At 28.0% G+C, this 46,439-nt stretch carries 43 protein-coding genes; 31 read left to right on the top strand and 12 right to left on the bottom strand.

Annotated elements, in window-relative coordinates:
- Window positions 1-153 precede the first annotated feature (153 nt).
- The 3 genes from GXK56_RS22080 to scpB all read left to right on the top strand — a co-directional run bounded on the left by GXK56_RS22080 (window position 154) and on the right by scpB (window position 2,904).
- A complete protein-coding gene (locus GXK56_RS22080; RefSeq protein WP_160691523.1) occupies window positions 154-1,344 on the top strand; it encodes a D-alanyl-D-alanine carboxypeptidase family protein in 1,191 nt (396 codons plus the stop codon).
- A 203-nt stretch (window positions 1,345-1,547) separates the two neighbouring features.
- Window positions 1,548-2,294, top strand: a complete 747-nt coding sequence (locus GXK56_RS22075; protein WP_160691521.1) for a segregation/condensation protein A — start codon at window positions 1,548-1,550, stop codon at window positions 2,292-2,294.
- A complete protein-coding gene (scpB, locus tag GXK56_RS22070) occupies window positions 2,287-2,904 on the top strand; it encodes an SMC-Scp complex subunit ScpB (RefSeq protein ID WP_160691519.1) in 618 nt (205 codons plus the stop codon). The genes GXK56_RS22075 and scpB overlap by 8 nt, the downstream gene beginning before the upstream one ends.
- An 82-nt stretch (window positions 2,905-2,986) precedes the next feature.
- Here scpB and ytfJ read toward each other — a convergent pair whose 3' ends face one another.
- Entirely contained in the window at window positions 2,987-3,481 is a 495-nt protein-coding gene (gene ytfJ, locus GXK56_RS22065; protein WP_160691517.1) for a GerW family sporulation protein, read from the bottom strand.
- A 21-nt stretch (window positions 3,482-3,502) separates the two neighbouring features.
- Window positions 3,503-4,060 carry a DUF2953 domain-containing protein gene (locus tag GXK56_RS22060; protein WP_160691515.1) on the bottom strand — a complete coding sequence of 186 codons (558 nt, stop codon included), beginning with the start codon at window positions 4,058-4,060 and terminating at the stop codon, window positions 3,503-3,505.
- 140 nt (window positions 4,061-4,200) lie between these two features.
- On the opposite strand from GXK56_RS22060, the gene GXK56_RS22055 reads away from it, so the two are divergent.
- Complete coding sequence (locus GXK56_RS22055; RefSeq protein WP_160691513.1) at window positions 4,201-5,055, top strand: D-alanyl-D-alanine carboxypeptidase family protein; 855 nt, start codon at window positions 4,201-4,203, stop codon at window positions 5,053-5,055.
- Between the two features lie 156 nt (window positions 5,056-5,211).
- Here the strand turns inward: GXK56_RS22055 and GXK56_RS22050 are convergent, their stop codons facing one another.
- Window positions 5,212-6,489 (bottom strand): FAD-dependent oxidoreductase, encoded by a 1,278-nt coding sequence (locus GXK56_RS22050; protein WP_160691511.1) that lies wholly within the window; start codon window positions 6,487-6,489, stop codon window positions 5,212-5,214.
- Window positions 6,486-7,475 carry a sulfide/dihydroorotate dehydrogenase-like FAD/NAD-binding protein gene (locus GXK56_RS22045; RefSeq protein WP_160691509.1) on the bottom strand — a complete coding sequence of 330 codons (990 nt, stop codon included), beginning with the start codon at window positions 7,473-7,475 and terminating at the stop codon, window positions 6,486-6,488. The genes GXK56_RS22050 and GXK56_RS22045 overlap by 4 nt, the downstream gene beginning before the upstream one ends.
- A 300-nt stretch (window positions 7,476-7,775) precedes the next feature.
- Between GXK56_RS22045 and eutH the strand changes: the two genes are divergently transcribed.
- From eutH to GXK56_RS21980, 13 genes are all read left to right on the top strand, one after another.
- Window positions 7,776-8,873: an ethanolamine utilization protein EutH gene (gene eutH, locus GXK56_RS22040; RefSeq protein WP_160691491.1), complete on the top strand. Its 1,098-nt coding sequence runs from the start codon at window positions 7,776-7,778 to the stop codon at window positions 8,871-8,873.
- Between the two features lie 3 nt (window positions 8,874-8,876).
- A complete protein-coding gene (locus GXK56_RS22035) occupies window positions 8,877-10,658 on the top strand; it encodes an aminopeptidase P family protein (protein WP_160691489.1) in 1,782 nt (593 codons plus the stop codon).
- A 148-nt stretch (window positions 10,659-10,806) separates the two neighbouring features.
- Entirely contained in the window at window positions 10,807-11,172 is a 366-nt protein-coding gene (locus GXK56_RS22030) for a YmaF family protein (protein ID WP_160691487.1), read from the top strand.
- A 431-nt stretch (window positions 11,173-11,603) separates the two neighbouring features.
- Complete coding sequence (gene yjeM / locus GXK56_RS22025; protein WP_160691485.1) at window positions 11,604-13,094, top strand: glutamate/gamma-aminobutyrate family transporter YjeM; 1,491 nt, start codon at window positions 11,604-11,606, stop codon at window positions 13,092-13,094.
- A 226-nt stretch (window positions 13,095-13,320) separates the two neighbouring features.
- Entirely contained in the window at window positions 13,321-13,854 is a 534-nt protein-coding gene (locus tag GXK56_RS22020; RefSeq protein WP_160691483.1) for a hypothetical protein, read from the top strand.
- Window positions 13,847-14,245, top strand: coding sequence for a GntR family transcriptional regulator (locus tag GXK56_RS22015; protein WP_160691481.1), 399 nt, complete (start codon window positions 13,847-13,849; stop codon window positions 14,243-14,245). Before GXK56_RS22020 ends, GXK56_RS22015 begins: the two co-directional genes overlap by 8 nt.
- On the top strand, window positions 14,229-15,125 hold the full coding sequence (locus GXK56_RS22010) for an ABC transporter ATP-binding protein (protein ID WP_160691479.1): 897 nt from the start codon (window positions 14,229-14,231) through the stop codon (window positions 15,123-15,125). The genes GXK56_RS22015 and GXK56_RS22010 overlap by 17 nt, the downstream gene beginning before the upstream one ends.
- Window positions 15,106-16,158 (top strand): hypothetical protein, encoded by a 1,053-nt coding sequence (locus tag GXK56_RS22005; protein ID WP_160691477.1) that lies wholly within the window; start codon window positions 15,106-15,108, stop codon window positions 16,156-16,158. Before GXK56_RS22010 ends, GXK56_RS22005 begins: the two co-directional genes overlap by 20 nt.
- A 228-nt stretch (window positions 16,159-16,386) precedes the next feature.
- Window positions 16,387-16,635: a ground-like protein gene (locus tag GXK56_RS22000; protein WP_160691475.1), complete on the top strand. Its 249-nt coding sequence runs from the start codon at window positions 16,387-16,389 to the stop codon at window positions 16,633-16,635.
- Between the two features lie 172 nt (window positions 16,636-16,807).
- Window positions 16,808-17,518 carry a pseudouridine synthase gene (locus tag GXK56_RS21995; RefSeq protein WP_160691473.1) on the top strand — a complete coding sequence of 237 codons (711 nt, stop codon included), beginning with the start codon at window positions 16,808-16,810 and terminating at the stop codon, window positions 17,516-17,518.
- Between the two features lie 159 nt (window positions 17,519-17,677).
- Entirely contained in the window at window positions 17,678-18,574 is an 897-nt protein-coding gene (locus GXK56_RS21990) for a MurR/RpiR family transcriptional regulator (protein WP_160691471.1), read from the top strand.
- A 130-nt stretch (window positions 18,575-18,704) separates the two neighbouring features.
- On the top strand, window positions 18,705-20,030 hold the full coding sequence (locus tag GXK56_RS21985; RefSeq protein WP_160691469.1) for a CCA tRNA nucleotidyltransferase: 1,326 nt from the start codon (window positions 18,705-18,707) through the stop codon (window positions 20,028-20,030).
- Between the two features lie 249 nt (window positions 20,031-20,279).
- On the top strand, window positions 20,280-20,549 hold the full coding sequence (locus tag GXK56_RS21980; RefSeq protein ID WP_160691467.1) for a late competence development ComFB family protein: 270 nt from the start codon (window positions 20,280-20,282) through the stop codon (window positions 20,547-20,549).
- A gap of 133 nt (window positions 20,550-20,682) precedes the next feature.
- Here GXK56_RS21980 and GXK56_RS21975 read toward each other — a convergent pair whose 3' ends face one another.
- Window positions 20,683-21,468: a TPM domain-containing protein gene (locus GXK56_RS21975; RefSeq protein ID WP_160691465.1), complete on the bottom strand. Its 786-nt coding sequence runs from the start codon at window positions 21,466-21,468 to the stop codon at window positions 20,683-20,685.
- Complete coding sequence (locus tag GXK56_RS21970) at window positions 21,465-22,031, bottom strand: LemA family protein (RefSeq protein ID WP_160691463.1); 567 nt, start codon at window positions 22,029-22,031, stop codon at window positions 21,465-21,467. Before GXK56_RS21970 ends, GXK56_RS21975 begins: the two co-directional genes overlap by 4 nt.
- 348 nt (window positions 22,032-22,379) lie before the next feature.
- Here GXK56_RS21970 and GXK56_RS21965 point away from each other — a divergent pair, with 348 nt between their 5' ends.
- From GXK56_RS21965 to GXK56_RS21955, 3 genes are all read left to right on the top strand, one after another.
- Window positions 22,380-22,769 (top strand): DUF1801 domain-containing protein, encoded by a 390-nt coding sequence (locus tag GXK56_RS21965; protein WP_160691461.1) that lies wholly within the window; start codon window positions 22,380-22,382, stop codon window positions 22,767-22,769.
- 208 nt (window positions 22,770-22,977) lie between these two features.
- The gene (locus GXK56_RS21960) at window positions 22,978-23,721 is read left to right on the top strand and encodes a hypothetical protein (protein ID WP_160691459.1); all 744 of its coding nucleotides are present in this window, start codon (window positions 22,978-22,980) and stop codon (window positions 23,719-23,721) included.
- 30 nt (window positions 23,722-23,751) lie between these two features.
- Window positions 23,752-24,531, top strand: coding sequence for a pseudouridine synthase (locus tag GXK56_RS21955; protein ID WP_160691457.1), 780 nt, complete (start codon window positions 23,752-23,754; stop codon window positions 24,529-24,531).
- A 159-nt stretch (window positions 24,532-24,690) separates the two neighbouring features.
- Here the strand turns inward: GXK56_RS21955 and GXK56_RS21950 are convergent, their stop codons facing one another.
- Both GXK56_RS21950 and GXK56_RS21945 read right to left on the bottom strand, forming a co-directional pair.
- Window positions 24,691-25,134 carry a threonine/serine exporter family protein gene (locus GXK56_RS21950; protein ID WP_160691455.1) on the bottom strand — a complete coding sequence of 148 codons (444 nt, stop codon included), beginning with the start codon at window positions 25,132-25,134 and terminating at the stop codon, window positions 24,691-24,693.
- Between the two features lie 5 nt (window positions 25,135-25,139).
- On the bottom strand, window positions 25,140-25,895 hold the full coding sequence (locus GXK56_RS21945) for a threonine/serine exporter family protein (RefSeq protein WP_160691453.1): 756 nt from the start codon (window positions 25,893-25,895) through the stop codon (window positions 25,140-25,142).
- Between the two features lie 499 nt (window positions 25,896-26,394).
- Between GXK56_RS21945 and GXK56_RS21940 the strand changes: the two genes are divergently transcribed.
- The 4 genes from GXK56_RS21940 (at window position 26,395) to GXK56_RS21925 (ending at window position 33,209) form a co-directional block, all read left to right on the top strand.
- Window positions 26,395-27,876 carry a methyl-accepting chemotaxis protein gene (locus GXK56_RS21940; RefSeq protein WP_160691451.1) on the top strand — a complete coding sequence of 494 codons (1,482 nt, stop codon included), beginning with the start codon at window positions 26,395-26,397 and terminating at the stop codon, window positions 27,874-27,876.
- A 208-nt stretch (window positions 27,877-28,084) separates the two neighbouring features.
- Complete coding sequence (locus GXK56_RS21935; RefSeq protein ID WP_243156220.1) at window positions 28,085-30,205, top strand: HD domain-containing phosphohydrolase; 2,121 nt, start codon at window positions 28,085-28,087, stop codon at window positions 30,203-30,205.
- A 197-nt stretch (window positions 30,206-30,402) separates the two neighbouring features.
- Window positions 30,403-32,094, top strand: a complete 1,692-nt coding sequence (locus GXK56_RS21930; protein ID WP_160691449.1) for a methyl-accepting chemotaxis protein — start codon at window positions 30,403-30,405, stop codon at window positions 32,092-32,094.
- A gap of 194 nt (window positions 32,095-32,288) precedes the next feature.
- Window positions 32,289-33,209 carry a CorA family divalent cation transporter gene (locus tag GXK56_RS21925; RefSeq protein ID WP_160691447.1) on the top strand — a complete coding sequence of 307 codons (921 nt, stop codon included), beginning with the start codon at window positions 32,289-32,291 and terminating at the stop codon, window positions 33,207-33,209.
- Between the two features lie 158 nt (window positions 33,210-33,367).
- Here GXK56_RS21925 and cax read toward each other — a convergent pair whose 3' ends face one another.
- Entirely contained in the window at window positions 33,368-34,417 is a 1,050-nt protein-coding gene (gene cax, locus GXK56_RS21920; protein ID WP_160691445.1) for a calcium/proton exchanger, read from the bottom strand.
- Between the two features lie 251 nt (window positions 34,418-34,668).
- Here cax and GXK56_RS21915 point away from each other — a divergent pair, with 251 nt between their 5' ends.
- A complete protein-coding gene (locus GXK56_RS21915) occupies window positions 34,669-35,052 on the top strand; it encodes a VOC family protein (RefSeq protein WP_160691443.1) in 384 nt (127 codons plus the stop codon).
- Between the two features lie 96 nt (window positions 35,053-35,148).
- A complete protein-coding gene (locus GXK56_RS21910) occupies window positions 35,149-37,182 on the top strand; it encodes a penicillin-binding transpeptidase domain-containing protein (RefSeq protein ID WP_160691441.1) in 2,034 nt (677 codons plus the stop codon).
- 189 nt (window positions 37,183-37,371) lie between these two features.
- On the opposite strand, the gene GXK56_RS21905 is transcribed toward GXK56_RS21910, so the two are convergent.
- The gene (locus GXK56_RS21905) at window positions 37,372-38,727 is read right to left on the bottom strand and encodes a [Fe-Fe] hydrogenase large subunit C-terminal domain-containing protein (RefSeq protein WP_160691439.1); all 1,356 of its coding nucleotides are present in this window, start codon (window positions 38,725-38,727) and stop codon (window positions 37,372-37,374) included.
- A gap of 301 nt (window positions 38,728-39,028) precedes the next feature.
- Here GXK56_RS21905 and GXK56_RS21900 point away from each other — a divergent pair, with 301 nt between their 5' ends.
- Window positions 39,029-39,418, top strand: coding sequence for a hypothetical protein (locus GXK56_RS21900; RefSeq protein ID WP_160691437.1), 390 nt, complete (start codon window positions 39,029-39,031; stop codon window positions 39,416-39,418).
- Window positions 39,419-39,492: 74 nt separating this feature from the next.
- Here GXK56_RS21900 and fba read toward each other — a convergent pair whose 3' ends face one another.
- Entirely contained in the window at window positions 39,493-40,359 is an 867-nt protein-coding gene (gene fba, locus GXK56_RS21895) for a class II fructose-1,6-bisphosphate aldolase (RefSeq protein WP_160691435.1), read from the bottom strand.
- A 387-nt stretch (window positions 40,360-40,746) separates the two neighbouring features.
- Here fba and GXK56_RS21890 point away from each other — a divergent pair, with 387 nt between their 5' ends.
- The 3 genes from GXK56_RS21890 (at window position 40,747) to GXK56_RS21880 (ending at window position 42,229) form a co-directional block, all read left to right on the top strand.
- Window positions 40,747-41,244: a CarD family transcriptional regulator gene (locus tag GXK56_RS21890; RefSeq protein ID WP_160691433.1), complete on the top strand. Its 498-nt coding sequence runs from the start codon at window positions 40,747-40,749 to the stop codon at window positions 41,242-41,244.
- Between the two features lie 159 nt (window positions 41,245-41,403).
- Entirely contained in the window at window positions 41,404-41,559 is a 156-nt protein-coding gene (locus tag GXK56_RS21885; RefSeq protein ID WP_160691431.1) for a zinc-ribbon domain-containing protein, read from the top strand.
- 211 nt (window positions 41,560-41,770) lie between these two features.
- Window positions 41,771-42,229 (top strand): YhcH/YjgK/YiaL family protein, encoded by a 459-nt coding sequence (locus GXK56_RS21880; protein WP_160691429.1) that lies wholly within the window; start codon window positions 41,771-41,773, stop codon window positions 42,227-42,229.
- An 86-nt stretch (window positions 42,230-42,315) separates the two neighbouring features.
- Here GXK56_RS21880 and GXK56_RS21875 read toward each other — a convergent pair whose 3' ends face one another.
- Window positions 42,316-43,287: a pectinesterase family protein gene (locus tag GXK56_RS21875; RefSeq protein WP_160691427.1), complete on the bottom strand. Its 972-nt coding sequence runs from the start codon at window positions 43,285-43,287 to the stop codon at window positions 42,316-42,318.
- 608 nt (window positions 43,288-43,895) lie between these two features.
- Here GXK56_RS21875 and GXK56_RS21870 point away from each other — a divergent pair.
- The gene (locus GXK56_RS21870; RefSeq protein ID WP_160691425.1) at window positions 43,896-46,073 is read left to right on the top strand and encodes an HD domain-containing phosphohydrolase; all 2,178 of its coding nucleotides are present in this window, start codon (window positions 43,896-43,898) and stop codon (window positions 46,071-46,073) included.
- The last annotated feature ends 366 nt before the right edge of the window (window positions 46,074-46,439 follow it).

Raw genomic sequence — 46,439 nt, 5'->3', positions numbered from 1 at the left:
ACGGTGGTGTGAGAGGACGCTAAATAAAATAATTATTTAGCTCCTACTCGATTTGCTTAAAGTAAAATTTTTGTCAAATTTCTGAGAAATTTAGAATCACTTGTTATATTATTTCTTCTTATGGTAACACTAATTTTGAAAGGAGGTAGTAAGATGAAAAGAAATTTAAAGCAAATTTTATCTTTTACTTTGATATTTATTTTTACTATATTAATTTTGCCAGTTAACATAGCTAATGCTTTAGAGTCAGAGGATAAAGTGAAATCTGATGGCACAAATATAGAAGCAAAGGCTGCATTACTTATGGAACCAATGAGCGGAAAGATAATTTACGAGAAAAATGCAGAGGAAAAATTTGCTCCTGCATCTGTAACAAAAGTTATGACTATGCTGCTAACAATGGAGGCAGTAGATAGTGGGAAAATTAAATTGGAGGATAAAGTAACCTGTAGCGAAAATGCAAAGAAAATGGGCGGAAGCACAATGCTTTTAGATACTGGAGAAATAAGAACAGTTGAAGAACTACTAAAAGGTGTTGCAATAGCATCAGGAAATGATGCAGCAGTTGCATTAGCTGAATATTTGGGAGGAACTGAAGCTGATTTTGTTGCTATGATGAATAAGAGAGCTCAGGAACTTGGAATGAATAATACAACATTTAAAAACTGTAATGGATTACCAGCTGAAGGACATTTATCTACTGCAAAAGATATAGCAATAATGTCTAAGGAATTATTAAAGCATCCCAAAGTTCTAAAATATACAGGAACTTATATGGATTCTATTTCAGAAGGTAGAAAATCTCCAATAGAGCTTGTAAACCATAATAAATTAGTTAGATTTTTTGAGGGTTGTGATGGACTTAAGACAGGATTTACAGATGAAGCAAAATATTGTATCAGTGCTACAGCAACAAGAAACGGAGTAAGAATGTTATCTGTAATTATGGGAGCTCCAACTTATAAAATAAGGAATCGTGATGCAGGAGTTTTACTTAACTATGGATTTTCAAAATACGAAGGTAAAAAGCTTGTAGCTAAAGATCAAGAAATTGATAAGGTGTTTATGGATGAACAAACTGACAGATTCTTTATGGCAAAGGCAAAGGAAGATTTAAATGTAATACTTCCAAAGGGCGTCAATCAAGAATTACAAAAGAAAATTGTAATTGATGAATTAAAGAAAGAATATAAAGCAGGAGACATGGTTGGAAAATATGAAGTTTATTTAGGTAATGAAAAGGTTGGAGAGGTAGAAATATATTGTGACAGAGACATTAAGAAAGGCAATATATTTGATAATATTAAATATAACATTAAAAATTTATTCGAAAAAGGTGTATAAAAACCATTAAGTAAGATATAGCTTATAATATAGATTTTTCTAGATTATAAGCTATATCTTTTATTTTGCGTATTTTGTTTATTAAAGTAAATTACATATGTGTAGTAATTAATTAAACTTTCTTGTTTTGAGTCAAATAAATTGTTATTATATATAGTGAGGCTAATTTTGAAAAAATGTATATATGGAGGTAGAAACAATATATGGAACTTCCAAAAATTAAAATTAATGATTTTGAAGGACCCTTTGATTTATTATTGCATTTAATAAAGAAAAATCAAATGAGTATATATAATGTAAAAATATATGAAATAACAAATCAATATTTAAATTATTTAAATGAAATGAAGGAAATGGACTTAGAAATAACTTCTGAATTTATAGTAGTGGCAGCTACTTTAATAGAAATAAAATCTAAACAGCTATTACCTAAACCTAAAAAAGAAGATGAAAATGAAGAAGATGATGAAAAGCTTCTTATTGAAAAGCTTATATTATATAAGAAAATCAAAGGTGTTTCAGGTTTCTTTAGAGATAAATACACTAGTACAGGCGAAGTATATGGAAAAAAACCAGAGTTAATAGAAGATAAGAGAGAAACAATCAGCACGAGTGAATTATTTAAAGATATAAATCTTATTGATTTATTTAATGTATATAATAATTTATTGGAGATTTACAATAATAAGCAAAATAAAAATAATGTAATCCAAAAGAAAATTTATGTAGATCAATATAAAATAGAAGATAAACTTGAATATATAATGGAAAAACTTAAAAATAAGAAATCAAGCAATTTCTTTGAATTCATGGAAGGCTGTGAATGTAAGTTAGAGTGTGTTGTAACCTTCTTGGCGCTACTTGAAATGATTAAACAGAGAATGGTTAAGGTTTATCAAAGTGATAATTTCACAAACATATTAATTGAAAGGAGAGCGGAAGATGCATAAAAAGGAAGGAATTCAAATTCCATTTATGGATGACATGAAGAAGAATTCTTTAAAATCAGCAATAGAAGCTTTATTATTTGCTAGTGGAGATCCACTAAGTCTTCAAGACTTAATTAATCATCTTGAAGAAAAATCGAAACTTCTTGAAATAATTATTCATGAAATGATGGAAGAATATGAAAATTCAAATAGAGGAATAAAACTTATATGTATAAAAGGAAGCTATCAATTAGTTACCAAAGCAGAAAATGCAGATTATATACAAAAACTCTTAAAGAAAAATAAAAGACAATCTTTATCACAAGCATCAATTGAAAGTTTGGCAATTGTAGCATACAAACAGCCTATAACTAGAATAGATATTGATGAGATTCGTGGAGTTAAATCTGAAAGTGCAATTCAAAGACTTATAGAAAGAGATTTAATAAAAGAAATTGGAAGGTTAGAAGTACCAGGAAGGCCAATTTTATATGGTACAACAGAAGAATTCTTAAGACAATTTGAATTAAAAGACCTTCAAGAATTACCGTCTTTAGATTTATTTGGTCAAGATGATTCTGAGGATAATGGAATAGAAGAAAACGAAATAGATCAAGCAGAAAATCAATAAATTATTTATATTAGAGAAATAGGGTGCTGAAATTATAATCAGCATACTATTTCTCTTTTTAAATTTAAAAATTAGGAGCAAATTAAATATTGTTAATATCGCTAGAATAATTACTTTGGTTCATATTTACTGTAGAATTATTCTCGGCATTATTACTTTTATTATTATTACCAGTAGTTGAGTTTTTATTCTTGTTGCAAAGGTCTTTTACTAAACTTTTTATAATATCCAATACTTGAGGAACTGTATCAACAATTCTGTCATATGTGGTATCTTGAGCCACAGGTAACATTCTGACACCATCTTCTTTGACTACTAAAAAAGCTACAGGACGGACAGATACACCGGCACCAGAACCACCACCAAAAGGAAATACTGTATTATTAGGAGTGTTATTTGGATTTGAATATTCACTGCCTCCAGATGCAAAACCAAAAGATAATTTTGAAACCGGGATTATATAAGATCCATCTTTAGTTTCGACACCTTTTCCGATTACTGTATTTACATCAACCATGCTTTTAAGATTTTCCATAGTACTCTTAATTAAATTTTCAACTTGTTGTTCATTTGACATAATAAGCCCCTATCAAGGGGTTCACCTCCCTTGTTTTTTTGTGAATTTAAATAAAATAATTATTATATATATAATGTTTGCAAGTGATAAGAAAAATATACTTGAGGTTTCAATTTTTAGGAAAAATTTATCTTCAAATATTGGATTTACTTTGAAATTGTATTTGTTGATCTTAAATAAAATACTTAATATAATATAAATTATTGGTGGGGTCTGGCATAAAACACCGTAAAAAATTGCAGTTTTAGCAGCATCATTAAGAGAGTAGTCAACAAATAAATTTACTTTTAGTATTGGTTTAAATTTTGAGTGATATAATTTTGAAATTAAAGGTTTATATTCTAGTGATTTAAAATTGACTTTATTAAAAAGTTTAGAAAAATTAATTATTTTCTTTTTTATTTTTGGTTTAGTTTTAGATAAAAGATTTTTTTTCTTTTTAACTTTTTTTTGAGATATAATTGTGACTCCATATAATTTTATATAATAATTTACACCAGAATAGTAAATATTAAATTTAATAGGAATTGGTATAAATATGATTAATAAAATCACTAAGAAAATAAAAAATAATTTCATAAAAACCCTCCAAACTCTTACATTTCATAATTATTGACTAAATAAAAAAAAATAAACCTAAAAAATTAATAAAACTAGGTTTAAAATTTAAATTTAAAGGGAAACTAGTACCAAATAGTAAGATTAGAAGGTGATTAATAATGAGGAAGGGGACTAAAATTATTTCACTAATATTATTTAGCTTTATATTTACTCAAATTATGGGGATTAGTGTAGTTGCTAAAAGTAAAGACAGTAATAATTTTAGGGTAAATGCTAGATGTGCAATTGCGTTAGATAAAGAAAGTGGTATGGTTTTATATGAGCAAAATGCATATGAAATTGTCCCAATGGCAAGTACAACTAAAATACTCACTGCACTTATAGCTATTGAGCAAGGAGATTTAGATAAAAAAGTTACTATTAGTAAAAAGGCTGCAAGTATAAGAGGCTCAACTGTTGGATACAAAGAAAATGAACAAATTACTTTGAAAGAATTGGTTTATGGGCTTATGTTTAAATCAGGAAATGATGCAGCTATTGCCATAGCAGAAGAATTAGGAAAATCAACTGAAGGTTTTGCAGAAATAATGAATCATTATGCCAGAGGAATTGGATTATTAGATTCTCACTTTGAATCACCTCATGGATTAGACAGTAGTAAGCATTATTCTTCTGCATATGACTTGGCTCATTTAACAGCTAAGGGTATGGACTATGATTTATTTAGAGAAATAGTTGGCAGCAAAGAAATATCAAAGGAAAAATATAATTTTACTAGAGACTACAATAATATTAACAAAATACTTTGGAGAATTCCAGGAGCTAATGGGGTTAAAACAGGATATACAGGTCAGGCAGGGAAATGTTTAGTTTCTTCTATTAATAATAATGGTAAGGATATTATAATAGTAGTCTTAAACTGCCCTGACAGATGGAATGTAACAGATGAAATCTATAAGCATGTAATAGAAAAAGTTGCATTTGGGAATTGGACTGTTAAAGAATTAATATAAAAGATCCACAAGTATATATATCATAAAAGAATAAATTAGCATAGAATTTTCATAATTAATATAATAAACTCAAATAAAACCATGATAAGGCAGAATTAAATTGCTTAGATCATGGTTTTATTTATATTTATAATAATTTGTTAAATAATATTTACATTAATATAGTTTTTGGCTAAATACATTATTTAAATTAATTTTTTGTATTTTTGAACAGATTTCATCTATATTAGTTGTATAAAGGCCGAGTTCTTGCATTCTTTTAAAATAAACAGAACCTGCAAAAGTATACCTATCTTTTCGCCCTTCTCTAGTTTTAGCTTTTTCATTTGCATATGTTATCAAATCTCCAATTGCAATAGATGAAGGAAGAATTAAAAGGGGCATTCCTAAAGCCAATCTTACAGAATTATGACCTGCTAGTGAACCAGTACAAATAGCTTCTGTATGTCCAACAAAGAGTCCGCTTTTTTCTCCAGCACAAAATAAATTATCTACTCCTGTAACTTTTAAATCATTAGTTCTTGGTGCAACAGATAAATATCTAATTGAATTTCCCTTACTTCCTGCATAAGGATCAACATATTTTGCATTTTCTAAACCCTTTATCTTTCTTAGTTTATGCAATGGGTAATAAGTGGTCATAAGTTTAGCATGTCCTGTATCCAATAAAATTATATTTTCTGCAAACTCTTTTAAGGCATATTGCTGACATACTTTTGTATTTAATTTATCATAATTAATATCTTCACTTGGAACTTTTAAAATTACTACGCCTTTAGAATTTAATTCATTTCTAATTTCATCAGATAAGCTTTCCTTAGCTAATTTGCATGATCCAGAAAATGCTCCTAAAATATCATCTCCTCTTTCTCCTTGAATATCTGAAACACCACACCTTTCGCTAATGCTAATTCTAGGTCCAAAAGAAGGACATCTTAACACACACATTGAGCATCCATTTCCATAACGAAGGCAATTGCCCATAGGGCCTGTAGTTCCAGTAGTTTCAATAAAAACATCACCTTCTATATAGGTTCCATCACTTAAATAAACACCTTTAATTTTTTGACCATCAAAATTAATATCATTTACTCTGCTTTCAGTCATGATATTAATATTTAAAGAGTTCAAATATTTGAGAACTTCGCCTTCTATTAAGTTTACATTATAAAGAGTAGCGTGTTTATGACCTGGAAAATCAATATTTTTATGAACAGAAACCTTATCAGCAATCTCAATTAAATCTCCTGCACCTAACGCTATTAATTCTTCTGAAGCTGTATAACGTCCATTATTACGCATTATTCCACCAACATTTCCAAGACCAAGCAATAAATCTGTCTTTTCAATAATTGTGACATCAGCACCTGCTTTCTTACTTGTTACTGCTGCTGCGCAGCCAGCCCAGCCGCCTCCAATAATAATAACCTTCATATAAATCTTCTCCCTTCAAAAATACTTCTTGGATCAGCCTGCTCCTTGCAGAATCTTTTAACTCTATGCCCTGAAAATCTAGATGTACAAGCTCCGCAAATACCTTCACCACAGCACATTTTAAAGTTATTGCAGCATGAAAGTGAAACATCATTTCTATTAATGTCATTTAGATAATTAATAATACTATACGTTAAAATATCAGCACCTGCTATATGAATATAATTGATTCCCTCTTTAAGAGAATCTTTAATTATAACTTTTGCATGGTCTGAAAGTTTACCTGATTCAAATAAAGAATTTTCTAATATGGTCACATCATATTTGTTTAAAAATTCGTTTGCAAAGTTAATTTCAAAGGGATTTTTATCTATTATAACTTTTAATTTATTATTTTGTGCAATTAATTTTCTTATTACAGGCATCATGGGCGCTAATCCAATTCCTCTTGCTAAAACTAATGCATTTCCATCCTTTTGATCTAATATATTTTTAATTCCAAAAACTCCATTCCAATAAGGCCCCCTTATTACTATGTTTTCATTTGCTTTTATCTCTAGTAGTTTATTAGTTTTTATTCCTCTAATTTCAATGGCTATAGTAATAATATCTTTATCTATATCAGAATTCATAATAGAAATAGGAATGTCAAAGTAGTTAATTTCATCTGTTCTTATGAATATAAAGCTTCCTGGCTTTACCAAATCTAAAACTAATTTATGAGGTGCCTTAAATTTTATAACTAACAATTTATTATCATAATTTATCACGTTTGTTACAAAACAGCTATAAGTTTTACGACCCTCTTTTGCTTTATTTGAATTATTATAAAGTTCTTGATATATACAAACCCCCTTCCAATTTAAGCAATCACAAAATACTTTACCCTGACATTGTGAGCAAATTAAACATTGTCCGTTTTCAGCTAATTTGCAAGGGCAATATTCGGTTCCAGCATCTATACAATCAACTGATTCCTTTATCATTTTCTCTCCTTTAGAAAAATTACTTCTAATATATAGATTATTTGAAAAGAAATATTTTGATACAAATAAAGATGGTAAAAAGAAATATAAACTTAATAAAGCGAAAATAAATATATAGATATTAAAATTATTTTAGAGTATAGGTTTATAAAAAATATTTAAAATTTATTAAAATATTTTATCAATGTATGTAAGATGCTTTTAAATGATGTATAATATTAGAGCATATAGAAAAAGAAAGCAATCATATAATAACAGCTAAGTTTAGAGTTTAATGGAAAGATTTTAAGGAGAAACACGATGGATAAATTTGTATTATACATAATAGGAACTTTCTTTATATTGGGTGGTATTGATTATATACTTGGAAGCCCTTTAAAAATTGGTGGTAAATTTGAAGAGGGTATAAAGACAATGGGAGCATTAGGTCTTGGAATGATTGGAATATATTCTTTAGCGCCTATATTGTCAAAGATTTTGTCTGTAATGATTGTCCCTGTTTCAGAAGTTTTAAAATTAGATCCTTCAATAATACCTTCAGCTTTTTTAGCTGTTGATATGGGAGGGTTTCAAATAGCAGGAGAATTGGCATTAACTAAAGAAATGGGATTATTTTCAGGAATTATTATAGCATCAACTTTAGGTGCAACTATAAGTTTTTCCATACCTGTAGCAATTGGGATGATATCAAAAGAAGATGAAAAGTATTTTTCTAAAGGAATTATGATTGGAATTACTTCTATACCTTTTGGATGCCTTGCAGCAGGGATATGGAATAACATAAATATTGGTACATTAATATGGAATCTGTTTCCTATATTCATTTTTTCTATTTTATTAGGAATAGGATTACTAAAGTTTCACAACATATTAATGAAAGGCTTTAATGTCTTTGGAAAGTTAATAATGGCACTTAGTGTTATAGGATTATTACTTCAAGGAGTGGAGGCTATTTTTCAAATAAAAGTTATATCAGGATTGGCACCACTTTCTGAATCTACATATATAGTTGGTAAAATTGCATTTGTTTTAGCAGGAGCATATCCAATGCTAGAGGTAATAAATCGAATATTTAAGAATGGAATTGAACAAATAGGAGAAAAATTTGGAATTAATTCTTTTTCTGTAGCTGGCATTTTAGGCAATTTAGCTAGCAATTTATTAATATTTGGAACATATAAAAAAATGGATCCAAAGGGAAAGGTTATTTGTACTGCATTTGCAGTAAGTGGAGCTTTTGTTTTTGGAGGACAATTTGGGTTTGTGTCAGGAATAGCCCCTGAAATGTTAGGAGCGTTTATTATATCAAAAGTTATAGGTGGAATTATAAGTATTGTACTAGCTTTATGGTTATATGAACGTGAGAATAATATGAGTTTAAAGAAAGTTGAGGTATAAAATATGACAGTTAAAGAAAAAATCGAAGCATTAAGAAAATTAATGAGGGAAAATAAAATGGATGCATACATAGTTCCAAGCTTTGATGCTCATCAAAGTGAATATGTAGCAGACCATTGGAAAAGTAGACAATGGATATCTGGATTTACAGGTTCTGCAGGAACAGCTGTAATCACTTTAGAAGATGCAGGATTATGGACTGATGGAAGATATTATATCCAAGCTGAAAAGCAGCTTGAAGGTTCTGGAATGAGATTGTTTAAAGCAGCAGAACCTGAAACACCTTCTTTTGCAGAATGGTTAAGAGACAGTCTTAATAAGGATAGTTTTGTTGGTTTCGATGGAACTGTTTTTTCAGTAGATATGGTTAGAGATATACGTAAGGAACTTGATAGTAAAAATATAGGGCTAAAATTTGAACAGGATTTAATTAATCAATTATGGTCAGATAGACCAGAAATTCCCAAGAGTCCAGTTTTTATTCATGAAGTAAAATATGCTGGAAAGTCTAGAACAGAAAAACTTAATCAAGTAAGAGAAGAAATGAACAAACTTGGAGCAAATCATTATTTGCTAACTTCTTTAGATGACATTGCTTGGCTTTTAAATATAAGAGGAAATGATGTTCCTAATAATCCTGTTGTAATATCTAATGTGGTGATAGATTTAGATAAGTGCTATTTATTTGTTGATTCTTCAAAGCTTTCCAAGGAAATCAAATCTGATTTGGAAGCCGAAGGCATTGAATTAAAAGACTATAATAATGAACTTGAAAAGTTTTTATCACAACTTAAAGATAAAGATACAATAATGTATGATAGCAGTAAAACAAATATTTGTTTATATAATGCTATACCTGAAAAGGTTAAAAAGATTGAAAAAGCTAATATTACTACAAGTTTAAAAGGAATAAAAAATGAAGTTGAAATAGAAAACTTCAAAAACTGTGAAGTTATGGATGGAGTAGCCATGGTGAAATTTATAAAATGGTTAAAGACTTCTGTGGCTAAAGAAAAAATTACTGAAATTTCAGCAGCAGATAAACTTGAAGCGTTTAGGTCACAAATAGAATTATTTGCAGGGCTTAGTTTTGATACTATAGGTGGTTATAAAGATCACGCTGCAATGATGCACTATAAAGCAACAGAAGAAAGTCAATATACTTTAAAAGATGAAGGCTTTTTCTTAGTTGATTCAGGCGGACAATATTATAATGGAACAACAGATACTACTAGAACTATAGTACTTGGAAAAATTACAGAAGAAGAAAGAAGAGATTATACTTTAGTATTGAAGGCACATATTGGATTAAGCACAGCGAAATTTTTGCATGGGGCAACAGGTGCTAATTTAGATGTTTTAGCAAGACAACCAATTTGGAAATATGGCTTAGATTATAAATGTGGAACAGGTCATGGAGTTGGTTTCTTCTTAAATGTTCATGAAGGACCTCAAGGATTTAGAGGAAACAATCATGTTAAGTTAGAAAAAGGTATGATTCTTACAAATGAACCTGGAATATATAAAGAAGGAAAGTTTGGAATTAGAACTGAAAACATGATGTTGGTAGTTGAAGATGAGAAAACAGAATTTGGTCAATTTATGAAATTTGAACCAATAACATATTGTCCAATTGATTTAGATGGAATTAATAGTGATATGTTAACAACAGAAGAAAAACAATGGCTAAATGATTATCATAAGGATGTCTTTAACAGACTATCACCTTATTTAAATGAAGAAGAAAGAGAATGGTTAAAGCAAGAAATAAGAGAAGTAGTATAGAAGTTTACCAATTAAGTATATCTTTTATACATTGTAACTCAAATGAAAAATAGACAATGCAGTTTTAACTAAGTATTTTTGTTTTACTCACACAAATATGTATAAAGAACATAAAATGTAGTATGCAAATACTGAGGAGGAAATAAAAATGGCAAGCAATGATAATAACTGCAATTGTCAAGGTACAGGTGGATTAAGTGTAAGAAATCATAATCATGAATTTTTATCAAGTACTGATTTTGAAAGAGATGATGCACGTGAATTTCACAATCATCGTATTGCTGGTGTAACAGGACCTGCAATAGTGTTAGGTAAGTCTCATGTGCACAAGATAGATGCTCTTACAGATACTTTTCATAATCATTTTCATAGAATTTGTGATACTACTGGTCCAGCGCTATATCTGCCAAATGGAAAACATGTTCATTTAGTTAGAGGAGAAACAACAAATAATGATAACCATGATCATGATTATTATTTTGTTACTTTAATTGAAGATCCAGCTAATTTATAAAAAATCACGCAAGGGATTCAGTAAAAGACTTGGAATTTTATATAAAACTTCCAAGTCTTTTGTTTTTGATAATAATACGATTTCATTATAAATTTATATAAATAATTTATTAATACACCTTTTGTATTTACGTATTATATTTAAATTTATATCTATTTAAGGAATTTATGAAAAAATTAAAAGATAATTTAGTAAAGTGAAAAAATAGATAGTTTGAGTTGAGTAAAAAATAATAGTAATATATAAAGGTGTATATTCATGTTGGTATACAGTGATTTAATTGATAATTCTAATTGTCTAATTATGAAAATAATAAATAAAATTATTGCTATTATTTAATTATATATTATAAATAACTGTGAAATACTAACATATATGAATTTAACTAATTTTATCTTTAATAAAATGTAGATAATGAAGGAGTAAAGTTAATGAAAAAAGAAGGAGAACAAAAGAAATTAACGTTAATTACGTTAATACTGATGATTTTTACATCAGTATTTGGATTTGCTAATATGCCAAGATCTTTTTATCTTATGGGGTATGGTGCAATTCCATGGTTTATTTTAGGAGGGATAACATATTTTGTACCCTTTGCTTTTATGATGGCTGAATATGGTTCAGCGTTTAAAGAAGAAAAGGGTGGAATATATTCTTGGATGGAAAAATCAGTAGGTCCTAAATTTGCATTTATGGGAGTTTTCATGTGGTATGCATCATATTTAGTATGGATGATAAATATTTGTTCTACTATTTGGATACCATTATCAAATACAATTTTTGGTGTAGATACTACTTCAAAGTGGGGAATATTAGGATTAAGTTCTACACAAGTGCTTGGAATATTGGGAGTTATATGGGTAACCACAGCATTTCTTATATCTAAAAGAGGTATAAATAAAATAACTAAAATAACTTCTGTTGGTGGAATTGCAGTTGCATTATTAAATATTGTGCTTATTTTAGGAGCCATTTTTGTATTTATATTAAATAAAGGGCAATTTAAAGAAACTATTACTTCGGGAATGGTTTTTGTAAATTCACCTAATCCAGCATATCATAGTACAATTTCAATGTTATCATTTTTAGTATTTGCATTATTTGCATATGGTGGAATTGAAGCAGCTTCTGGACTTGTAGATCAAACAGAAAATCCAGAAAAGACTTTTCCAAGAGGAATTTTAATTGCAGCAACAATAATATCTGTTGGATATTCTTTAGGAATCTTTTTAATTGGGATATTTACAAACTGGGCGCAAAGTCTTTCTGGAGAAAATGTAAATATGGCGAATGTGGCATATATAGTAATGAATAATTTAGGATATACTTTAGGAACTTCTTTAGGATTATCAGAAGTTGCATCAGTACAAATTGGCAATTGGATTGCTAGATATGTTGGATTATCTATGTTCTTTGCAATAACAGGTGCATTTTTCACTTTATCATATGCACCACTTAAGCAGCTAATAGAAGGAACACCTGCTAAGCTTTGGCCAGGGAAAATGTCAGAAATAGATAAAAATGATATGCCAATAGGTGCAATGAAAATTCAAACAATTACTGTAGCGGTAATGGTATTATTTATATCAATGGGTGGAAACAATGCAAAAGCTTTTTTTGAAATGCTCGTGTTAATGACAAATGTTGCAATGACTTTACCATATATATTTTTATCAATTGCTTATGTTTGGTTTAGAAAAAAGGATTCTATAGAAAAGCCATTTTTAGTTATAAAAAATAAAAATATTGCCATGATTATTGGAGTTATTGTTACTATTGTTGTTGGCTTTGCTAACTTATTTACGATTATTGAACCAGCTATTAATGGTAAGTATACTTCTACAATAGCTATGATTGCAGGACCTGTAATATTTATTGCAGTTGCATTAGTAATATACTTTAATGGTGAAAAAAATAATTAATAAATATTATAAGAAGTTTTTGAAATTAAAATGGATAGTGGGATTAATGAAGTAATTCCATTATCCATTATTTTTTTGAGAACTATATATTAATTTTTATCAGAAAAGTTTTAAGGAAATATTAAGAAATACTAAAGAAGATATACTTGATTATAGAGATGTTTCTATATATAATTTAAGTGTATTAATTGAAGTAGTACACATCATACAGATTGGAGGAATGATTATGAAAAAGTCAACAATTATAGTTATACTAGGTTTTTTTATTGTGATAACTGGATTGCTTAGTATGAATGATGAAAGAGTGTATAAAAAGCAAAAGCATTTTGAAACAGTTAATGAAGTGCTTCAGCAATTAGATAATAAACCATTAAAAACCTACGATGAAAAATTTGCCTATAAAGAAACTGATGAACTGATGGAATGTATTTCTGAAAGAAAAAGATTGACAGATTCAAAACTTGATTATGGAAAAATAGAAATATTAAATGTAGAAGAATTAAAGGATGAGGATAAACAAGAACTTTTAAATGGGTATAATAAGCATAGAAATCAGTTTACTAAACGAAGAGAAATAACAAGAGAAGAGCCAGTTAGAATTAAAGCTAAAGCATGGTACTCGCACATAGAAAACGGAAAAAGGGTCTTTAGTGATCCGAGAAAACTTGATGTTGATTTAGTACTTGTAGATGAAGGTGAAGGTTTAGTGATTGATTATTTATTGGAACTAAGGAATGTAGAGGAAAACAAAGATGCTTAGGATTGATCCTAGGAGCAGTACTCCTATTTATGAACAAATAGAACTTGGAGTTAAGGAGCTTATATTAAAAGGAGCTTTAAAAGCAGGTGAAAAATTACCTTCTGTTAGGGAAATGTCTTCTATACTTACAATAAACCCTAATACTATCAGCAAAGCTTATGGTGAGTTAGAGCGTGAAGGAATAATTGAAACCTTAAGGGGGAAAGGAACTTATATAACACATAATTTTGAGGGGAAAGTAGATGAGAAAAAAATGGAATATATGAAAGATGAATTAAAAAAGCTAATTCTCGAAGCTAATTATAGTGGGATTGACAAGGAAGAGTTTATGAAATTAGCACTTCAGATATTCTCTGAACTAGGGGTGAAGGATAATGATAGAAGTAAATAATTTATCTTTTGAAATAGATGGAAAAGAAATTTTAAAAGATGTAAATTTAAAAATAGGGAAAGGAAAAATATTTGGTATCATAGGACCTAATGGTGTGGGAAAAACCACTTTAATGAGATGTTTGACGGGTATTTACAATCCTACCTTTGGAAGTGTTAGTTATAATGGAGAAATTGTTTATGATAATCCTAAAGTAAAAAATAAAATAGGATATGTAGCAGATGAAAATATAATGCATACTAATTTTAAAGTAAGTGAAATAATTAAATATTATAAATACTCTTATACGGATTTTGATGAGGAAAAATTTAATGAATTAAATAAGATTTTTAAGATTCCTACAAATAGATTTATATTTCAACTTTCTAAGGGCATGAAGATGAGACTATCAATAATGCTTGCTTTTTCAATTCATGCAGAGTATTTAGTATTAGATGAGCCGACTTCAGGATTAGATGCAATACTAAAAAATAAACTTCTTAATATTTTGGTAGATGAAGTATTTGAAAATAATATTACTATAATAATTAGTTCACATCATTTAGGAGAACTTGAAAGAATTTGTGACGATGTTGCTATTTTGGATAAAGGTACAATTTCATATGAAAATTCAGTAGAAAATATGAAAAATAAAATAAAAAAAATACAAGTTGCCTTTGATGAACCAGTTTATGAAGAAGACTTAGATTTAAAAGGAATTTTTAAAATAAGTAAAGTTGGTAGAGTTTTTACTATAATAACTGATGATTATGATGAAGAATTTATTAACAATCTTAATAAATTCAAGCCTTTATTTATTGAAGAAATTGATCTTAGCTTAGAAGATATCTTTATCTATAAGGTTGATAGGGAGGATGAAAATGAAGAAGTATTTAAATAAGGGATTGATTTATAATTGGTTTAATTCTGCTAAAGTACCTATAATCATTGGATTAATAGCATGGGGCTTTATAGCAGATGAAATTATTAGAAGTGAAATTAATCAAGTAAAATTTAGAATATCAGATTCCTTTGTAAATGATTTTGCTACAACTAATTTAGACAAATATTTGGGATTAGGAATTATATTCGTAGCTATATATTTTATTGCACAAGGAATTAATAAGAGAAATGCTGCCATGTTTTTGGCAAGTGGACCTTATACAAAAAAGCAGATTAAATATAATGAGCTTATGTGCATTTTTGTAACTCTAATGCCTTTTGTTTTAATGTATCTTTATATAGCGCTAATGGCATATTTAGGGAATAAACAACTATTATCAATTGTCGATGGATATTGGTATATTATTTTTATAGAGGTTGCAAAAATAATTTTAATAGGTGCTGTAGGTATATTATTTATGCTTACTGTTGATTTATTGTTTTCAAATACAGTAGTAGGTTTTGCTAGTATGATTTTTGTAATGCCTGGGTCAATTTTATTAATTGTAACAAAAGTATCTAAAATACTAGATTATACAGGAATAGATAATAGATATATGGTTAATTACGTGGAGGATGAAATTCCTAAGTATAATGTTAATGTTCTGCTGAATAAAGTAACTAGTAGAGAAATAAGACTTAGAGAATTATTCTTTGAAATAGTATTTGCTTTATGTTTAATAGCCATAATGCTTATTATTTATAATATTGTACAAAAAAGATATAGATTAGAATGTTGTAATAAGATATTTTCATCTAAAGTTAATGAAAACATCATAGTAATTTTAATATGTTTAGCTATTGGATCACTTGGATCTTTATTTTTAGTATCAGATTTCATAAGAAACATGCAGTTTATAAATGGAGGGGATTATTTACCTTTGTCTGGCACAAATTTGTTTAAAGCATTAAGTTTAGATTTGTTGTGTATAACAGTTGTAGGAGGAATATCATATAAGATAATAAAGAAAGTATTAAGGTCAGTAGTATAAATTTTAATTTAAAGTACTAAATGCGCTTTGATATTGGACAACTTATGAATAAAATGCAATTATATATTAAATAAATGATTAAAACTATGGTGAAATGTTAAGTTGATTAATTATTTCATCCATGGTTTTTTATTTGCTTTAAAATAAGCAGACTTTTTTTAGTCTTAAAGAACCAAAAATAAGAAAATGGAATAATATATATTAACAAAAGAATAGGAGATGATAAACATGTCTAAACATTCAAATGATTGTTGCTGCTGCTGTAGATGTACTCCTTGTTGCAATAACAATTGCTGTAGTAATATTAATAGTTGCTGCAATAATGGTTGCGGAGGATTCGGCGGAGGATTTGGAAATGGATTCGGTGGTGGTTGCGGAGGATTCGGCGGAAGCTGGATTTGGATTTTAATATTTTTATTCTTTGGCGGTGGTTGCGGCGGTGGCTGCGGTTTTGGTAATGGAGGATTTTTCTGGTAATTTAATTAATATTAAGGTGTAAAATCTAAAGTTATCCTTAATTTTAGATAATAGAAACGCATTTTTGCGTTTCTATTATTTCTATAGAAGTTGTAATATATAGCTGAAAAAGATATAATTTAAAATAGCAAAAGAGGAAATAGAAAAACCAAGTTATGGAGTGAAAAGATATATGGAAGAAAGATTACAAAAATATATGGCAAGTTGTGGTGTTGCCTCAAGGAGAAAATGTGAAGAAATAATACTTGCTGGAAAAGTCAAGGTAAATGGAGTATTAGTTAACGAAGTTGGAATAAAGATAGATCCGTCAAAAGATAAAGTAGAATATGAGGGAAAGATAATAAGTAAGGAAGAAAAAAAAGTGTATATAATGCTTAATAAACCTGAAGGATACATAAGTTCTGTAAAAGATGAAAAGGATAGAAAGACTATTTTAGATATTGTTAAGGTGGAAGAAAGAATATATCCAATTGGAAGGCTGGATTATGATAGTTCTGGTTTATTACTGTTAACTAATGATGGTGAAATATATAATAAAATAATTCATCCAAGAGTAGAAATAATTAAAAAATATATAGCAGTAGTTAAAGGTGAAATAACCGAAAAGGATATTAAAAAGTTTGAAATTGGAATAGATATTGGAGGATATATAACTGCACCAGCTGAACTTAAAGTTATAAGTTATGATAAAAAAGTATCAACTATAGAAATTGGTATTCATGAGGGTAAAAATAGACAGATTAGAAAGATGTGCGCTGTACTAAATCATGAGGTGTTGTCTTTAAAGAGAATAGCTATTGGAGAAATAAAACTAGGATATTTAAAAAGAGGAGAATATAGAGAATTAAATGATGAAGAAATAAATTATATTAATACATTATAAATTTATGTGATAGTAACTATTATATACTGAAGGTAAGAAAAAGAAATCCTGCAAATTTTTAATATTTAGTTCCCAAAATCACTTATTTATTGTACAATTTTAAATAAGATGATAGAATTAAGTAGATATTATTCAAAATTGATAGTGGGAAGGCAAAATATGGATGAATTAAATAATGAAAATAGTAAAGATTTAATGAGATTAATTCAAGGAAAATTTATAAGATTAAGTAAGGGGCAAAAATTAATAGCTGAATACATTTTAAAATATTATGATAAGGCTGCATTTATGACAGCTGCTAAACTTGGTACATCAGTTGGAGTATCAGAGTCAACAGTTGTAAGATTTGCAATTGAGCTTGGATTTTCAGGATATCCTAAGCTTCAAAAGGCATTGCAGGAACTTATAAAAAATAAGCTTACTACAGTTCAAAGGTTAGAACTTAGAAATGATTATTTTTCAGATGGAGATGCATTAAAAGGCGTTCTTAAAGCAGATATGGAAAATATTAGAGCTACATTAGAAAAAATAAATCAAAATACTTTTGAAGAAGTTGTTAAGAATATATTTGAAGCTCAAAGAATCTATATAATTGGACTTAGAAGTTCTACGGCTATTGCAGAATTCTTAGGGTTTTATTTAAACATAATATTACAAAACGTAAAAATTGTAAGCTATGGAATTTCGGATGTTTTTGAGCAAATGATTAATGTAGGAGATGGTGACTTAGTTATTGGAATTGGATTCCCAAGATATGCGGCTAAGACAATAGATGCTTTAGAATTTGCTAGAGATAGAGGTGCTAAGGTAGTTGCACTTACAGATAGTTTACTATCTCCTTTAGCATCCAAAGCGGATTATACATTAATAGCTCAAAGTAATATGGCATCATTTGTAGATTCATTAGTTGCGCCATTATCAGTAATAAATGCTTTGATTATTGCTGTTGGAATGAGGGAAAAGGAAAGTATTTCTGATGTGTTTGGAAACTTAGAAAAGATATGGCAAACTTATAATGTGTATTCCATAAATAATAGAAATGTATCAGATGATTAAAGTATGACAATGAATACATAAATTAATAGTGGATAACCTTATACTAAGAATATGTTATAAGAAAATGAGCTGCTCTCCAGTACTCTGTGGGAACAGCTCATTTTCTTAAGTATGCAAGGAGATGGATGCAATGAATATGAATATTATTATTCCTCTTGAGGTTAAATTTATTTTAGATACATTAATAAATAATGGGCATGAAGCATATATAGTTGGAGGGTGTGTAAGGGATAGTATTTTAAATAAGCAGCCTAAAGATTGGGACATAACTACCAAAGCAAAACCAGAAGAAGTAATAAATTTGTTTGAGAAAGTTATTTTAACTGGACTCAAACATGGTACTGTAACAGTACTAATAAATAATGAGGGATATGAAGTAACAACTTATAGAACAGATGGTGAGTATGAAGATAATAGGCACCCAAAGGAAGTAAAATTCGTAAGTTCATTAAAGGAAGATTTAGCAAGAAGAGATTTCACTATTAATGCAATGGCATTTAATGAGCAAACGGGTTTAGTTGATTATTTTAATGGATTAAGTGATTTAAAAGATAAAATAATAAAAACAGTAGGTATTCCGGAAGAAAGATTTAAAGAAGATGCATTGAGGATGCTTAGAGCAGTAAGATTTTCAGCACAATTAGATTTTAATATTGATACAGAGCTGTTAAGTGCAATAGAATTACTAAGAAATAATATTAAAGATATATCTAAAGAAAGAATAAGAGATGAATTAAATAAAATACTTATAAATAATCCTAGAAAAATAGATATACTAAAAGATTGTGGAATTCTAGAAATAATAATTCCAGAGATAAGAAGTATTTATGATTTTAATCAAAACAATTCATATCATATTTACGATTTATATAATCATACTTTAAAAGCAACAGAAGCTATAGAAAAAAAGCTACATTTAAGATTAACCATGCTTTTGCACGATTTTGGGAAAGTTAAAACAAAAACTACAGATGATAAAGGAATTTCCCATTACTATAATCACTCAAAAGAATCAATAGAGCTGGCAAAAAGCATTTTAAAAGAATTGAAATATGATAATGTAACTATAAATAAGGTTTTAATTTTAATACAATATCACGATTGTACATTAAAAAGTAAATTATCAGTAAAAAAGCTTTTAAATAAAATAGGTGAGGAAGCTTTTAGAGATTTAATTAAAGTTCAAAAATCAGATATATTAGCTCAAAATCCAATTTATGCAAAAGAACGATTATTAAATATGATAAATATTGAAAGTAAGCTGGACTTAATTTTAGAACAAAATGAGTGTTTTGATTTAAAAGACTTAAATATTAATGGAAAGGAACTTATAGAGTTAGGGTTTAATAGAGGAAAAGAAATCGGAGAAATACTAAATTACTTATTAGATAAAGTTATAGAGAATCCAGATTTAAATAATAAAGAACAATTAATGAAATTAGCAAAACAAAGGTGAAAATGTAATTTTTATTGATTTTATGTTATATGTATATGTTTGATAATCTTAATCCAATTAAAATTCGTCAAAAGAAAAATAATATAAAGATATAAGATAGTTTTATATAATAAAAAAAGCTTTTTATTAAGGGTAAATTATAGTAAAATAGATTTATGTTTTGAATAAATTGTAGAAATTTTTATATAATTATGTTTATATGGAAGTTAAAGGATAAGTTTAGGTTTTAGCAAGGGGAGAGAAATAATAATGTATGATGTTATTAATTATATGGAGATTTGGGTAAATGAGTATATGGAGATTTTGTTGGAAAAAGTTGATGGATGTAAGTGTGATAAGTGCAAAAGGGATATTTTTTCATTAGCACTTAACAATTTAAAACCATATTATGTAGCAACTCCATTGGGGAAAATTATGGCTAAACTAGAAAGTACTAAACAGCAGGTTGAAACAGATATAATAGTAGAAGTTACAAAGGCTATTAATAAAGTTAATAGCAATCCTAATCACGATAGATAATATAGGTTACTAAATATAATTATTTTACGTTTATATAAAGATAAATTAGCAAATAAAAAATCTATTGCACGTGTATAAATAAAGATAAGATAATTGGAATGAATTAATTATCTTATCTTTTTGACTAAGAATTTTACCAATTTCCACTTGAACCACCACCGCCAGAAGAACCGCCACCAAAGCCGCCAAATCCACCGCTGGAAGAGCCGCCTCTAGGACCATTGCCTCTAAATATACTATTAAAAATTAAAATTTGTAGTAGCAAATGTGAAACTCTGCCTCTGTTAAAAAGCAAGTCTAGTATCACTAATCCTAAAAAGATACCACTATAGATTTTTATATTGGTTGATGAAGCAGCGTTTGTATTAGAAACATTAATTTTTAAAGATTTATCTAAGGTAGTATTGTATTCTTTTGCAATATAATCACTAAAGATACTATATGAATCAGCTAATCCTTTTCCGTAATTACCTTGTGTAAAGTTAGGTTTTGCAATTGATTCCATAATTCTATTGCTTAATGCATCTGGAACAGCACCTTCAAGCCCACGTCCAACTTCAACTCGCCATGTTCGGTCTTTTATTGCTAAAAGAATTAATAGACCGTTATCTTTTTCTTTTTGACCAATTCCCCAAGTCCTAAATAAATTTATTGCATATTGTTCTATAGGAACATTGTTGGTTGTATCGATTGTTACTATGACTGCTTGTGCGCCTGTTTTATCTTCTAATTCTTTTCCTATAGATATTATGTTATTTATATTTTGCTGATCTATTATTTTGGCATAATCATTTACATATTTTTGAGAAGTTGGAGAAGGTATATTTATATCGGCATTTGCAGCAAAAGGAAAAAGAGAAGTTACTAAAAGAAGAAGACAAAATAAATATATTATTCTTTTTTTAGTATTTATGCTCATTTAGTAAAATCCACTGAAGGTACTTCTTTTGCACTTTCACTTGCTTTATAAAGTGCTTTTTCTTGAAAATTAAATAATGAAGCAATTATGTTATTTGGAAAATTTCTTCTTCTTGTATTATAATTTGTTACAGCAGCGTTATAATCTTGTCTTGCAACTGCAATTCTGTTCTCAGTTCCCTCAAGCTGTATTGATAAATCTCTAAAATTTTGATTTGATTTTAATTCTGGGTAGTTTTCTACTATTACTAGTAATCTTGAAAGAGCGCCAGAAAGGTCGCTATCTGCATTTGCTCGTTCTTGTACATTTGAAGCTCCAGCTAATCGACTTCTTGCATTTGCGATATCTGTATAAATTGTTTTTTCTTGAGTTGCATACCCTTTAACTGTATTAACTAAATTGGGTATTAAGTCTGATCTTCTTTGAAGCTGAGTGTCTATGTTTGATGAGGCAGAGTTAACCCTTTGTTCAAGAGCAACTAAGTTGTTATAGCCGCTTATAGGAATTCCTAAAACTATCAATATTCCCACAATGATTATAGCTATCTTTATACCTTTATTCATTAAGTTAAACCTCCTTTATATTGATAAGATTAGTATATGCAAAAAGCTTTTAATATATAAATTGAAATAAAAATTTGAAAATGAAAGTAAGTAAAGAGATATATAAATGCAAAGTGATTTTTTTGATTAAAAATTCTAAACTATAGTAGTATGATTGGTTATTTTATTAATTATTATTAATAAACCATTATCTACAAGTCAATGGTTTTGCATTTTTCAAAACATAAATAATATTCTGCAAAAACTTGGATTCTAATTAGATTAACAATTCTATACTTTAAATATGTTTACATAATTGCTTATATATGAGATATTAAGATTAATAAGAGCACTATGAAAGGAGAAATTATGGAAGAGGGCAAAACAATTCCAAAGTCAATAGATGAATATATATCACAATTTCCAGCTAATATTCAAGATATTCTTAAAATGTTAAGAAAAGTTATAAAAGAAACAGCACCAGCTGCTCAGGAAAAAATAAGTTATCAAATGCCTACTTTTTACTTACATGGGAATTTGGTTCATTTTGCTGCTTTTGAAAACCATATAGGATTTTATCCAACACCAAGTGCTATTGAATCATTTAAAAATGAATTATCACAATTTAAAGGCGGAAAAGGTTCAGTGCAATTTCCAATAAAAGAACCGATGCCTTATGAATTAATTATAGAGATAGTTAAATTTAGGGTTACTGAGAATATGAAAAAAGCAGAAGAAAAATCTAAAAAGAAGAGATAGTTGGATTTAACATATAAATAATAAAAAGATGCATAATAAAATGTGAGAGTAAGAATATAATCAAAGGAACGTGATAACATATATGCATCAATATATCAACAACTAAAAATAAATTTTCTTTTGAGTAGAATTTTTTTACGTTCTTCTGGAGAGTATTTATTTTTTATATAGTGGTGCAATTATGACAAAATATCATTAGGGTAAAAATATGAAGAAAACATTATATGACTATAAAGATATAATAAAAGAATTGCCAATAAAAGATAAATATAACAAAGACGAGATTTTAACAAATAATTTTTTAATAGAAAAAGAGAAAGATATAGAAATATATTATTCACCTCATAATGAGTATATAAATTCAAAGGCTAAGGTATTTATAGTTGGTATAACTCCTGGTTTTCAACAAATGAGTACTGCTATTTCTGCTGCGAGAAAGGGCTTTGAAGATTCAAAGAATATTGAAGAAATACAATATAAATGTAAGGAAGCTGCTCGCTTTGGTGGCAGCCTGAGAAATAATCTTATTAATATGCTTGATGAAATAGAACTTAATAAATATTTATATATAAATAGTAGTCAAGAATTATTCAAGGAAAAGGATTATTTGCTGCATACTGTATCGCTTATACCATATGCTGTTTTTGTTAAGGGAAAAAATTACTCAGGTCATACTCCAAAGCTTATTAAAAGTGAATTTTTAATGAAATATGTTTATGAGAATTTTATTGATGAGTTGAAAAAGTTGGAGAATGCGGATAACATTCTAATAGTACCTTTAGGAAGAGCTGTGGAAGAAGTACTATATATGTTGTATAAAAATAATATTATAAGTGAAAATCAAATCTTAAAAGGATTTCCACATCCTTCTGGAGCTAATGTAAACAGAATACAGCAGTTAGAAGAAAATAAGGAAGAGATGAAGAAAATTATAAAGAATAATTTAGATTAATTAAAACTACAAAGGAAGAAAAGTGATAATATGAGATTAGATAAATTTTTAGCAGAATCAGCTGTTGGAACAAGAAAAAAGGTTAGGAATTATATAAAAGATGGTATGGTTAAGGTAAATGGACATTTTATAACAGAGCCTGCAATGGAAATTAGCGCAAATCAAGATGTTATTGAATATCTTGATAAAAAAGTTGATTACTTTGGGAAAGTATACTATATGTTTCATAAACCAGCTGGTTGCATTACAGCTAGAACAGATGAATCAAATAAAACTGTATTTGATTATTTTAATGATGTCAATATGAATGGAATATTTCATGTTGGCAGATTAGACAAAGACACAGAGGGATTACTGCTTTTTACTAACGATGGTGGATTTGAACATCATTTAATGCACCCTAAAAAGCATGTAGAAAAAACATATTATTTTTGGGCATTAGGATCTTTAGATATTGAGGATAGGAAGCAATTAGAAGAAGGAGTATATATAGGTAAAGGTGAAATTTTAACAAAACCTGCTAAAATAAAAGTACATAAATATGGCAGTTATAATGAATTTAAAGATGAAATAGATATTGAAAGTTTAAATAATATAGATTCAAGTCAATACGATCAGCCTGTTGTTTCTGGGTACCTGACTATTTCAGAAGGTCGAAAACATCAAGTGAAGCGTATGCTAAAAGCAGTTGACTGCTTAGTAGTATATTTAAAAAGGGTTTCTATAGGGGGCTTAGCTTTAGATGAATCTCTTAAAAAAGGTGAATATCGCTTTTTGACACAAGAAGAAATTAATATTCTAATTGAATAGCAATTTTAATAGGATGTTAAGGGTTTAGTAAATTATTACTAAGAAATATACATAAATTAAATATTGCATATTTCTTGCAAATAATTTAACAAAAATTAAACTAACTAAATATATATATATTGTTGAATAGGTAATAGCTAATTTTTCTAAAGATATAAGCTATTTAGAATGGAGTTTAATTCTAATATTGCATATGAGCTTTACAATTGTTGAAGAAAGCATTATTCCAAAAGCAATAGCACCGCCAATGGCTAATGTTAATATTCCTCTGCTTAAAGCAGCATTGAAGCTTGATTGAACTATTGCAATTATAGTACTATAAGCAGTAATTCCTGGAACTAGGGGAAAAATTCCTGGAACATAAAACATTGAAGCAGGAGTTTTAATTATTCTAGCCATAAATTCACTATAAAGATTGACTACAAATGCTCCGAAAAATGAACCTATAACTTCACTTCCCAATAGAGTAAAAGTAAGGCTATATACAATCCAGCCAAGTGCACCAGCTAGTCCACACCATATGATTTTCTTTCTATCTATATTAAATAATATAACAGGGAATACACTCCCTAAAAAAGATAATATAGTCATTTTAATTAGCATAATAATTATATTCCTTTCATTCCAATAAATAATGAGGTACCAATTCCAACACCAACGGCTATAATAACAATCATAGCTTCAGAAAATTTTGCTATTCCTGCAGAAAAATCACCATATAAAATATCTTTAATACCATTAGTTAATACAACTCCAGGGAGTAAAATCATGATTGCTCCTGTAATTACGTTATGATAATTGATAACTGGGAATAAAAAGTGAGAAAAAATACTTAAACCACCAATTAAAAGTCCAGCTAAAAAAAATTCGAGGAACTGAAAAAAACCAAGCCTTGAAACTTGTTCAAATAGGATATATGTAATAAAACAAATTAGAAAAGATATAAACCCATCCACTAAAGCACCATTAAAAAAAAATGTATAAATAAGACCAGTCATGCAAGCAGCTAAAGTCCTTACTTTTAATGTAAAGTTTGGAGCTTTTTCTATCTCGTTTAATATTTTTTTTGCTTCCGGATAAGTTAATATTTCTTTTTGAATTTTCCTTGAAAAAGAATTAATAAGTTCGATTCTGTATAAATCTACATGCTTATCTTTTACCTTTTTCATAGAGGTAATTTTTTCACCACTGAAATCTTCTATCAATAGTAAAATTCCATTAGACATTGCTATGCATTCACCATCATAGTCATATGCCTTACATATTTTAGATACTGTCTCTTCTATTCTGTAATTTTCAGCTCCATTTGAAAGTAATATTTCTCCAGCAGTAAGAGCAATATCGATTACATTTTTTACGTCCATATAGTCTCCTTCAATTATGTTAAATGATTTTGTAAATTTAATATTAATAAATAAAAATTAAAAACAACAGTCTAATTATAGCACATAGAATAAAAAATATTAATTCTAATTATTAATTAAATGGAATGATGATTTATATAAAATAAGATTGGATATTAATAATATATATTATTAATTATGAGAAAGCTTTTAGAATTTAGTAAATAATATTTAATTTGAATTTAATTCTATTTTATTTTTTAATTAGAAATATTATGTTAAACTTATAATAAATAGTAGAAGCGAAAAATATCATAATTGCATTCTTATAGTTATACATTTATATCCTATTATGTTGAAAGATTAAATCTTCAATATATGATCAATTATTATATTATGGCATAGTGATTAACTAAAAAGACTATGTAAGGAGAGATATGCGTCTTTTTTAGTTAAAAGATAATGTAAAATTATATTTCGACTTTATGTATAAATTTAAGAAACGGGAGGAAGTAATATTATGAACTTATTTAAAAAAGCGCCTTGTGATGAAGCAATTTGTATAATTAAAAATGTAGAAGACAGACTTTCTGGAAAAGAAGTTAAAAATCCAAAGGTAGATTACCCTATCCACAAAACATTATTTAAACATTTTGATAGACTATTAGAAAGTGAAAAGAAAATGTCAATAAGTTCTAAAAAAATGTTAAATAGTATATCTGTATTAAGTGATTTTGATGTTAAAACAACATATTCTTCTAATAAATTAATTAATTTTGCAAAGGATATGTCAACAGTAAGTGAGTCAAATCTTGCTATTGTAGAGGAAATTACTGCAAGTATGAATCAAGTTAATAATTCAATAAATGTAACTTCAAGCACTATGAATCAGTTAGCAGAATCCTCTAAAGTTTTGGTTAAAAAGAATGATGAAAGTATGAAACAGTTAAATGAAGTTAAAGTATTAAAGGAAAACGTAATAGAAGACATAACCAATATGAATGAACAAATAAAGCAATTAGTTGATATGGCAGAAAAAGTAAATGAAATAGTAAATGGAGTTGAAGAAATTGCTGAACAAACTAATTTATTAGCTCTAAATGCGTCCATAGAAGCAGCACGCGCAGGTGAATATGGAAAAGGTTTTGCAGTAGTGGCGGAAGAAATTAGAAAGTTAGCTGATAGTACTAAAACAAATTTAGACGATATGAGAGTTTTTGTAAATAGTATGCATAATGCTGCTACCGGTGGAAAAGAAAATATGGATCATACAATGAATTCTACTAAGAACATGAATTCAAAATTGGAGGTAATACATGATACAATTAATGAAAATGTATCATTATTAAAAGAAACTATAAGTGATGTTGATCAAATATCAGAAGCAATGGATGGAATAAAAGAAGCAACAAAGCAAATAAATATGGCTATGGACTCATCTGCCAAAGATGCAGAAAAATTAAATTATATGACACAGGAAATTCATGCAGATGCAATGCAAAGTGCAGAAAATGCTAAACAAATATCTAAAATTGATACAGAACTTAGTGAGATTGTAAGAGAAATGACATCAGCATTAAACGGAGGAATAAATGCAATATCTAATGAAGAATTGATAAATAATTTAATAAAAGCAAAAGAAGCTCATAATAACTGGATGATAAACTTAAAACGAATTGTAGATGAAATGAAAATATATCCTATTCAAACAAACTCAAAGAAATGTGCTTTTGGTCATTTTTATAATTCTATTAATCTAGATCATTCTGATATTAAGGAAGTATGGACGAGTATTGATAAAGTACACCATGAGTTACATAACATGGGTGTAAACGTAATTGAAGCTGTAAATAATGAAGATAAATCTTTGGCAAATAATTTGTATATACAAACAGAAAAATTATCAAAATCAATTTTTGAATATATAGAAAATGCTATTAAATCTATTGAAAAGAATTCTAGTCAAGGAATAGATGTATTGAGAACAGATGTGAATTATTAACAAGAAATAAAACAATTGAATTTTTATATTGAAAACCATTTAATTAAGCAATTTTTCTTCAAAGCTTAATTGATGGTTTTATTTTAGTATTATTTATTTTAACTTTAATGTAACAACAAGATTTATATAAAAAGAAAAGATGGAAAAATGTATAAATATTATTTATAATGTATTTATTGGTAGAAGTTTCCGAATAGGGGTGAGAGTTATGAGGAAAATAGGCTCTGATGATATGAATAAAAAATTAAAAGAAAAATTTTTTGGTAAATTCTTAAGGAAATCTATTTGGAAAGAAAATGATAAAACAAAGGGGCAAGCTTTTAAAATAGCGCTTATATATTTTATTATAGGAAGTTTATGGATTCTATTATCAGATAAATTACTTGAAGTATTAGTAAGCAATCCAGATGCAAGAACAATAATTGCTATTGTAAAAGGGTGGGTTTATGTTTTAATAACTGCTATAATGATTTACATTCTTATCTATAATGAAATTAGGGAAGTTAATAACTCAAAAGAAAAAATACAGGATATAAATGCAATATTAAAAGAAGAAATTTATGAGAAAACACAAATTGAAAATGAATTAAATAAAGAAAAAGTTTTTATGGAGGCAATATTTAATAGCATTCCAGGCTTAGTTTTTTTATATGATGATAAAAATAATTTAGTTAGATGGAATAAAAAGCATAGTGAAATGACAGGTTTTTCTAATGATGAACTTAAATCCATGAATTTTATGGATTGGCATAAAGATAACCAGATAAATCAAGAAAAAGTATTAAAAATCATTGAAGTAGTAACCGAAACAGGTTATGGAGAAATTGAAATAGAGTTGCCATTAAAAGATGGAAGTAAAATGCCTATGTTCTTTACCATAAGTTCAGTTAAAATTGAAAATGAATTATATTTTACAGGAATAGGACTTGATATAACTCAAAGGAATCAATTAATAGAAAGACTTGAGAAATATAAAATCTTAGCTGAAAATGCTAATGATGCCATGTTATTTGTTGATAAAGAAGGAAATATTCTTGAAGTTAACGATGCAGCAATAAGAATATATGGATATTCCTTTGAGGATTTTACACGAATGAGCGTATTTGATTTGAGAAATGTTAAAAAAGATACAAAAGTAATAGAGCAAATGGAAGAAGCAGATGCATCTGGAATAATTTTTGAGACTATACATTACTTAAGGGATGGTACACCAATACCTGTTGAGGTGAGTTCACAAGGCACATCAATAGGAGACAGAAGAATTTTACTTAGTATTGTTAGGAATATATCTGATCGTAAAAAGTCAGAAAATGAAATATTATATTTAAGTTATCATGATCAGCTTACGGGTTTGTATAATAGAAGATTTTATGAAGAAGAAATAAGACGAATAAATACTGAAAATAATATTCCAATATCTTTAATTATTGCAGATGTTAATGGTCTAAAACTTACCAATGATGCATTTGGACATAAAGCTGGAGACATTCTCCTTAAAAATGTTTCTAACATCTTAAAAATAGGATGCCCTCCAAATGGAGTTATAAGTAGAATTGGTGGAGATGAGTTTGTTATCTTACTTCCTAATACAAGTGAAAATAAAACAGAGGGAATTATAAAGAGGATAAAATCAGCTATCGTAGAAGATAAATCAGACAATATTGTTTTATCTATTTCAATGGGTGCCTCTATTAAAAAAAATAAGTTTGAAGACATAGATGAAATATTTAAAAAAGCAGAAGCAAATATGTATAGAGATAAGCTTATAGAGAGTCCAGTTATGAGAAGAAAAACAATTGACTTAATTATGAATTCTATATATAGAAGGAGTAGTGTAGAAGCAGTTCATGGAAAAAAAGTAAGTGAAATATGTAGAGCAATTGCAGAAGTGCTTAAATTTGAAAATGAACGAGTAGAACAAGTTGAATTAGCTGGCCGTCTGCATGATATAGGGAAAATATCTATTAACGAAAGCATAATTAATAAACCAGGAAGTTTGAATGAAGATGAATGGCAGGAAGTCAGGAGGCATTCAGAAGTAGGGTATCAAATATTGCGTTCGGTAAGTGAATTCTCTAATATAGCAAATTTTGTTTTAGAGCATCATGAAAGACCAGATGGAAAAGGCTATCCAAAGGGGTTAAAGGGAGAAGAAATATCTATTGAAGGAAGGATTATAGCAGTTGCCGATGCATATGTGTCCATGATATCAGATAAGGTTTATAGTAAAGCTTTAAGTAAAGAAAACGCCGTAGATGAATTGAAAAAGTATTCGGGAAGCCAGTTTGATCCTGAAATTGTTAAAGTATTAGTAGAACAGTTAATTTAATAATTTTCTAAAAACCATATGCATATAATAGCAGTTTTTTATATGAATATGGTTTTCATTTATATTATTGTTTGTATATAATTGGATATTAATGTAAAATTTATATTAAGATAGAATAAATTTGTTGAAAAGTATGGTAATTTAGTATAAAATGTAAATGGATATTGTTATTAAAAGGTATAAAAAGGGGGAGTATTATGGGGAAATTTGGCTTTAAAATATTGAGAATGATGTTAATAATTTTATCGTCTATTGCAATAATATTAATTTCAGTTAATTTTATTATGTTTGAAAAATTTGAAACAGACATAAAAGACTCAGCAACTCAATGTGTAATAAAATTAGATAAGGCCATCGATTCAAAGGATATTGAAAAAATTGTAAAAGAGAAATCAAAAGATAGTGAAGAATACAAAAGAGTTATAAATTCAATGGTTTCAGCCAAATCAGAAAGTATTGCCAGAAATTTTTATATACTCATAAGAACAGAGGGGAAAGAAGCTAAATTTTTGCTAGATGTTTCAGTAGACGCATCAGATTTTTTAGAGGATTATACCATGGATGGTGAAATGGAAAAAGCTTTTAACGGAAATGTTACTGTAAGTGATGAATCTGTAACGGATGGATATGGAACATATATTACTGCCTGCTCGCCTATTAAAAATTCAGCAGGAGAAGTTATAGCAATTTCAGGAGTAGATATAGATACAAGCATGTTTGAAAATATTAGAAGTGACTTAACTAAGATAATAATTATTACAATTGCTATCTTAAGTATTATTTCTGTAATTATGGCTTATATATTTTCAAATAAAGTTAGTTCAAATATTATGAAAATTCAATATGCTTTAGGAAAAATGAAAGATTGTGACTTTACTTTTGATATTGAGTTAAAAACAAAGGACGAATTAGAAGATATAGGAATATCAATAAATAAAGTTAAGAATTCTTTAAAAGGATTAATTGGAAATGTAGTAGTAGTAGCTAAAGATATTGATAATGTAATTGAAACAGTGAATACAAAAATGAAAGGTTTAAATATTGATATTGAAGAAGTCTCTATAAATGCAGAGAATTTATCTGCAAGTATTGAGGAAACAGCTGCTTCTGCTGAAGAAATGGCAGGGTGTTCACAAGAAATTGGAAGTGCAGTGAATTCGTTTGCGGAAAAATCACATGGAATTTCAGATAAAGCAAAAGTAATAAGTGAAAAAGCTAAAAATATTTTGAGAATTTCAGAAGTTAATCAAAAGGAAACAGAAAAAATGTTTCTAGAAACTGATAATAAACTTAAAAAATCTATAAAAAATGCCAAAGCTGTAGCACAAATCAATGTATTATCAGATTCAATACTTGAAATAACATCTCAAACAAATTTATTGGCACTTAATGCAGCAATAGAAGCTGCAAGAGCAGGTGAAGCAGGAAAAGGATTTAGTGTTGTAGCTGATGAAATACGGAAACTTGCAGAAGAATCAAGTGAAACTATAACTAAAATACAAAATGTAACAAGTGTTATAGTTATGTCAGTTGAAGAATTAGCTGAAAACTCTCAAAAAATGCTTGATTTTATTGAAAATAAGGTTCTAAAGGATTATGAAACTTTAATAGATATAAGTCATCAATATAATAAAGATGCTTTATACTTTAAGGATTTTTCTTTAGAATTTAATAATGTTTCTGAAGATTTGATATTTTCAGTGGACAATATGATAAAGACAATAGATGGCGTTGCTGGAGCAGCTACAGAAGGTGCAACAGAAACTGCTGCTATTGCTAATAGAGTATCAGATGTAAATGGTAAATCTGGGGATATCTTTGAAGAGACTTCAAAAGCTAAAGTAAGTTCAGAAAAATTAAAAGAAGATATATCTAAATTTGTGATTTAGATATAGAAAATGAGTACAGAATAAATGTTATGGTTAAATTATATTGTTTAACTATGGCATTTATTTTATTGTTTCAAAAATACATTTAAGACAATAAGATAAATATAATAAATTTTTGTGATTTTATATAGATGTTTAAATGCAATTTTTTATGGTAAGATATAATTATGAAATATTGAAATAAGGTGAATAAAATGATTTTTTCTTTAAATAATGAAACTTTAATTGAAGATTCAATTGATAATGTTAGTTTAAATGGCTCTAGATCTTTTGTATCTGTGATTAACTTTGAACAATTACAAGCTATGGCTGATAAGCTTTATATAAATGATAAGATTCTTTTTGAATGTTTGAATGGAAGAACATCAAAATTCGAAAGTTATGAAGGATTTGATTATATATCTCTTAAAATTCCTAAAGTTGATAATTTATTAAGTCCATCTAAAAAAATATGCGTATTTTTTACGCAAAATCTTCTTGTATTTATATGCGATGATAATAATTTAATAAACGAAGTGCTTTCCAAAATTATATCTGCTGAAATTAAATGTACAAATCTTAGTAAATTGCTATATATTTTTTTTGATAAACTTACTTTAGAGGATACATATCATATTGAAAATATTGAACAAGAGATTACAAAGCTTGAAGAAGGATTAATAACTTCAAAAGAAGATAACTATTTAAATAAAATAATTATACTTAGAAAAAAATTATTAAAATTAAAACGCTACTATGAAAGGCTTATTAATATTGCAGAACTAATAGAGGAAAATGATAATAAACTTGTTGATAAAAAAACAATAAAATACTTTAGAATGTTTACTAATAGAACTAATAGATTGTATCAAGCTGTAAATAATTTAAGAGATTACGTTACGCAAGTGAGAGAGGCATATCAAGCGCAAGTAGACATAAATCAAAATACATTGATGAAGTTATTTACGGTTGTAACAACAATTTTCTTACCACTTACTCTTATTGTAGGTTGGTATGGAATGAATTTTAATATGCCTGAGTACAATTTTAAATATGGTTATCCTATTATTATCATAACTTGTATTACTATTGTTATAGTCTGCATTGGGTGGTTTAAGAAAAATAAATGGCTTTAGTATAGAAAAATTGAAGCACAGAATTAATATAGAATAGGTTTTGAAAATGAAAAAGCAAAGCTAAAATAGTTTTAAATTTAAAGAGAGATATTTTCAATTTGAAAATATCTCTCTTTAATACTTTAGATTCATTATGATATTCTTGAAGCTAAGGAAGACTATAGAATAAAGAATGAAGCTCCAATTATTGTATATACAGCAAGGAGCTGTACTCCTTCAAGCCAGTTTGACTCACCATCATTTGATACTCTATTGGCTATTAATACTGCAACAATAAGAGCAATTAATTCAAATTCATTAAATTCAATGCTCATTGGAGTAAATAATAAGCTCAAGAATATTAGAACAGGAGTGACAAATAATATTATTTGTAAGCTTGAACCTATTGCAATTTCTAAAGCTACATCCATTTTATTTTTCATAGCCATTACAATACCAGTACTATGTTCAGCAGCATTACCTATTATAGGAATTAATATTATACCAACAAAAAATTCACTAAGGCCTAAGCTTTTAGTTATAGGTTCTATTCCGCTTACTAAAAATTCACTTTCTATTGCTATTAACACAGTAGCTACAACTAAGACTAATATTGACTTTTTTAAAGACCATTTAGCAGTACCTTCTTCATCTTCTTCAGCGTTAACAGAATATATATGCTTATGAGTAAAAAATGAAAATACTAAACTTAAAATATATATTGCAATCATTATTATAGCAACAAATATACTTAAACCTTCATACCGTGTATTTAGTAATGATGGATCTACTGTGTGAGTAAACAATGCTGGAATACATAAACCAACAACTGCAAAAAGCAGCATGCTTGAAGAGACTTCAACCACCTGTTTGTTAAAGGTTTGGGTTTTGTATTTTAATCCACCAGCAAGCATACTGGCACCAAGTACTAGTAATACATTACCGATTACAGCACCAGCTATGGAGGACTTTACTACTTCAAAAAGACCTTCTTTAAGTGCAAAAAATGATATTATAAGTTCTGTAGCATTACCAAAAGTACCATTTAAAAATCCACCAATTTTGGGACCAGAGTAAAATGAGATTTCTTCAGTTCCTTCACCCATAAGACCTGCCAGTGGAATTATTGATAAAGCGGCAAGTACAAACATTATGGATGGCGATGCATGCATAAATTCAGCTATAAAACTTATAGGAACGAATATTAGCATGTATTTTAATATTTTCATAAAATATTAACCTCCTTATGAATTAAATAAAGTAAATTAGTGACTCTTATAGATTATTATAACATTAAATATAAAGCAAGTAGTTAAGAATTAAATCTACAAAACTAGTTCAAACGTGTTTAGTTTAAATAATTTGCACAACGAGTTATATTAAGTAGTATTAGCTATAAAAACATATTTATAAAGTATTTTTAGATTTTAATTTATATGGTATATTATAATAGTGGAAAAGTTTTGAAGGAGGAATTAGAATGTCAGTAAAAATGTTGCATACATGTATAAGAGTTAAAGATTTAGAAGAATCATTAAATTTCTATAGAGATGCTCTTGGGCTTATTGAAACAAGAAGAAAGGATTTCCCAAAGCATAAGTTTACTCTTGTTTATTTATCCAATGAAATAAATGGATATGAAATTGAACTTACATATAATTATGATATAGAAAAACCATATGAAATAGGCAATGGGTTCAGTCACACAGCTATTGGCGTAGAAGACTTGGAAGAAATGAGACAAAAGCATATGAACCTTGGATATGAAGTTACAGATTTAAAAGGCTTACCAGGTGAAAAGCCAAAATATTATTTTGTAACTGATCCAGATGGCTATAAAGTTGAAGTTATACGATGTGAATAATATAAGTATGCTGTTTCAAAATTTAAAGCTTTTGAAACAGCTTTTTCTATAAGACTAGAGAGAATTTATTATGACATAATAAAGGATGTGAAATTAATGAGTAAGAAGAAAGATTTTTATCTATTTTTAGGGGCAGGAATTGTAGTTGTTCCACTTATAATATGTGGGGTTGCTTTATTTCTATATAATAAAGCACATAGACCTGAATATAAATTGACAGAGTATGTAAATTTAATTAATTCCAAAGACTATGAAAAAATGTATGAGCTAATTGATGAGGATATAAAGAATAAAGTTACTAAGGAAGATTTTGTTGCTAGAAATAAAAATATATATGAAGGTATTAAAGCAAGTGATGTAAAAATAGAAGTTAAAAAAGTTGACAATAAAACCAATGAAGCCATAATAGACTATGATACTACCATGAATACATTAAGTGGAGAATTAAAGTTTTCTAATTCAGTGAGCATGACTAGAAAATTAGGTAAGGAGTATACTTTAATTTGGAACTCTAAAGCAATATTCCCAGAATTAAATGATACTGATAAGGTTAGAGTGAAAACTTTAAAAGCCAAAAGAGGAGATATAATTGACAGAAAAGGTGTAAAGCTTGCAACTGATTCATTTTCATCTAATGTAGGAATAGTTCCTAGAAATTTAGGAGATAACAAAGATAAGTCAATTTCAGAAATTGCCAAGTTATTAGAGGTTTCAGTTGATTATATAAATAAGCAGCTAAGTGCAACATATGTAAAACCAGATATGTTTATTCCTATAAAGGCTATTCCTTATGGCGATGATAGAATCTCAAGTCTTGTTAATATTCCAGGAGTTCAAGTTAACGATAAGGATGCAAGAATATACCCACTAGGAGTAAAAGCAGCCCATTTAACAGGGTATATACAAACCATAAATGCTGAAGAACTTGAAAAGCAAAATGACAAAGAATACAATGAAAATTCATTAATTGGCAAAGCAGGGTTAGAGAAAAAATATGAAGAATCATTAAGAGCTATTGATGGATCTGAAATATTTATTCAAAGTAAAGAAGGCGAAAAGAAAACTTCACTAATTACTAAAGAACCTAAAGATGGTACAGATTTAAAATTAACAATTGATAGTAGTATGCAAAGTTTATTATATGATCAGCTAGAAAAAGATAAGGGATTATCAGTAGCTATGAATCCTAATACTGGCGAAGTTTTAGCATTGGTAAGCACTCCAGCATATAATCCTAATGATTTTATTTTGGGCATGTCAAATGACAAATGGAATTTATTAAATAATGATCCCAATAAGCCAATGTATAATAGATTTCAAGGTACAGCTACACCAGGATCTTCTTTTAAGCCAATTACAGCAGCAATAGGAGTTGATACAAAAAAAATAGATCCCAATGTGGACAAGAAAATTACAGGACTTAGCTGGAAGAAGAACGGTAGCTGGGGTAATTATTCAGTAACAAGAGTAAGTGACTATGGAAGCCCTTCTAATTTAGCTAATGCCCTTATTTACTCAGATAATATTTATTTTGCACAAGCTGCATTAGATATAGGTAAAGATATATTTAAAGATAAATTAAACAGCTTTGGATTTTCAGATAAGATTCCGTTTGAATTTCCTCTATATAATTCACAGTTTTCTAGTGATAAAAATTTTAAAACTGAAGTTCAATTAGCTGATAGTGGATATGGACAAGGAGAAATATTATTAAATCCTGTTCATTTAGCAGCATTATATACTATGTTTGAAAATGAAGGAAACATTTTAACTCCTTATATAGAATATAAGCAAAATCCTGAAATAAAAATATGGAAGCCAAATGCTGTTTCAAAAGAAGCTGCCAATATAGTGCTTCAGGATTTAGTACAAGTAGTAGAAAATCAAAATGGAACTGGGCATCAGGCATTTACTAATGGACTAACTATTGCAGGAAAAACAGGAACAGCAGAAATAAAAGTGTCTCAGGATGATACAAAAGGAACTGAACTTGGATGGTTTGTTGGAATGACTACAAATAAGGATAAAAACAATTTGTTAGTAGTTATGATGGCAGAAGATGTTAAGGATAGGGGAGGAAGTCACTATGTTGTTCCAAAAGTAAAAAAAGCATTGGAAACAGTGAAGTAAATAATTAAAAATTTTCTAAAGTTGAAGGAAATAAATTAATGCTTTGTAAAGAACCATGAACAGCTGATTATATTGCAGTATGTTCATGGTTTTATTTTTAGCAAAACTTTTTAAGTTTTAAGAAATAAAAATATAATAAAGTTAAAATATGTTGTGTTTTATTTGTATTTTGTTTTAATGTAGATATTGTTATTTATCAAAATTTCTTTCGAAAATTTCCATCTTTTCTTCGTGTTTAAAGTCTTCTAAAGAATTTATATTAAGTTTTTCTAGAACATTATCTAGAATTTTACTGTGAACAGGTACTTTTATAGTTGAAGCATAAGCAAATTTATCAGCAGCGTTCTTACCTTCGTCTGTAGGAATTATGGCTTTAGGTCCACCAACACATCCACCTTTGCAGCCCATTCCTTCAAGAAAATTTGCATCAATATTTCCTTTTAGGGCGTTTTCAAGGAGTTCTTTGCATTCAGGAATTCCAGAAGCTTTAGCAGCCTTAAATAGCTCAGCTTTATCAGGGAATAGTTCTTCTATTGTTTCAGAAACTGCAATTGAAACACCACCACTTCTAGCATAAAGTCTACCGCCTCTTGAGGCGTATTCAATAGAAGGTATTCCTTTTAACTTTTGAGGATCAATATTTAAAGCTTTAAATATTTCGTATACTTCTTGAAAAGTTAAAACAAAATCTACAGCATCATTTAAATCTTTGTCTTTAGCTTCAGCTTTTTTTGCTATACATGGACCGATAAAAACTACTTTTGCATCTTTATTTAACTTTTTTACAATTCGAGCAGCAGCAACCATAGGAGATACAGAAGGAGACAAATCAGGCACAAGATCTTTATAAACTTTTCTAAGCATTCCAATCCAAATAGGGCAGCAGCAGGATGTTATCATCAAGTCCTTAGGTCCATGAACATGTTTATCAAATTCAACAGCTTCTTTAATAGTTAGAACATCGGCAGCAAAAGCAACTTCAATCATATCTGTAAAACCAACTTTAATAAATGCTTCTCTTAATTGATCTAAAGTTACATTATCTCCAAACTGCCCGCTAATGGCTGGAGCAACGGCAGCTATAACAGTTTCATTATTTTTAATTAAATCTGCAACTGGAATAAAATATACGTTATCTAAAATAAGTCCATCTTTGCAGGAATCTACACATAAACCGCAGTTAAAGCATAGATTAGAATCTATAAAAGTTGATTTTTTATTTGGATCATAAACAATAGCATCAAAAGGACACGATGCTTGACAATTATATTTATTATTTTCACCTGGGGAACAATCCTTAGAACAATCTTTAATTTTTCGTATTAATTTATTATGAACTTCATGTTCAGTTATAGCTTTTTTTAAGTTATATATATAATTATTATCAAACTTAATATTAACGCCACATAAGGAAGTAATTATAGAGAATGTTTCCTGAGGTGATTTTTTGTGGCAGACCATAATACGTGAAAGTGTTTCATCAAAATTACCATCATAGTAGGATTTAATCAATTCTTCAAATAAGTCATTATATTTATTATTCATTACGACACCTCTCATCTATAAGAATAAGTACAAATATATTATGTATTTATTTCTTAAGAAAAATACTTATATTTAAATAAAATTAAAATTTCGAATTGAATATTTGAAGAATCTTTGGAGATTATTACAAAAAAGTAATCATTAATCTATACAAAAATTAAAAAGTTATTAATTAATATAAAATAGAAGGAAAATAATATAGACATATAGAATAAAAGGTTTATAATAAATGTAAACGTATAAAAGATGAAAAATAGCAGATTATTTGTTTTTATAAATTAAATTGGGGAGAGGATATAAGATGTTTTTATATATATTAAATATACTAAATGATGGAATGAAAAAAAATAAGAGTGTATGTGAACGTTCTAGTTTTCAAATTATAAATGATACTAATTATATTTCACATCTTGCAGGAATAAAGCGAAGTTTTGATATTAAGATTATTACGGATAAAATCATGGATATATTCGATGTTTTAATTAGCTATAATTTAACCAGACAGGATATTGTGGGGATTTTTCATAAGCTTATAGGAAATAAGCATTATAGCTGGATATTAGAATATTTTTATAATAGTGAAAATAATATTAAAGAGCAATTAGAATCAATGTTAAATTCTATTATAATTAATATTGTAGAAAATATATATGCGAGAAGGGCAGCAGAGTGTTTAGGAAAAGCCGTTTGAAATTAATAATATAGCTTAATATGAAAAAGGAGCACCTAAGATTATAGGATGCTCCTTTATTATTGTAAAATTAATTATGCTTTGTTCACTGAACCAAATAGTTCCATTTTTTCTTTAACTGTAGCTTTGATAGCTTCGAATCCAGGATTTAATAACTTTCTTGGGTCAAATCCTTTTCCTTCTAAATCTTTTCCAGCTTCTATATATTTTCTAGTAGCTTCTTGGAATGATAATTGACATTCAGTGTTAACATTGATTTTAGCAACTCCTAGTGAGATAGCTTTTTTGATCATATCTTCAGGAATTCCTGTACCACCATGTAATACTAATGGCATTTTAGTTCCAACAGCTTCTTCAATTTTAGCTAATGCATCGAAATCTAATCCAGTCCAGTTTGCAGGGTATTTACCGTGAATATTTCCGATACCAGCAGCTAACATTGTAACTCCAAGTTCAGCAATTAATTTACATTCTGCTGGGTCAGCAACTTCACCTTTACCTACAACTCCATCTTCTTCTCCACCGATTGAACCTACTTCTGCTTCTAAAGAAAGACCTTTAGCTTCAGTTATAGCAACTAATTCTTTAGTCTTTTCGATGTTTTCTGCTATTGGATAGTGAGATCCATCGAACATGATTGAAGAGAATCCAGCTTCGATACAAGCTTTAGCTCCTTCATAACTACCGTGGTCTAAGTGTAATGCAACTGGTACAGTGATTTTTAATTCTTCGATCATTGCTGTAACCATAGCAGCAACAGTTTTATATCCAGTCATATACTTTCCAGCACCTTCAGATACACCTAAGATAACTGGTGAATTGTTTTCTTGTGCAGTTAATAATACAGCTTTAGTCCATTCTAAGTTGTTTATATTGAATTGACCAACTGCATATTTTCCTTCTCTAGCTTTGTTTAACATTTCTTTAGCTGATGTTAACATTATTACGACCTCCGTATACTTGTAAATTTGTTTTAAAGTCTTTTTACTTTAAAATAATAAAAGATAAATTGATAAATTTATATCAATTTCCTTTTCATGTTTTATTATACTCTAAAAATCACTTTATGAAAACAGAAAAATGAAAATTCTGCATATTGTAATCGTATATGCACCAAAAATTTTTATAAATTAAACAGTGGATAAATTAACTTATTGAAGTTTCTATATGTATATTATGTAATATGATGTTTATTTACAAATATGTGGAAGATAGAAAACGTTAAAAATAATTGACATGTATATATATTGGTGATAAAATAAAATTTTGCAAAAATGATTAATAAATGATATACTTAAATAACGGCTATTAATTAAGGAGGTCATTATTTGTTTAATATAGGAGATAAAATTGTATATCCAAGTCAAGGTATAGGGGTAATTGACGATATCGAAGAAAAAGAATTTAAAGGTGAGAAGCAAGCTTATTATACTATAACATTATATAATAATAATATGAAATTAACGCTTCCATTTAGTAGAATAGAAACATCTAACATGAGATTAGTAAGTGATTCAAAAACTTTAGATAGTCGATTGAAGCAAATTAATAAGTTTTTAGTTGATGCAGAAGAACTTGAAAAAATTAATTTTAAAGAAAGAAAAACTACAAATGAACTAAAAATAAAATCTGGAGCTTTAGATGATTATCTTGAAGTAATTTGTAATCTTACCCAAGTAAAAATGGAACATAATTTGAATTCAAGTGAAAAACAAATGTTAGCTACTGCAAAGAAAATCTTAATAGAAGAAATATCTCAATCAAAAAATATTTCCAGTGACGAAGCTTCTGATTTATTGGACATTTCTATGTCATTTTCAAATTAAATTTAAAAACTGTGAAATAATGCTTGCTATTTTGTTGAAAACTGTTATACTAAGATAGTAAGTCAAATAAAAAAGGTTTTTTATAGATATGTAAATTTCTCCTTTAGAGAATTATATGAATCAATATATTAATCTTTAATTAAGAAGGAGGAACTTTATATGAACGATAAAACTTTAGTATGCAGAGATTGTGGAGATGAATTTGTTTTCACAGTAGGAGAACAAGAATTCTACCAAGAAAAAGGATTCACTAATGAACCTACAAGATGTATAGCTTGTAGAAGAATTAAAAAAGAACAAAATAACAGAAGATAGTTTTGTATATTTCGAGAGTCATAATTTTTATGGCTCTTTTTTTATTTAAAAGCAGAAGCACATATTGAAAGATAGAAATTTATTATTGTGGATTAAAAATACAGATTAAATAAGGTTGAATAATTCAATGAATTAATATATTATGAAAAACATGAGTAATTACAAATTTTATAAGTCTGTAATTATCAAAATGAATAGGAGGAATCAAATTATGATTTGTGGAAACATAACAATTGAAAAAAATTATTCTAGTATTAATAAAAATTTTATAAAGGCATTTGAATTTTTGAAAAATAATAATTTAAAGGAATTATCAATTGGAAAGCATGAAATTGAAGGTGAAAAGATATTTGCACTTGTACAAGAATACAATACTGAAAAAGAAGAAGAAAAGAAGTGGGAATCTCATGAAAAATATATAGATATTCAATTAATTGTTGAAGGTCAAGAAGTAATGGGATATGCTCCGATTAGTTATTTGAATAAAGAAGAAGATTTAAGACCAGAAAAAGATATGATTTTTTATGAAGAAACATCAAAGGGTTCAAATATAAAATTTATTAATGATGAATATGCTATCTTTTTTCCAGAAGATGCACATAAACCAGGTTGTGCGTTAAATGAATGCTCTAAAGTAAGAAAAATAGTTGTAAAGGTTGCGTGTGAATAAAGCATTAATACATTTTAATAGGAAGTTTTATATAGGGATATCTGAACACGTGTGCAGATATCCCTATACTATAATTAATTGAAAAATTACAATTCTAAATGCCAATTATCATTTCCACATAATATATTTGATATTACATATTTTTCAGCTTCTTCTGCAGTTAAAATATGTGCCCAGGAAATCCTTGTTTTATCTGAAGCACCAGGTCCATAACTTTTATATTCAACATAATTTGTTTCTTTTTCCGCATTTGGCTTGTTCCAGCTATGCCAGCCCTCTTTTCGAATATGTTCATCCATATAACAATTTATATAGGCAGTTTTTGCATAATCCCTCCAGGGTCTTCCTAAGTAAACGCTGTTGGCTTTAGCATTACTAGTTAATTTACAGTCTATAAATACATATCCAAATTCTTTGCCCTCTACAGTAGATGCAGCTGTTATGTATCCATTAATATCGCAATTTTTATTTTTAGAGAATATTTCACATTTATTAAATACAGCTGTTGCAGAGCCAAATATAAAGTCAATATCTCCTTCAATATAACATTCATCGTAATATTGTCTCCCAACAATCCTTTCTTTTCCATCCATAGGACCACCAAAATTAATTCCTTCTATTGGCTTTGGTGGAAGAGGACCAGTAAATATAGTATCTTGATTACCTAAGAAGCTGCAATTTTTAAATTTAGCTCTATCACCTTCAACATAAACAGCTATGGCCTGTCCAACTATTTCTCCAGCCCCAGCAGAGTTTTCAAAAGTTATATTCCTAGCTGTGAAGTTATCAGCTTCTATAAAAATAGTGTAGGAATTAAAAGTTCTATACACTTCACCAGAAGGAAATAATTTTTTTGCATAGTCATCATAAGTTAATATTGTTTTGTTTTTATCTTCACCAATTAAGGTTATAAAAGGCTTTAATACAGAAGTTTTTTCTTTATATACACCATTTTTTATGTATATTTCAATTTCACTAGTGTTATTTTCTGGTATAGAGTCAAGTGCATCTTGGACAGTCATAAAATGACCACTTCCATCCTTTGATACGATAATCATTTTTTTCCCTTCTTTCTTAATAAGTTATCTAGCAAGTAAGTACTTTAATTATTATTTGATAGTATAAAAGAGTTTAATGATTATTAAACATGACATTTATACTTAAAAGTTTTTAGAATCAAATATTTATTTGTACTCATTATTAACATTATACTATAAGAACTATGTAGAGGTACTAAAAATGTATAATAAAGGATGAAATTATTTAAAATGGTATATAACAGAGAAATATATTATAATACAAAAAAATATACAAGTTTAAATGAAATTAAGCAAAGAATACAACTAATAGATAAAAAAAGAGAAAGAACATGATATTGTTATATTAGATAGGATTAAGAACGTATTAGTAAAATATAATTGAATTTTGTTATAGATTTACAAAATAATAACAAGTATGTTATGTGCTAATAAGATATACAATATACGTATTTAGAGCTTTTTTATTAAACAAATTATTGAATATATAATTATTATTTGATAAATACTTATATTATTGACTTGCTTATTAATAAAATATAAAATTTAATTAAGATATATTGTATATTATTCAGCTCAAAAGTGAATTTAATTAAAGTTGTTTTATATGTCGAAATGGAGGTGTATATATGTTTGAAGTTATTAAAAGAAAAATCTCCTCTGCATTAAATTTTGAGTCAGAAAATAATTTAATATATGAAAATGTAAAGATATGCTTAATATACTTGATAATTGGTTTTGTATGGATTTTATTTTCAGATAGAATTGCAAATAGCATTGCAAAGAACAATGAAATGCTTCTTAAGATAAATACTTATAAGGGGTGGTTATATGTCATTATAACTTCAATTATATTATATTTATTGACTAAATCTTTCATAAACAAAGTAGAAGCCGCAGAAAAAAAATTACAAGAAAGCTATGAAGAATTGACAGCTGCGAATGAAGAACTTCAAGCATATGTTCAGCAACTAACTGCTTCTGAGCAGGAATTACGAAATCATTATGACAAAGTTATAGAAAGTGAAGAAAAATATAAGAGCCTTGTAAATGAAATGAACCAAGGATTAGCTATATATGAAGCTATTCCTAATGAAAAAGGTGAGTTTACAGACTATAAATTTATATATGCCAATAAAGGTCATGAAGAAATGACAGGATTAAAAAATGAAGGACTAGCAGATAGGTTGGTTTCAGAAATTTTTCCTAGCATAGAAGCTGATATACTTGATAAGTTTTCAGAAGTTGTAAAGACAGGAAAACCCTATGGTTATGAAAACCATCTGTCAGAAACTGAAAGGGATTATGCGGTAATAGCATATAGACCAAAGCAAGGGCAACTTGCAGTTATTGTAACTGATATTACTGAAAAAAAGAAGGCAGAGGATGCATTGAGAACTAGTGAATATAACTTTAGAAATATATTTGAAGCATCTTCGGATGGAATTCTTATAGTTAGTAATTATGAGGTGATTGATTGCAATTTAGCTTTAGTAGACTTGTTTGGATACGATTCTAAGGCCAACATACTAGGAAAAACTCTAATTGAATTATCTCCGACTAAACAGCCAGATGGTGAATTATCAGAAGAAAAAATATCAAAAATATATAATGATGTAGCCCGAAATGGAAATTATAAATATGAATGGTGGTATAAAAGAATTGATGGCAAGATATTACCAGTTGAAATTGTAATGACTAATATACTTCTTAATGGAAGAATTGTTTTTCATTCATTGTGGAGAGATATTAGTGAAAGAAAGCAAATGGAAAGAAAAATGGAATACTTGAGTTATCATGATCAATTGACTGGCTTATATAATAGAAGATTTTTTGAAGAAGAGTTATTACGATTAGATGTAAAAAGAAATTTACCTTTGACTATTATAATGGCAGATGTAAATGGATTAAAGCTTGTTAATGATTCTTTTGGACATACTGTTGGAGATAATTTGTTAATAAAAGTAGCTGAAGTTATGACTTCTGGGTGTAGATGTGATGATGTTATTGCAAGGCTTGGTGGAGATGAATTTGTCATATTACTTCCAAAAACAGATAAGCATGAAGCAGGAGAAATTGTTAAGCGTATTAAAGAAAGAGCTTTAAATCAAAAAGTTGAATCAGTAGAAATATCAATATCTTTTGGATTTGAAACTAAGAAATCAAGTACAGAGAAAATTGACGATATTTTGAAAAAAGCTGATGATCACATGTATGAAAATAAATTATTAGAAAGTCAAAGTATGAGATGGAAAACCATTAATGCTATTATTGCAACATTAAATGGGAAAGATAAAAGAGAAGAACAAGGTTATTATAATATTTCAAACTATTGCAAAAGCTTAGGAATGGCGGTAGGCTTATCAAAGGAAGATCTTAATGAACTTAAATCGATAAGTTTATTAAGAGATATAGGAAAGATTTCTATTGATGAAAAAATATTTAGTAAACCAGGAAAACTAACTGAAGAAGAATGGGAAGAAGTAAGACGGCATCCAGAAATAGGGTACAGAATACTTTGTACTGTAACATCCATGACACAAATAGCAGAATATGTACTAGCTCATCATGAAAGGTGGGATGGAACTGGATATCCAAAGGGATTAAGAGGAGAAGAAATACCTCTCAAGTCAAGAATTCTTGCAATTGCAGATTCATATAATGCAATGCTTAGTGAACGAAGTTTTCGCAGTCCATTAACAGAAGAAGAGGCATTAGAAGAATTGAAGATAAATGCAGGAAGTCAATTCGATCCAACACTAGTTAAGGTCTTTGTTGAAGAAGTTTTAAATAAATCTTTTAATTAAAATATATAATAATATTTTATACTAAGAGACATCCATTGAGCATAAAATATTTATAATATTACAATGGATGTTTTTTAGTTGCTTTTTTAGAATAATTTGAATTATTTGAAACAAAGTGACAGAAATATTTCGTGATAATGAAATATATAGAAAAAAATCTGTCTTTTTTCAGATAAATGTATTGTATTTTGTAAACGTTGTGTTATAATATAAATAAGAAGAAAGTAATACTTCTTCTTAGCAAATTCTAACCCTAACTTAATTAAATGATATAAAAAATAAAGTTTAATTGAGGAAAGTTAAAAAAGCCAAAAGCCAAAAGCCAAAAGCCAAAAGCCAAAAGCCAAAAGCCAAAAGCCAAAAGCC

It is taken from the genome of Clostridium sp. C2-6-12, assembly GCF_009928485.1.
Taxonomy (GTDB): Bacteria; Bacillota; Clostridia; order Clostridiales; family Clostridiaceae; genus Clostridium.
Note: the sequence above shows the minus strand (reverse complement) of the source record. Positions and strands in the feature narration are given on the sequence as shown.

Coding starts and splice junctions, on each gene's coding strand:
- GXK56_RS22080 (WP_160691523.1), top strand. CDS start 154: ATGAAAAGAAATTTAAAGCAAATTTTATCTTTTACTTTGATATTTATT.
- GXK56_RS22075 (WP_160691521.1), top strand. CDS start 1,548: ATGGAACTTCCAAAAATTAAAATTAATGATTTTGAAGGACCCTTTGAT.
- scpB (WP_160691519.1), top strand. CDS start 2,287: ATGCATAAAAAGGAAGGAATTCAAATTCCATTTATGGATGACATGAAG.
- ytfJ (WP_160691517.1), bottom strand. CDS start 3,481: ATGTCAAATGAACAACAAGTTGAAAATTTAATTAAGAGTACTATGGAA.
- GXK56_RS22060 (WP_160691515.1), bottom strand. CDS start 4,060: ATGAAATTATTTTTTATTTTCTTAGTGATTTTATTAATCATATTTATA.
- GXK56_RS22055 (WP_160691513.1), top strand. CDS start 4,201: ATGAGGAAGGGGACTAAAATTATTTCACTAATATTATTTAGCTTTATA.
- GXK56_RS22050 (WP_160691511.1), bottom strand. CDS start 6,489: ATGAAGGTTATTATTATTGGAGGCGGCTGGGCTGGCTGCGCAGCAGCA.
- GXK56_RS22045 (WP_160691509.1), bottom strand. CDS start 7,475: ATGATAAAGGAATCAGTTGATTGTATAGATGCTGGAACCGAATATTGC.
- eutH (WP_160691491.1), top strand. CDS start 7,776: ATGGATAAATTTGTATTATACATAATAGGAACTTTCTTTATATTGGGT.
- GXK56_RS22035 (WP_160691489.1), top strand. CDS start 8,877: ATGACAGTTAAAGAAAAAATCGAAGCATTAAGAAAATTAATGAGGGAA.
- GXK56_RS22030 (WP_160691487.1), top strand. CDS start 10,807: ATGGCAAGCAATGATAATAACTGCAATTGTCAAGGTACAGGTGGATTA.
- yjeM (WP_160691485.1), top strand. CDS start 11,604: ATGAAAAAAGAAGGAGAACAAAAGAAATTAACGTTAATTACGTTAATA.
- GXK56_RS22020 (WP_160691483.1), top strand. CDS start 13,321: ATGAAAAAGTCAACAATTATAGTTATACTAGGTTTTTTTATTGTGATA.
- GXK56_RS22015 (WP_160691481.1), top strand. CDS start 13,847: ATGCTTAGGATTGATCCTAGGAGCAGTACTCCTATTTATGAACAAATA.
- GXK56_RS22010 (WP_160691479.1), top strand. CDS start 14,229: ATGATAGAAGTAAATAATTTATCTTTTGAAATAGATGGAAAAGAAATT.
- GXK56_RS22005 (WP_160691477.1), top strand. CDS start 15,106: ATGAAGAAGTATTTAAATAAGGGATTGATTTATAATTGGTTTAATTCT.
- GXK56_RS22000 (WP_160691475.1), top strand. CDS start 16,387: ATGTCTAAACATTCAAATGATTGTTGCTGCTGCTGTAGATGTACTCCT.
- GXK56_RS21995 (WP_160691473.1), top strand. CDS start 16,808: ATGGAAGAAAGATTACAAAAATATATGGCAAGTTGTGGTGTTGCCTCA.
- GXK56_RS21990 (WP_160691471.1), top strand. CDS start 17,678: ATGGATGAATTAAATAATGAAAATAGTAAAGATTTAATGAGATTAATT.
- GXK56_RS21985 (WP_160691469.1), top strand. CDS start 18,705: ATGAATATGAATATTATTATTCCTCTTGAGGTTAAATTTATTTTAGAT.
- GXK56_RS21980 (WP_160691467.1), top strand. CDS start 20,280: ATGTATGATGTTATTAATTATATGGAGATTTGGGTAAATGAGTATATG.
- GXK56_RS21975 (WP_160691465.1), bottom strand. CDS start 21,468: ATGAGCATAAATACTAAAAAAAGAATAATATATTTATTTTGTCTTCTT.
- GXK56_RS21970 (WP_160691463.1), bottom strand. CDS start 22,031: ATGAATAAAGGTATAAAGATAGCTATAATCATTGTGGGAATATTGATA.
- GXK56_RS21965 (WP_160691461.1), top strand. CDS start 22,380: ATGGAAGAGGGCAAAACAATTCCAAAGTCAATAGATGAATATATATCA.
- GXK56_RS21960 (WP_160691459.1), top strand. CDS start 22,978: ATGAAGAAAACATTATATGACTATAAAGATATAATAAAAGAATTGCCA.
- GXK56_RS21955 (WP_160691457.1), top strand. CDS start 23,752: ATGAGATTAGATAAATTTTTAGCAGAATCAGCTGTTGGAACAAGAAAA.
- GXK56_RS21950 (WP_160691455.1), bottom strand. CDS start 25,134: ATGCTAATTAAAATGACTATATTATCTTTTTTAGGGAGTGTATTCCCT.
- GXK56_RS21945 (WP_160691453.1), bottom strand. CDS start 25,895: ATGGACGTAAAAAATGTAATCGATATTGCTCTTACTGCTGGAGAAATA.
- GXK56_RS21940 (WP_160691451.1), top strand. CDS start 26,395: ATGAACTTATTTAAAAAAGCGCCTTGTGATGAAGCAATTTGTATAATT.
- GXK56_RS21935 (WP_243156220.1), top strand. CDS start 28,085: ATGAGGAAAATAGGCTCTGATGATATGAATAAAAAATTAAAAGAAAAA.
- GXK56_RS21930 (WP_160691449.1), top strand. CDS start 30,403: ATGGGGAAATTTGGCTTTAAAATATTGAGAATGATGTTAATAATTTTA.
- GXK56_RS21925 (WP_160691447.1), top strand. CDS start 32,289: ATGATTTTTTCTTTAAATAATGAAACTTTAATTGAAGATTCAATTGAT.
- cax (WP_160691445.1), bottom strand. CDS start 34,417: ATGAAAATATTAAAATACATGCTAATATTCGTTCCTATAAGTTTTATA.
- GXK56_RS21915 (WP_160691443.1), top strand. CDS start 34,669: ATGTCAGTAAAAATGTTGCATACATGTATAAGAGTTAAAGATTTAGAA.
- GXK56_RS21910 (WP_160691441.1), top strand. CDS start 35,149: ATGAGTAAGAAGAAAGATTTTTATCTATTTTTAGGGGCAGGAATTGTA.
- GXK56_RS21905 (WP_160691439.1), bottom strand. CDS start 38,727: ATGAATAATAAATATAATGACTTATTTGAAGAATTGATTAAATCCTAC.
- GXK56_RS21900 (WP_160691437.1), top strand. CDS start 39,029: ATGTTTTTATATATATTAAATATACTAAATGATGGAATGAAAAAAAAT.
- fba (WP_160691435.1), bottom strand. CDS start 40,359: ATGTTAACATCAGCTAAAGAAATGTTAAACAAAGCTAGAGAAGGAAAA.
- GXK56_RS21885 (WP_160691431.1), top strand. CDS start 41,404: ATGAACGATAAAACTTTAGTATGCAGAGATTGTGGAGATGAATTTGTT.
- GXK56_RS21880 (WP_160691429.1), top strand. CDS start 41,771: ATGATTTGTGGAAACATAACAATTGAAAAAAATTATTCTAGTATTAAT.
- GXK56_RS21875 (WP_160691427.1), bottom strand. CDS start 43,287: ATGATTATCGTATCAAAGGATGGAAGTGGTCATTTTATGACTGTCCAA.
- GXK56_RS21870 (WP_160691425.1), top strand. CDS start 43,896: ATGTTTGAAGTTATTAAAAGAAAAATCTCCTCTGCATTAAATTTTGAG.